At 52.7% G+C, this 57,671-nt stretch carries 49 protein-coding genes (1 of these 49 only partly in view); 26 read left to right on the top strand and 23 right to left on the bottom strand.

Annotated elements, in window-relative coordinates; all coding sequences use genetic code 11:
* The first annotated feature begins 54 nt into the window (after window positions 1-54).
* The 8 genes from citC (at window position 55) to rna (ending at window position 7,709) form a co-directional block, all read left to right on the top strand.
* Window positions 55-1,131, top strand: a complete 1,077-nt coding sequence (gene citC / locus OGY68_RS07595; protein ID WP_003831277.1) for a [citrate (pro-3S)-lyase] ligase — start codon at window positions 55-57, stop codon at window positions 1,129-1,131.
* A complete protein-coding gene (citD, locus tag OGY68_RS07590) occupies window positions 1,128-1,424 on the top strand; it encodes a citrate lyase acyl carrier protein (RefSeq protein WP_003831276.1) in 297 nt (98 codons plus the stop codon). The genes citC and citD overlap by 4 nt, the downstream gene beginning before the upstream one ends.
* A complete protein-coding gene (locus tag OGY68_RS07585; RefSeq protein ID WP_003831275.1) occupies window positions 1,421-2,329 on the top strand; it encodes an aldolase/citrate lyase family protein in 909 nt (302 codons plus the stop codon). Before citD ends, OGY68_RS07585 begins: the two co-directional genes overlap by 4 nt.
* 9 nt (window positions 2,330-2,338) lie before the next feature.
* Window positions 2,339-3,871 (top strand): citrate lyase subunit alpha, encoded by a 1,533-nt coding sequence (citF, locus tag OGY68_RS07580; RefSeq protein ID WP_057067702.1) that lies wholly within the window; start codon window positions 2,339-2,341, stop codon window positions 3,869-3,871.
* 3 nt (window positions 3,872-3,874) lie between these two features.
* The gene (citX, locus tag OGY68_RS07575; RefSeq protein WP_003831273.1) at window positions 3,875-4,429 is read left to right on the top strand and encodes a citrate lyase holo-[acyl-carrier protein] synthase; all 555 of its coding nucleotides are present in this window, start codon (window positions 3,875-3,877) and stop codon (window positions 4,427-4,429) included.
* Window positions 4,398-5,303 (top strand): triphosphoribosyl-dephospho-CoA synthase CitG, encoded by a 906-nt coding sequence (citG, locus tag OGY68_RS07570; RefSeq protein WP_057067701.1) that lies wholly within the window; start codon window positions 4,398-4,400, stop codon window positions 5,301-5,303. Before citX ends, citG begins: the two co-directional genes overlap by 32 nt.
* Before the next feature lie 25 nt (window positions 5,304-5,328).
* Window positions 5,329-6,792 carry a citrate/succinate antiporter CitT gene (citT, locus tag OGY68_RS07565; protein WP_003831271.1) on the top strand — a complete coding sequence of 488 codons (1,464 nt, stop codon included), beginning with the start codon at window positions 5,329-5,331 and terminating at the stop codon, window positions 6,790-6,792.
* A 110-nt stretch (window positions 6,793-6,902) separates the two neighbouring features.
* Window positions 6,903-7,709, top strand: coding sequence for a ribonuclease I (gene rna, locus OGY68_RS07560; RefSeq protein WP_048236469.1), 807 nt, complete (start codon window positions 6,903-6,905; stop codon window positions 7,707-7,709).
* Between the two features lie 41 nt (window positions 7,710-7,750).
* On the opposite strand, the gene OGY68_RS07555 is transcribed toward rna, so the two are convergent.
* Together OGY68_RS07555 and OGY68_RS07550 are read right to left on the bottom strand one after the other, a co-directional pair.
* Complete coding sequence (locus OGY68_RS07555) at window positions 7,751-8,374, bottom strand: flavin reductase family protein (RefSeq protein WP_057067700.1); 624 nt, start codon at window positions 8,372-8,374, stop codon at window positions 7,751-7,753.
* A 96-nt stretch (window positions 8,375-8,470) separates the two neighbouring features.
* Window positions 8,471-9,301: an alpha/beta fold hydrolase gene (locus tag OGY68_RS07550; protein ID WP_048235896.1), complete on the bottom strand. Its 831-nt coding sequence runs from the start codon at window positions 9,299-9,301 to the stop codon at window positions 8,471-8,473.
* A gap of 275 nt (window positions 9,302-9,576) precedes the next feature.
* Here OGY68_RS07550 and rnk point away from each other — a divergent pair, with 275 nt between their 5' ends.
* Both rnk and uspG read left to right on the top strand, forming a co-directional pair.
* Window positions 9,577-9,987, top strand: a complete 411-nt coding sequence (gene rnk / locus OGY68_RS07545; protein ID WP_003831264.1) for a nucleoside diphosphate kinase regulator — start codon at window positions 9,577-9,579, stop codon at window positions 9,985-9,987.
* A 183-nt stretch (window positions 9,988-10,170) separates the two neighbouring features.
* Window positions 10,171-10,599, top strand: coding sequence for a universal stress protein UspG (gene uspG, locus OGY68_RS07540; protein ID WP_003022101.1), 429 nt, complete (start codon window positions 10,171-10,173; stop codon window positions 10,597-10,599).
* 69 nt (window positions 10,600-10,668) lie between these two features.
* Here the strand turns inward: uspG and OGY68_RS07535 are convergent, their stop codons facing one another.
* The 6 genes from OGY68_RS07535 to ahpC form a co-directional block, all read right to left on the bottom strand.
* Entirely contained in the window at window positions 10,669-11,436 is a 768-nt protein-coding gene (locus OGY68_RS07535) for a dimethyl sulfoxide reductase anchor subunit family protein (protein ID WP_057067699.1), read from the bottom strand.
* Window positions 11,436-11,993 (bottom strand): 4Fe-4S dicluster domain-containing protein, encoded by a 558-nt coding sequence (locus OGY68_RS07530; RefSeq protein WP_008784074.1) that lies wholly within the window; start codon window positions 11,991-11,993, stop codon window positions 11,436-11,438. Before OGY68_RS07530 ends, OGY68_RS07535 begins: the two co-directional genes overlap by 1 nt.
* Window positions 11,990-14,260, bottom strand: coding sequence for a molybdopterin-dependent oxidoreductase (locus OGY68_RS07525; protein ID WP_286616927.1), 2,271 nt, complete (start codon window positions 14,258-14,260; stop codon window positions 11,990-11,992). Before OGY68_RS07525 ends, OGY68_RS07530 begins: the two co-directional genes overlap by 4 nt.
* Entirely contained in the window at window positions 14,257-14,811 is a 555-nt protein-coding gene (locus OGY68_RS07520) for a TorD/DmsD family molecular chaperone (RefSeq protein WP_057067697.1), read from the bottom strand. Before OGY68_RS07520 ends, OGY68_RS07525 begins: the two co-directional genes overlap by 4 nt.
* Window positions 14,812-15,034: 223 nt before the next feature.
* Entirely contained in the window at window positions 15,035-16,600 is a 1,566-nt protein-coding gene (gene ahpF, locus OGY68_RS07515) for an alkyl hydroperoxide reductase subunit F (RefSeq protein WP_057067696.1), read from the bottom strand.
* Window positions 16,601-16,754: 154 nt separating this feature from the next.
* Window positions 16,755-17,318 (bottom strand): alkyl hydroperoxide reductase subunit C, encoded by a 564-nt coding sequence (gene ahpC / locus OGY68_RS07510; RefSeq protein ID WP_002894394.1) that lies wholly within the window; start codon window positions 17,316-17,318, stop codon window positions 16,755-16,757.
* A gap of 374 nt (window positions 17,319-17,692) precedes the next feature.
* Between ahpC and dsbG the strand changes: the two genes are divergently transcribed.
* The 4 genes from dsbG to OGY68_RS07490 all read left to right on the top strand — a co-directional run bounded on the left by dsbG (window position 17,693) and on the right by OGY68_RS07490 (window position 21,536).
* Window positions 17,693-18,439, top strand: a complete 747-nt coding sequence (gene dsbG / locus OGY68_RS07505) for a thiol:disulfide interchange protein DsbG (protein WP_048235899.1) — start codon at window positions 17,693-17,695, stop codon at window positions 18,437-18,439.
* Window positions 18,440-18,642: 203 nt separating this feature from the next.
* Window positions 18,643-19,545, top strand: coding sequence for a DNA-binding transcriptional repressor CitR (citR, locus tag OGY68_RS07500; RefSeq protein WP_057095085.1), 903 nt, complete (start codon window positions 18,643-18,645; stop codon window positions 19,543-19,545).
* A 165-nt stretch (window positions 19,546-19,710) separates the two neighbouring features.
* Complete coding sequence (locus OGY68_RS07495) at window positions 19,711-20,934, top strand: phosphoadenosine phosphosulfate reductase (protein ID WP_286616923.1); 1,224 nt, start codon at window positions 19,711-19,713, stop codon at window positions 20,932-20,934.
* A complete protein-coding gene (locus tag OGY68_RS07490) occupies window positions 20,919-21,536 on the top strand; it encodes an IbrB-like domain-containing protein (RefSeq protein WP_032942666.1) in 618 nt (205 codons plus the stop codon). The genes OGY68_RS07495 and OGY68_RS07490 overlap by 16 nt, the downstream gene beginning before the upstream one ends.
* Here the strand turns inward: OGY68_RS07490 and OGY68_RS07485 are convergent, their stop codons facing one another.
* Window positions 21,537-22,697 carry a pyridoxal phosphate-dependent aminotransferase gene (locus OGY68_RS07485; RefSeq protein WP_032942665.1) on the bottom strand — a complete coding sequence of 387 codons (1,161 nt, stop codon included), beginning with the start codon at window positions 22,695-22,697 and terminating at the stop codon, window positions 21,537-21,539. It abuts the gene before it with no gap.
* 132 nt (window positions 22,698-22,829) lie between these two features.
* On the opposite strand from OGY68_RS07485, the gene OGY68_RS07480 reads away from it, so the two are divergent.
* Window positions 22,830-23,918 (top strand): oxidoreductase, encoded by a 1,089-nt coding sequence (locus tag OGY68_RS07480; RefSeq protein WP_286580856.1) that lies wholly within the window; start codon window positions 22,830-22,832, stop codon window positions 23,916-23,918.
* 98 nt (window positions 23,919-24,016) lie between these two features.
* Here the strand turns inward: OGY68_RS07480 and OGY68_RS07475 are convergent, their stop codons facing one another.
* Entirely contained in the window at window positions 24,017-24,214 is a 198-nt protein-coding gene (locus OGY68_RS07475) for a YbdD/YjiX family protein (protein WP_003022064.1), read from the bottom strand.
* Window positions 24,215-24,277: 63 nt separating this feature from the next.
* Window positions 24,278-26,383 (bottom strand): pyruvate/proton symporter CstA, encoded by a 2,106-nt coding sequence (gene cstA, locus OGY68_RS07470; protein WP_008784063.1) that lies wholly within the window; start codon window positions 26,381-26,383, stop codon window positions 24,278-24,280.
* Window positions 26,384-26,881: 498 nt separating this feature from the next.
* On the opposite strand from cstA, the gene OGY68_RS07465 reads away from it, so the two are divergent.
* Window positions 26,882-31,255: an autotransporter outer membrane beta-barrel domain-containing protein gene (locus OGY68_RS07465; RefSeq protein ID WP_286616921.1), complete on the top strand. Its 4,374-nt coding sequence runs from the start codon at window positions 26,882-26,884 to the stop codon at window positions 31,253-31,255.
* Window positions 31,256-31,293: 38 nt separating this feature from the next.
* Here OGY68_RS07465 and entH read toward each other — a convergent pair whose 3' ends face one another.
* Genes entH through entC form a run of 5 tightly spaced genes read right to left on the bottom strand, consistent with a single transcriptional unit; the run spans window position 31,294 to window position 36,155 of the window.
* Window positions 31,294-31,707, bottom strand: a complete 414-nt coding sequence (gene entH / locus OGY68_RS07460) for a proofreading thioesterase EntH (protein WP_003022055.1) — start codon at window positions 31,705-31,707, stop codon at window positions 31,294-31,296.
* Between the two features lie 2 nt (window positions 31,708-31,709).
* Window positions 31,710-32,465 carry a 2,3-dihydro-2,3-dihydroxybenzoate dehydrogenase EntA gene (gene entA, locus OGY68_RS07455; RefSeq protein ID WP_032942661.1) on the bottom strand — a complete coding sequence of 252 codons (756 nt, stop codon included), beginning with the start codon at window positions 32,463-32,465 and terminating at the stop codon, window positions 31,710-31,712.
* The gene (locus OGY68_RS07450) at window positions 32,465-33,322 is read right to left on the bottom strand and encodes an isochorismatase (protein ID WP_275382839.1); all 858 of its coding nucleotides are present in this window, start codon (window positions 33,320-33,322) and stop codon (window positions 32,465-32,467) included. Before OGY68_RS07450 ends, entA begins: the two co-directional genes overlap by 1 nt.
* Before the next feature lie 13 nt (window positions 33,323-33,335).
* The gene (gene entE, locus OGY68_RS07445; protein WP_153686932.1) at window positions 33,336-34,946 is read right to left on the bottom strand and encodes a (2,3-dihydroxybenzoyl)adenylate synthase EntE; all 1,611 of its coding nucleotides are present in this window, start codon (window positions 34,944-34,946) and stop codon (window positions 33,336-33,338) included.
* A 33-nt stretch (window positions 34,947-34,979) separates the two neighbouring features.
* Complete coding sequence (entC, locus tag OGY68_RS07440; protein ID WP_057066466.1) at window positions 34,980-36,155, bottom strand: isochorismate synthase EntC; 1,176 nt, start codon at window positions 36,153-36,155, stop codon at window positions 34,980-34,982.
* A gap of 187 nt (window positions 36,156-36,342) precedes the next feature.
* Between entC and fepB the strand changes: the two genes are divergently transcribed.
* Window positions 36,343-37,299 carry a Fe2+-enterobactin ABC transporter substrate-binding protein gene (gene fepB, locus OGY68_RS07435; RefSeq protein ID WP_057066467.1) on the top strand — a complete coding sequence of 319 codons (957 nt, stop codon included), beginning with the start codon at window positions 36,343-36,345 and terminating at the stop codon, window positions 37,297-37,299.
* Between the two features lie 60 nt (window positions 37,300-37,359).
* Here the strand turns inward: fepB and entS are convergent, their stop codons facing one another.
* Complete coding sequence (gene entS, locus OGY68_RS07430; protein WP_032942657.1) at window positions 37,360-38,595, bottom strand: enterobactin transporter EntS; 1,236 nt, start codon at window positions 38,593-38,595, stop codon at window positions 37,360-37,362.
* Window positions 38,596-38,704: 109 nt separating this feature from the next.
* On the opposite strand from entS, the gene fepD reads away from it, so the two are divergent.
* Genes fepD through fepC form a run of 3 tightly spaced genes read left to right on the top strand, consistent with a single transcriptional unit; the run spans window position 38,705 to window position 41,495 of the window.
* Window positions 38,705-39,712, top strand: a complete 1,008-nt coding sequence (fepD, locus tag OGY68_RS07425; protein WP_057066468.1) for a Fe(3+)-siderophore ABC transporter permease — start codon at window positions 38,705-38,707, stop codon at window positions 39,710-39,712.
* Window positions 39,709-40,701, top strand: coding sequence for an iron-enterobactin ABC transporter permease (gene fepG, locus OGY68_RS07420; protein ID WP_008784056.1), 993 nt, complete (start codon window positions 39,709-39,711; stop codon window positions 40,699-40,701). Before fepD ends, fepG begins: the two co-directional genes overlap by 4 nt.
* Window positions 40,698-41,495, top strand: a complete 798-nt coding sequence (fepC, locus tag OGY68_RS07415) for an iron-enterobactin ABC transporter ATP-binding protein (RefSeq protein ID WP_057066469.1) — start codon at window positions 40,698-40,700, stop codon at window positions 41,493-41,495. Before fepG ends, fepC begins: the two co-directional genes overlap by 4 nt.
* A 46-nt stretch (window positions 41,496-41,541) precedes the next feature.
* On the opposite strand, the gene wzz(fepE) is transcribed toward fepC, so the two are convergent.
* The 4 genes from wzz(fepE) to fes form a co-directional block, all read right to left on the bottom strand.
* Window positions 41,542-42,675 carry an LPS O-antigen length regulator Wzz(fepE) gene (gene wzz(fepE) / locus OGY68_RS07410; RefSeq protein ID WP_057066470.1) on the bottom strand — a complete coding sequence of 378 codons (1,134 nt, stop codon included), beginning with the start codon at window positions 42,673-42,675 and terminating at the stop codon, window positions 41,542-41,544.
* 229 nt (window positions 42,676-42,904) lie between these two features.
* Window positions 42,905-46,795: an enterobactin non-ribosomal peptide synthetase EntF gene (gene entF, locus OGY68_RS07405; RefSeq protein WP_286616917.1), complete on the bottom strand. Its 3,891-nt coding sequence runs from the start codon at window positions 46,793-46,795 to the stop codon at window positions 42,905-42,907.
* Window positions 46,792-47,010, bottom strand: coding sequence for an MbtH family protein (locus OGY68_RS07400; RefSeq protein WP_032941816.1), 219 nt, complete (start codon window positions 47,008-47,010; stop codon window positions 46,792-46,794). Before OGY68_RS07400 ends, entF begins: the two co-directional genes overlap by 4 nt.
* Before the next feature lie 30 nt (window positions 47,011-47,040).
* Window positions 47,041-48,258: an enterochelin esterase gene (gene fes / locus OGY68_RS07395; protein WP_057066472.1), complete on the bottom strand. Its 1,218-nt coding sequence runs from the start codon at window positions 48,256-48,258 to the stop codon at window positions 47,041-47,043.
* Window positions 48,259-48,511: 253 nt separating this feature from the next.
* Between fes and OGY68_RS07390 the strand changes: the two genes are divergently transcribed.
* Together OGY68_RS07390 and entD are read left to right on the top strand one after the other, a co-directional pair.
* Window positions 48,512-50,806 (top strand): TonB-dependent siderophore receptor, encoded by a 2,295-nt coding sequence (locus tag OGY68_RS07390; RefSeq protein WP_057066473.1) that lies wholly within the window; start codon window positions 48,512-48,514, stop codon window positions 50,804-50,806.
* A 50-nt stretch (window positions 50,807-50,856) separates the two neighbouring features.
* Window positions 50,857-51,480 carry an enterobactin synthase subunit EntD gene (gene entD / locus OGY68_RS07385; RefSeq protein WP_057066474.1) on the top strand — a complete coding sequence of 208 codons (624 nt, stop codon included), beginning with the start codon at window positions 50,857-50,859 and terminating at the stop codon, window positions 51,478-51,480.
* 3 nt (window positions 51,481-51,483) lie between these two features.
* On the opposite strand, the gene OGY68_RS07380 is transcribed toward entD, so the two are convergent.
* Together OGY68_RS07380 and OGY68_RS07375 are read right to left on the bottom strand one after the other, a co-directional pair.
* Window positions 51,484-52,419 (bottom strand): transketolase family protein, encoded by a 936-nt coding sequence (locus tag OGY68_RS07380; protein ID WP_003831178.1) that lies wholly within the window; start codon window positions 52,417-52,419, stop codon window positions 51,484-51,486.
* On the bottom strand, window positions 52,412-53,242 hold the full coding sequence (locus tag OGY68_RS07375; protein ID WP_003831177.1) for a transketolase: 831 nt from the start codon (window positions 53,240-53,242) through the stop codon (window positions 52,412-52,414). The genes OGY68_RS07380 and OGY68_RS07375 overlap by 8 nt, the downstream gene beginning before the upstream one ends.
* Window positions 53,243-53,603: 361 nt before the next feature.
* On the opposite strand from OGY68_RS07375, the gene OGY68_RS07370 reads away from it, so the two are divergent.
* From OGY68_RS07370 to OGY68_RS07355, 4 genes are all read left to right on the top strand, one after another.
* Window positions 53,604-54,554 (top strand): sugar-binding transcriptional regulator, encoded by a 951-nt coding sequence (locus tag OGY68_RS07370; protein WP_003831176.1) that lies wholly within the window; start codon window positions 53,604-53,606, stop codon window positions 54,552-54,554.
* A gap of 338 nt (window positions 54,555-54,892) precedes the next feature.
* Window positions 54,893-56,413 (top strand): FGGY family carbohydrate kinase, encoded by a 1,521-nt coding sequence (locus tag OGY68_RS07365; RefSeq protein WP_003831175.1) that lies wholly within the window; start codon window positions 54,893-54,895, stop codon window positions 56,411-56,413.
* Window positions 56,414-56,538: 125 nt separating this feature from the next.
* Window positions 56,539-57,474, top strand: coding sequence for a D-ribose ABC transporter substrate-binding protein (locus OGY68_RS07360; protein WP_003831174.1), 936 nt, complete (start codon window positions 56,539-56,541; stop codon window positions 57,472-57,474).
* A gap of 43 nt (window positions 57,475-57,517) precedes the next feature.
* On the top strand, window positions 57,518-57,671 hold the 5' end (the start) of the coding sequence (locus tag OGY68_RS07355; RefSeq protein WP_020996556.1) for a DUF2291 family protein. It continues 467 nt past the right edge of the window; only the first 154 of its 621 coding nucleotides appear in the window; its start codon is at window positions 57,518-57,520; its stop codon lies beyond the right edge, outside the window.

The following is a 57,671-nucleotide window of genomic DNA, read 5'->3' as shown; positions in this document are numbered from 1 at the left end:
GAGCAACAAAAACAGAAACCCAGTAACAAATATAGCATCGGGGCTCTATTCACTATGTTCGGTAATAATATATTCACGCAAGTTAAACGCTCAGAAAATAAAAAGATGGCGGCTATCGCGCAATTTCTGAAAGAGAATGATTTGAGCGTAGATACGACCGTCGAAGTATTTATCACCGTCACCCGTGACGACCGTCTGATTGCCTGCGGTGGTATCGCTGGGAATATTATTAAGTGTGTCGCAATCTGTGAATCTGTCCGCGGCGAGGGTTTAGCGCTGACGCTGGCGACTGAGTTAATCAACCTTGCCTATGAACGCCATTGTACGCACCTCTTCATCTATACCAAAACCGAGTACGAATCGCTGTTTAAACAGTGCGGTTTTTCTACGCTCACCAGCGTTCCCGGCATTATGGTATTGATGGAAAACAGCACCACACGTCTGAAACGCTACGCCGAATCACTGGCAAAACAGCGTCATGATGGGAAAAAAATTGGCTGTATCGTCATGAACGCCAACCCCTTCACCAACGGACACCGTTTTCTGATCCAACAGGCGGCCGCGCAATGTGACTGGCTGCATCTGTTTTTGGTGAAAGAAGATACCTCACGTTTTCCGTATGAAGACCGCCTGGATCTGGTGCTTAAAGGAACAAAAGACATTCCACGTTTAACCGTGCATCGCGGTTCGGAGTACATCATTTCCCGCGCCACGTTCCCGTGTTACTTCATCAAAGAACAGAGCGTTATTAACCACTGCTACACCGAAATAGACCTGAAAATCTTCCGCCAGTATCTGGCTCCGGCTCTCGGCGTCACGCACCGCTTCGTCGGTACTGAGCCGTATTGCACCGTCACCTCCCAGTATAACAACGACATGCGTTACTGGCTGGAGACCCCAACGCTTCCCGCCCCGCCGATTGAACTGGTGGAAATTGAGCGGCTGTGCTTCCAGGAGATGCCGATTTCCGCCTCCTGGGTGCGCAAGCTGCTGGTTAAAAAAGATCTCACGGCTATCGCATCCCTGGTCCCTGACGCCACGCTGCAGTATCTGCAAAGCATGGTTGAGCGAGCCTCATCGGGTGCGGCAGTCCGCCAAAATACCCCCGCATTAGCAACAGGTGAAAAATGAAAATAAACCAGGCAGCCGTCGCAGGCACACTCGAGTCCGGTGATGTGATGATTCGCATCGCCCCACTCGATTCGCAGGATATTGACCTGCAGGTTAACAGTAGCGTCGAAAAGCAGTTCGGTGATGCCATCCGGGCCACCATTCTGGACGTTCTGTCCCGCTACAACGTACGCGGCGTGCAATTGAATGTTGATGATAAAGGCGCACTGGACTGCATTTTACGTGCGCGACTGGAAGCACTACTGGCCCGCGCTGGCGGTATTCCGGCACTGCCATGGGAGGATTGCCAGTGATTTCCGAATCTTTGCAACAACGTAAAACTCGTACTCGCCGCAGCATGTTGTTCGTACCGGGCGCCAATGCCGCCATGGTCAGCAACTCGTTCATCTACCCGGCAGATGCACTGATGTTCGACCTGGAAGACTCCGTCGCGTTGCGTGAAAAAGATACCGCTCGCCGCATGGTGTACCACGCGCTGCAGCATCCGCTGTATCACGACGTTGAAACCATCGTGCGTGTAAACGCCCTCGACTCCGAATGGGGTATCAACGACCTTGAAGCCGTGGTACGTGGCGGTGCTGACATTGTACGTTTACCGAAGACCGATACCGCGCAGGATGTCATCGACATCGAAAGCGAAATTCTGCGTATCGAAAACGCCTGTGGCCGTGAGCCAGGCAGCACCGGTCTGTTAGCCGCCATCGAATCGCCGTTAGGCATTACCCGCGCGGTAGAAATTGCCCATGCTTCCGAACGTCTGATCGGTATTGCCCTGGGTGCGGAAGACTATGTACGTAACCTGCGCACTGAGCGCTCACCGGAAGGTACTGAACTGCTGTTTGCCCGCTGCTCTATTTTGCAGGCTGCACGTTCTGCCGGTATTCAGGCGTTCGACACCGTGTATTCCGATGCCAACAACGAAGCGGGTTTCCTGCACGAAGCCGCACATATCAAGCAACTGGGTTTTGACGGCAAATCGCTCATCAACCCGCGCCAGATCGAACTCCTGCACAACCTGTACGCCCCAACGCGCAAAGAACTGGCTCACGCCCGTCTGGTTGTGGAAGCCGCTGAAGCCGCTGCTCGCGAAGGTCGTGGCGTAGTTTCCCTGAACGGCAAAATGGTCGACAGCCCGGTTATCGAGCGCGCCCTTCTGGTTATCTCCCGTGCAGAACTTTCCGGCATTCGCGAAGAATAAGGCAAAAAAATGACGCAGAAAATCGAACAGTCTCAACGCCAGGATCGCGTGGCGACCTGGAGCCGTCATGCAGAAAGTGAGCTTTCCGCTTATCAGAGCACCGCAAAAGTAGAATTGCAGGCGCAAAAACCGCGCGACAAAAAGCTGTGCGCTAACCTGGAAGACGCCATTCGTCGTTCTGGTTTACAGGATGGTATGACCATCTCTTTCCATCACGCTTTTCGCGGTGGCGATCTGACGATTAACCTGGTGATGGACGCCATCGCCAATATGGGCTTTAAAAATCTGACGCTGGCCTCCAGCTCTCTGAGCGACTGCCATGCTCCACTGGTTGAGCACATCCGTCAGGGCGTGGTTAGCCGCATTTATACCTCCGGTCTGCGTGGCCCGCTGGCGGAAGAAATCTCACGTGGCCTGCTAGCCGAACCGGTACAAATTCACTCCCACGGTGGCCGTGTGCACCTGGTGCAAAGTGGCGAGCTCAGCATTGATGTGGCGTTCCTCGGCGTGCCGTCCTGCGACCAGTTTGGCAACGCCAACGGTTATACCGGTAAAGCATGCTGCGGCTCACTGGGCTATGCCCGCGTAGACGCCGAAAACGCGAAACAGGTTGTCCTGCTGACTGAACAACTGCTGACCTATCCGCATAACCCGGCCAGCATTACGCAGGATCAGGTAGATCTGATCGTGCAGATCGATCAGGTCGGCGATGCGGACAAAATTGGTGCCGATGCGACCCGCATGACCACCAACCCGCGTGAACTGTTAATCGCCCGTAGCGCGGCTGAGGTCATTGCTAATTCCGGCTACTTCAACGAAGGCTTCTCACTGCAGACAGGAACCGGCGGCGCCTCTCTGGCCGTTACGCGTTTCCTGGAAGACAAAATGCGCAGCCGCGATATCCGTGCCGACTTCGCGCTGGGCGGCATTACCGCTACCATCGTTGACCTGCACGAAAAAGGCCTGATTCGCAAACTGCTGGACGTTCAGAGCTTTGACCGTAACGCCGCAGAATCGCTGGCCCGCAATCCAAACCACATTGAGATCAGTGCCAACCAGTATGCCAACTGGGGCTCAAAAGGCGCATCCGTCGATCGTCTGGACGTCGTGGTGCTCAGCGCGTTGGAAGTTGATACCAGCTTCAACGTTAACGTACTGACCGGTTCTGACGGCGTACTGCGCGGCGCATCCGGCGGTCACTGCGATACCGCGGTTGCCGCTGCGCTGTCTATCATCGTCGCGCCGCTGGTTCGCGGACGCATCCCGACCCTGGTTGATAACGTGCTGACCTGCGTAACCCCAGGCTCCAGCGTTGACATTCTGGTCACTGACCACGGTATCGCCGTCAACCCTGCACGTCCGGAACTGGCAGAACGTCTGAAAGAAGCCGGTATGAAAGTGGTGTCCATTGAATGGCTGCGCGAACGTGCACAGCAGCTCACCGGTCAGCCATGCGCTATCGAATTCACTGACCGCGTGATTGCCGTTGTGCGTTACCGCGATGGTTCAGTGATTGACGTTGTGCATCAGGTGAAGGAATAAACCATGCACCTGCTCCCTGAATACGCCACCCAACACGCGGTTTCCATTCCCGAGCTGCTAGCCAGCCGCGATGAGAGACAGGCAAGGCAACAGGAGTGGCTGACACGCCACTCTGCGCCGCTGGTCTCGTTTACCGTCGTCGCACCGGGACCGATTAAAGACAGCGAATTAACCCGTCGTATCTTTAATCACGGCGTAACCGCCTTGCTCGCGTTGGCGAAACAATCCACCTGGATTGTCAGGGAGCAAACAGCGCTGGTTTCTGCCAGCGGTCCAGAAGGTCTTTTGTCTATTGAGGCTCCGGCCCACGACCTCAAGCTCGCCACAATTGAACTTGAGCATTCACACCCGCTGGGACGGCTATGGGATATCGATGTCCTGACCCCTGAAGGGGAAATTCTGTCCCGGCGTCATTTCGCACTCCCTGCCCGCCGCTGTCTGCTGTGCGAGCAAAGTGCTGCCGACTGTGCGCGGGGTAAAACCCACGCACTTTCCGACTTACTCACTCAGATGGAGGCACTGCTGCATGATGCCGATTCCCGCAACATCAACCAATAACGCAGTCCTTCCTCTGGATCTGCCTGATGCTTACGCAACGCTTGCGTGGCGCGCCATGTTGACTGAAGTCAACCTGTCGCCCAAACCCGGTCTAGTAGATCGTATTAACAACGGCGCGCATAAAGATATGGCGTTGGAAGATTTTCATCGCAGCGCTGAAGCGATTCAGTCATGGCTACCACGTTTTATTGAATATGGGGCGTTTAGCGCACAGCTGTCGCCTGAGGATGTATTGAAAGGACTGCGCCCGCTGGGCATGGCCTGCGAAGCCGATATGTTCCGCGCCACCGCCGGGGTGAACACCCATAAAGGGAGCATCTTTTCACTGGGACTGCTGTGCGCCGCCATTGGCCGCCTGCACCAGCTCCAACTCACTGTTACCGCTGAAACCATTTGCTCTACGGCAGCAACATTTTGCCGTGGCCTGACCGAGCGCGAACTGCGCCAGAACAATCAACAACTCACGGCTGGCCAACGTCTTTATCAGCAATTGGGATTAACCGGCGCACGGGGCGAAGCCGAAGCGGGATATCCGCTAGTCATCCAGCATGCCCTGCCGCACTACCGCGCACTGCTGACTCAGGGCCGCGACCCTGAACTGGCGTTACTCGACACATTATTGCTGCTGATGTCTATCAACGGCGACACCAACGTGGCTTCACGTGGCGGCGCAGAAGGTCTGCGTTGGTTACAGAAGCAGGCCACCGCCCTGATGCAGCAAGGGGGGATTCGTACCCCTGCCGATCTCGAATATCTACACCAGTTCGACCAACAGTGCATTGAACGCAACCTCAGTCCCGGAGGCTGCGCCGATCTGCTGATCGTCACCTGGTTCTTAGCTCAGATTTCACAAGTTCATCATTATCACAATTAAAGATCCTTTCCGGAGAATCACACACATGTCTTTAGCAAAAGATAAAATATGGAAGTTATTGGCCCCCCTGGTCGTCATGGGTGTCATGTTTCTTATCCCCGTCCCTGATGGAATGCCTCCACAGGCCTGGCACTACTTTGCCGTGTTTGTGGCGATGATCGTCGGTATGATCCTGGAGCCAATTCCGGCAACAGCGATCAGCTTTATCGCCGTAACGATCTGCGTTATCGGCAGCAACTATCTGCTGTTTGATGCTTCAGAACTGGCCGACCCGGCGTTTAAAGCGGGTAAGCAAGCGCTGAAATGGGGTCTGGCGGGCTTCTCCAGCACCACCGTGTGGTTGGTGTTTGGTGCGTTTATCTTCGCACTGGGTTATGAAGTCACCGGTCTGGGTCGTCGTATCGCGCTGTTCCTGGTGAAATTCATGGGTAAACGTACCCTGACGCTGGGCTATGCGATTGTTATCATCGACATTCTGCTGGCACCGTTTACTCCATCTAACACTGCGCGTACCGGTGGCACCGTATTCCCGGTTATCAAAAACCTGCCGCCGCTGTTTAAATCATTCCCGAACGATCCTTCCGCGCGCCGTATCGGTGGATATTTGATGTGGATGATGGTCATCAGTACCAGCCTGAGTTCCTCGATGTTCGTGACCGGCGCTGCGCCTAACGTGCTGGGTCTGGAATTCGTCAACAAAATTGCCGGTATTCAAATCAGTTGGTTGCAGTGGTTCCTCAGCTTCCTGCCGGTCGGTATTATTTTGCTGATCGTTGCTCCGTGGCTGTCATACGTTCTGTACAAACCAGAAGTTACTCACAGTGCTGAAGTTGCCGCTTGGGCCGGTGATGAACTGAAAGGCATGGGTAAACTGACCCGTAAAGAGATAACGCTGATCGGTCTGGTACTGCTCAGCCTGGGCCTGTGGGTCTTCGGTGGTAAACTGATTGATGCAACCGCAGTGGGCCTGCTGGCTGTCTCCCTGATGCTGGCGCTGCACGTTGTACCGTGGAAAGACATTACCCGTTATAACAGCGCATGGAACACTCTGGTTAACCTCGCCACGCTGGTCGTTATGGCGAATGGTTTAACCCGTTCAGGCTTCATCGACTGGTTCGCCAACACTATGAGCACGCACCTGGAAGGCTTCTCGCCTAACGCGACCGTGATCGTTCTGGTGCTGGTGTTCTACTTTGCTCACTACCTGTTTGCCAGCCTTTCCGCTCACACCGCCACCATGCTGCCGGTTATTCTGGCCGTCGGTAAAGGTATCCCGGGCGTGCCGATGGAACACCTGTGTATCCTGCTGGTACTGTCCATCGGTATCATGGGCTGTCTGACTCCATATGCAACAGGCCCAGGCGTTATCATCTACGGCTGTGGTTATGTGAAGTCCAAAGACTACTGGCGTCTGGGTGCTATCTTCGGCGTTATCTACATCGCTATGCTTCTGCTGGTCGGCTGGCCGATTCTGGCAATGTGGAGCTAATCATTCCCGTTCACGCTTGATGAAAATGATGCCAGTCAGCTAAACCTGACTGGCATTTTTTATGATTAAATAGATGATATTCAGAATTTATATAAGTGTCCGAAATCATCATGACATCAACATGGCGTTATTCTTCGTTGCTGGCAGCACTCCTGCTACCAGTTTCTGCAGCTCAGGCCGATGAACTTCAGGCAAAACAGTACGCTGATTTTGACAGCTATGTGCTGGCTCTCTCCTGGCAAACCGGATTTTGTCAGAGCCAACACGAGCGTAATCGTCAGGAGCCTGACGAATGTCGTTTGCAAAAAGAGAGCGCAGACAAAGCTGATTTCCTGACCGTTCACGGTTTATGGCCCAGCCTGCCTAAATCCATTGCTGCCCGTGGAGTAGACAATCGCCGTTGGATGCGTTTTGGCTGCGCGACTCGCCCTATTCCCAACCTGCCTGAAGCCCGCGCCAGCCGTAAATGCGCGGCCCCCGAAACCGGGCTGTCGCTGGAAAGCGCGGCAAAACTCAGCGCCGTAATGCCCGGCGCTGGAGGAAGATCCTGTCTGGAACGTTACGAGTATGCCAAACATGGCGCGTGTTTCGGTTTTGATCCCGACGCGTACTTCGGCACGATGGTGCGGCTGAATAATGAGGTTAAGGACAGCGAGGTGGGCAAATTCCTGGCGGAAAACTACGGCAAAACCGTCAGCCGTAACGCATTTGACGCCGCCGTTGCCAAAAGCTGGGGCAAAGAGAACGTCAAAGCTGTGAAGCTAAGCTGCCACGGCAATCCAGCGTATCTCACTGAGATCCAGTTATCCCTGAAAGCCGACAACATCAACCAGACGTTATCTGCCCAGTCATTCTTACCGCAACCGCATCCGGGTAGCTGCGGTAAACAGTTTATTATCGACAAAGTGGGATACTGAAACTTGCGACCGACGCTGCGAGCTGGCGTCGGTCCGTAAACTTAGCATTTTGCACGGGCGTCCGGGCGAACTAAATCAAAACGATGTGTTTCACTGATCGAATAATACGCCGTTGGCCCACCTGCACGCAGTACCGGTTTCGCTTTCGCCGTCTGATAGATGCCGTCTTCCAGGAGCGTTTCATCTATGTGAATGCCTACCACTTCTCCCAACACCAGCCAGGTATCAACCGGTGAGCCATCAGCGGTAGTCAGTTGCAGGCTTTGCGATAAGCGACACTCAAAATTGACCGGGCTTTGCGCCACGCGCGGCACGTTGACTATCCGGCTATCTGCCTTGCTAAGCCCGGCGGCAAAAAACTCGTCCTCACCGTGCGGCAAGCTGGCTGACGTTTCGTTCATCGCAGTGGCCAGCTCAAGAGTCGTCAGGTTCCAGACAAATTCACCGGTTTCGATAATATTCTGCACGCTGTCTTTCCAGCCGCTGCTGGCGAAACCGATAATCGGCGGATGATAGTTAAAACAGTTAAAGAAACTGTATGGTGCCAGATTGTGCCGACCGTTGCTGTCACGCGACGCAATCCAGCCAATCGGGCGCGGTCCAATGATGGCATTTAGCGGATCATGCGGTAAGCCGTGTCCCTGTGACGGTTGATAGAAATACATAGCGTTCCCTGTTGAAGTTAACGTCAGCGCAGCACAAATTATGCTTCGCTCATCCCCCTGGAAAAAGAAGATCAGCGTAGAACAATCTGCCAACGATTACGACTGAATAAAGTTGAGCAGGTCACCGTTGATCTGTTGCTTATGGGTGGTGCAGATGCCATGCGAGCCGCCGACATATACCTTTAACTGCGAGTCCGGCAGCATTTCCGCCGCGACCTTTCCGCAGGTTTCAAACGGAACAATCTGATCGTCATCACCGTGGATCACCAGCGTCGGGATGGTCATCTTTTTGAGGTCTTCACGCAGATCTGTTTCCGAAAACGCATGAATGCAGTCGTACAACGCTTTGATGGACCCTTGTAAGCCCTGTTCAACAAAACTTTCCCGTACAGCTTTCGACTCTTTCGCGCCAGGACGATTGTAGCCATAGAATGCAGCGGTCAGCTCATAGAAAAAGGCGGCGCGATCGTTCACAACCCCCTCACGGATGCCATCGAATACCTCTTTCGGCACGCCATTTGGGTTAAAGTCAGTCTTGATCATGATGGGCGTCACCGCGCCAATTAACACCGCTTTTGCCACCCGCTGCGTCCCATGCCGGCCAATATAACGAGCCACTTCCCCACCGCCGGTAGAGTGCCCAACATGTACGGCATCTTTAAGATTGAGATGCGCGGTAAGTTCAGCCAGGTCGTCAGCATACTGATCCATATGATGTCCATCCCAGGGTTGGGCCGAACGCCCATGTCCGCGCCTGTCATGGGCGATCACACGAAATCCTTTCGATCCAAGGAACAGCATCTGATCTTCAAACGCGTCTGCCGTCAGCGGCCAACCGTGACTAAACACAATAGGTTGTCCACTTCCCCAGTCTTTAAAATGCAAATAGCTGCCGTCTTTCAAGGTAAGTTTGTCGTACTGGCTCATGAGATCTCCTGTCGCGGAACACTGAGTTGTTTGACGCGCCCGCAGCGAGCGCTTAAAAAGCATAATGCAAATTGGAGAACGATCACGTTTTTCGGCTAAAATCACACCATACGCGACAAAATTGATGATTTACCTGAATGTGAACTAAATCACTTCAAACATGGGGTAAGTCTCAGTATCATCATAAAAGCTAAACCCTTGCCGCCTGACGGTGAGGGTTTTCTTTTGGGATTATTTACCTGCGCACCCGCAGTTTCGACGACATGGAGTAATAAATGTCCAGACCAACTATCATCATTAACGACCTCGATGCGGAACGCATTGACCGCCTGTTGGAGCAACCTGCGTTTGCTGGTTTACCGATTGCCGACGCCCTTAACGCCGAGCTGGATCGTGCCCAAATGTGTTCTCCAGAAACCATGCCGCACGACGTCGTGACCATGAACAGCCGCGTGAAATTCCGCAATCTGAGTGATGGCGAAGTCCGTGTGCGTACCCTGGTGTATCCGGCTACTATGACTGACAGCAACACACAGCTTTCGGTAATGGCACCTGTCGGCGCTGCACTTCTGGGGCTGCGCGTTGGTGATACCATTCACTGGGAACTGCCAGGCGGGACCTCAACGCACCTCGAAGTTATCGAGCTTGAGTACCAGCCTGAAGCTGCAGGCGACTACCTGCGCTAACTCTGTCTTATCAAAGCCACTCGCTTTATCTTACAGGGGATGCATCCGCATCCTCTTTCCGGTTAGATCTCCCTGCTCCTCGCTTTCTTTCCTGTTCGCAAAACATAAATCTGTGTCGTGACTGACAGAATCATTTTTAATACTATGCTGTTATGTGTTCATGTAATGACAAGGAGAATGTTTATGTACAACACAATCATAATGCCAGTTGATGTATTCGAAATGGAACTGAGCGACAAGGCTATTCGCCATGCAGAATTTCTGGCCCAGGATAAAGGGGTTATCCATCTACTGCATGTGCTGCCAGGCTCAGCGAGCTTAAGCTTGCACCGCTTTGCAGCCGATGTCCGTCGTTTTGAAGAGCATCTGCAACACGAAGCGGAAACCCGTCTGCAAACGATGGTCGGTCACTTCAGCATCGATCCTTCCCGTATTAAGCAACACGTCCGCTTTGGCAGCGTACGTGACGTGGTCAACGAATTGGGTGAAGAGTTGAATGCGGATGTCGTTGTCATTGGGTCGCGTAACCCATCAATCAGCACCCATCTGCTCGGCTCTAACGCTTCCAGCGTTGTTCGACACGCGACTTTGCCAGTGCTGGTTGTTCGTTAACAGCCACTGATTTGCTAAAGAAAACCCCTGCCAGGTTAACGCCTGACAGGGGTTTTTATTACCTCACGATTAATACAAATGGCCGATATTCACGATGGAGCTGATCGTATCGCCAAAAAACGTCAGACGGCTCAGGAATATGCCAACAAACAACAGGACGAAAAGCGCTTTTGCGCGATGCTCGCCCTGACGGCTAAGCACAAAGGCCACCGCCAGACACACCAGACTCGCCAGATAAAGTGGCGACGTCAGCCAGGCATGCGCCGTCATCTGCATGATGGTGCCACCGCTTAGCCAGATAATGGGTGCGGCGATCATGACTGCCATACACACGACAATCCCCTGGCGCAATGCAGCAACGGCAGGTGCGAGGTTAAGCAGTGGAATCGCAGCACACCCCATCACCCACACCGTGATGAAGAACAACAGCATTGTCAGACCGTTGGCAATCGCCACCATTGCCGGGGCGGCATAGGTCATCCCCTGTACCGCCACCAGCGCGATACCGAGAACAGAGGCCAGAACAGCTGGTGCTTTGTGCCCTTTTGCCAAAAACGTCACCCCGACAGCTGCACCGTATAAAGTGGCGCCCAGAATCTCTCGGCTCAGCCAGGCATGCTGCAGGTTGATCAAGGCATCGTAGGCGCGGTCCGGATGCGCAAGGTGTAATATCGCCGCCACGGACGCCGCCGCCAGAACCAGTCCACTTACCAGCCAGTACAGGCGCTTGCTCTCCAGTTTTCCTTGCAGCACACGCAGCGTCAGAATGAGCGTGATCCCAACCGACATTTGGCTTAATACGGTAAAAATGACCAGAGGAAGTTCATACTTTTCCATTACTTGGCCTCCGGCTGCTTTGGTTGACGCGCAAGGATAAAACGCGTGCCAGGATTAAGCTGCGGCATACGCGGGAATCCCGGCGGATACTGCACCGCATTATCAGGTATAGGATCGGCATCCAGATCGATAAGCGTCAGCGCACCTACCGGACAGGCATTCACGCACGCCGGCTGCATGCCAACATCAAGACGCTCATAGCACATGCTGCATTTTTCCGCTTTTTTCGTCTCTTCATTAAAGCGCGGCGCACCGTATGGACAGTTGCGAATACAGTTTTTGCATCCGATACAACGTTCCGGGTTATGCACTACAACGCCATCCTCACGTTTGGTGTACGCCTCTACCGGACAAGCCGCCAGGCAGGCCGGATTTTCGCAGTGGTTACAGGCCAGCGAGTAGAACGCTCGCTCTTCATGCGGATAAATTTCTTTATCCAGCGGGTAGACGTAGCGCCAGAAACGTTCTGGCTCCAGCTGGTTAAAACTCTTACACGCCATCGCACAGCCACGGCAGCCGATACACTTATCGCTATTAACTAAAAACGCGCGCCTCATGCCGCTGCTCCTTTATCGATCAAAATGATGTCCGCAAACTGACTATGGATGGCCGCACCTGGCGCACCAGTTTTCATCAAGCCCATATCGGCTGGAGTATCCGCCACTACGTTTTGAACGTTGTATTTCCGTTTCGGGAACCAAGCCTCGTACATCACCAGGAAATCCTCCGGAACGTTAGCGGTTACCTTCGCACGTAACTCCACCTCACCTGCGGTGTTAAACACTTTCACCAGGTCATTTTCAGCGATGCCTCTTTTCCCGGCGGAAACCGGGTGCATATAAACAAACGGTTCAGGATAGAAGACCTGCATCCAGTCAAGGTTGATGAATTGGGAATGGATACCGAACTGGACATGCGGCGTAAACAGGTGGAATGGCAACGTGCTTTTTGCCTCCGGTTTGTATTCCGGCAGCGCCGTATGACCATTTTTCTCACACAGCTCAGATTTGAACTCAAACTTTCCAGAGGGCGTTTTAAACTTACGGTCATACCAGGCCGCAGAACTTGGCAGAATGGCTTTTTTCGGCCCTTCCAGTAAATCATCCCAGGAGGAGATACCAAACATTTTGGCCATTCCGTCATTGAACTCCTGGTCCAGCCAGCGCTTATGATCGAACTCCTGCGGGAATGTGCAAGAACCCGGCTCCAGCTTGTTGATTGTGCGGGAAAGTAAAACGGCGATTTCCAGATCGCATTTTGCCTCATACATTGGCTTAATTGCAGGCTGGTTGATTGAGAGCCAGTAGTGCCAATATGAGGCGTCTACGTTCCACTCTTCAAAGGCTGTGGTGACAGGCAAAACGATATCGGCATGCTGGACGGTCTCGTTAAAGAATTGGTCGGCGCACACCACCATTTCCAGTTTTTCGAATGCTTTTTCCATCTTGCTGCGATCAAAATCCTGAGCAAACGGGTTCTTACAGGCAACCCAAAGCATTCGGACAGGCGGCTCATTGGCTTCCAGAATTCCCTTTGCGGTCTGGTTGATATTCAACGAGCGATCGGAATACTGTGCGACTTCCTCCCCAGAACCAAACTCGCTGGTTGTGCCCGCCGCCCCCGGCATCCCAATGGAGCCTAGCGGTGGCTTCTGCAACATGGCATTGTAGTTAAAGCCCCAGGTATGCAAATGACCGTAGCGAGCGCCACCACCCTCAATGCCAATATTGCCGGTCATTGCCACAAAGGCATCGATCGCCCGTACGTTAGCGCCGCCGTTGACATGGCGCTGCATGCCGTAGCCAATCCACACGGTAGCAGGGTTAACCGCGGTAAATTCTTCCGCCAACTGGCGAATAACATCCGCCGACAGCCCGCAAATCTCAGATGCCCACTCTACGGTAACGTTATTACGCAAATACTCTTCAAATTCAGCATAACCATGGGAATAGTTGTTAACGAAATCCTGATCAACCAATCCTTTGTCCACCAGGTGGCGTGCCATGCCCAGCGCCAGAGCGCCATCTGATCCTGGCCGAACACGTAAATAGAGATCGGCTTTCGCAGCGGTTTGGGTTAACAGTGGATCGATAACGACCACTTTTGCGCCTTTTTCCCGCGCCTGATAGATGTACTTCATGGTGTGCATAGAGCACCAGGCCGGGTTAGCGCCCCAGATAATAATGTATTTGGCTTTCACCATATCTTCCGGGTCGTTACACCACATGTCGCCCATGTCGTAGTTTTGCGCGTCGATACCGGCTGGCCAGCAAGGTGTTCCGGCAAAACGGGTGGTGTAACCCAGTGAAGACATCATCCCTTCAACGGCATAGTTCAATACACCAAATTTGCCTGAGTACTTGGTCAGCGCCAGACCCAACATTGAACCATCTTTCTTTTTAATCTCCAGCATCTTGGTCGCAATGCGCTGCATTGCTTCATCCCAGGAGATACGACGCCAGTTACCGCTGCCGCGAACATCCTGAACCATCGGATATTTAATGCGGTCCGGGCTGTATACCCTACGTGGATAGCTCAATCCCTTCACACACGGAGTTCCATGCGTAAACGTTGATTCAGGCGCGCCTTCCACAAAGGTGATGACGTCATCCTTCACCCAGGTTTTCAGGCTACAAGTGTCATAGCAGTTACGTGGACAGGCGTTACGATAGATTTTGTAGGTTTTGGGATTAAACGGAATTGGCGGTTGCGCCAATGCACAGCGTGAAGTCAGCAATCCCCCTGGCAGGGCAGCCACCGTTCCAAGGGCAATCAACCCTTTCAAAAATGAACGTCTGTTCAGAACTCCCGGTTCATTACTCATATTGATACTCTCGTGTTTAATTCATCAAGCCAAAAAGACAACCTTTCCGCAACGTTTTTCAACGTAACGGTTTGTGCATTTATATGTATTTTTTCTATATACGCGGGCATCCACATCGCTATATACTCAATTACATATTGAGTCATAACGATCTGGTATTCTGCTGATAGCCTGGCATTTGCCGATAATAAAACGGCTAATTCCAATACGCAGGAAATATGATCATCCGGGATATTATTTACATGGTTTATAGATAGACCTATATTTGCCATGAATTCCCGAATGCTTAAGGTTGATTTACCCATTACGAGGGCATCTTCTTCAAGGTATACCGAAGCGAACGGCGGGGCTTTTAGCGTCTGCGGCCCAACAAATAGTGCATTGAAGTCGTACTCCGCCTCCAGCCACTCCTGCTCTGTTAGCGTTGAGGCATTTGTATCTAAAGCTGAATAAGCCGCTTTCAGCGTGTAACTATCGTGAGAGATAAAAAAATCACGTAACAATAACCCTGTCGATTCAAAGATCGTCAGGGTTTCATATATTTCACCCATGAATTAACCAACCATTTATTCACACAACAAATAAAAAAATAATGCAGGTTAATATAATAAAGATAACGCCCTCTCTTTCTTTGATGAAAATAATGATCAGGCTAATTAAGTGAATGTTTTAAACGGTTTATTGTTTCAAGAATTGACAATTTAAGTGTATGGAAATAAAAAACCGCCAGCGGATGACTGGCGGTTTTGGCATTGCAGGTGAGTCTTACTTTTTTTATGCTACTGTCGTGCGAATCAGATAATCAAACGAACTTAACGAGGCCTTCGCGCCTTCACCGGTCGCGATGATAATCTGCTTATACGGTACGGTGGTGCAGTCACCGGCAGCGAAAACGCCTTTCACGCTGGTTTCGCACTTGGCATCGATGATGATTTCACCCATACGGTTACGTTCAACGGCGCCTTCCAGCCAGTTGGTGTTCGGCAGCAGACCAATCTGAACAAAGATACCTGCCAGTTCCACATTGTGAACATCGCCGCTCACACGGTCACGATACTCCAGGCCAGTAACTTTGCTGCCATCGCCTTTCACTTCTGTCGTTTGCGCATTCAGAATGATGTCGACGTTTTTCAGACTGCGAAGCTTATTTTGCAGCACCTGGTCGGCCTTCATTTCAGGAGCAAACTCCAGCAGCGTCACATGTTCAACAATACCTGCCAGGTCGATAGCCGCTTCAACGCCGGAGTTACCGCCGCCAATCACCGCAACACGCTTGCCTTTAAACAGCGGGCCATCACAGTGCGGGCAGTAGGTTACGCCTTTGGTGCGATACTGATCTTCACCCGGAACGTTCATGTTGCGCCATTTCGCGCCGGTGGCGATGATAATGCTACGTGCTTTCAGCACCGCGCCGGAGGCCGTTTCAATCTGATGCAAACCGCCTTCCTGCGCTGCTGGAATGAGTTTGCTCGCGCTCTGGCTGTCAATCACATCGACATTATAATCATCAACGTGTGCTTTCAGCGCGCCTGCCAGTTTCTGACCTTCAGTTTTCGGTACTGAGATATAGTTTTCAATATCAACAGTATCAAGGACCTGACCGCCAAAACGTTCGCCCATCAGACCGGTGCGAATGCCTTTACGTGCAGAGTACACCGCTGCCGCCGCACCTGCAGGACCAGAACCGACAATCAATACGTCATAAGCATCGCGCTTATTCAGCTCTTCAGCCGCACGTTTTTCTGCGCCGGTATCCACTTTCGCCACGATCTCAGTCAGCGTCATACGCCCCTGACCGAACTCTTTGCCGTTCATAAATACCGCCGGAACGCCCATCACGTTACGATCGGTGATTTCGTTCTGGAATGTACCGCCGTCAATCGCCGTATGCTTGATACGTGGGTTCAACACCGCCATCAGGTTCAGCGCCTGCACCACGTCCGGGCAGTTATGGCAGGAAAGTGAATAATAGGTTTCAAATTCAAAATCACCGTCGAGATCGCGGATCTGCTCCAGCAACGTCTGCGCCTCTTTTGACGGATGACCACCGGTCCACAACAGCGCCAGCACCAGAGAGGTAAACTCATGACCCAGCGGAGAACCGGCAAAACGCGGTCCCTGGTGAGAACCGGGATTGGTAATCAGGAACGATGGCTTACGCACCGCCAGAGTATTGTCTTCTTTGAAGGTGACTTTTTCTGACAGTTCAGCAATTTCAGTCAGCAGTTCCTTGATTTCTGCCGATTTAGCGCTGTCATCCAGCGTCGCAATCAGCTCAACAGGTTTGGTCAGTTTCTCAAGGTAAGCCCTGAGCTGGGTTTTCATATTTGTGTCGAGCATTCTTCTTCCCTCTCTGAAAACATCATCATGCAAGCCGATTTTGCGGGACTGCATTAATGCAACTTGCGTCATGGTGCTGGAATGAAACAGGCGCAAATTTGCGCCTGTGGAATGCCGGATGCACTACGTTTATCCGGCCTACAAACTATGCGACTTAGATTTTACCAACCAGGTCCAGAGATGGCGCTAAGGTTGCTTCACCTTCTTTCCATTTTGCCGGGCAAACTTCACCTGGGTGGGAAGCGACGTACTGTGCTGCTTTGATTTTACGCAGCAGGTCAGACGCATCACGGCCGATACCTTCAGCAGTAACTTCGATTGCCTGGATGATACCCTGCGGGTCAACAACGAAGGTTGCGCGGTCAGCCAGACCTTCATCTTCACGCATGTTGTCGAAGTTACGGGTCAGGGCGCCAGTCGGGTCGCCGATCATCGCGTATTTGATTTTCGCGATAGTTTCAGAGCTGCTGTGCCATGCTTTGTGGGTGAAGTGGGTGTCGGTAGAAACGGAATACACATCTACGCCCAGTTTCTGCAGTTCTTCGTAATGGTCTGCAACGTCACCCAGCTCGGTCGGGCATACGAAAGTAAAGTCAGCCGGGTAGAAGAAGAAGACGCTCCAGCGACCTTCGGTATCTTTCTCGGTTACTTCGATGAACTCACCGTTTTTGAACGCCTGGTTTTTGAAAGGTTTAATTTTGGTATTAATCAAAGACATCTGTACTTCCTCCGTGTTTTCGTTGAGAGATAAGTTAACGAAAATCTCTTCGCAGGGCTAATGCGTTTCCTTTATCAAATCAATAAGCGTTAACTAACAACCCACTCAAACTCATGTTGTGAACCTAAAGATAAAAGTAAAAAAGGCCCCCTTTGCAGGGAGCCTCATTACCCGAGCTACCCGCAGGTAACGTCAGTGCCAGCAGGGCTGGCTATGTGTTGCGCTCTACATTACCTTAACAAAGGTCGTAACAGCGATAGGGATTACATCACCCAACTAAAGAAAGGGCAATCGACAGACCGTCGATCTTACCTATGGCTGTGATAGGTTTTGCAATTAAGCCCACTTTCCTGCTGATTTTATAAGGAAAATCAATGTTTAAACGCACCTTACTCTTAACTCTTCTCCCCGCTATCGTGCACGCAGAGGAGCTCCCTGCCCCTGTTAAAGCCATTGAGAAACAGGGAATTACCATCCTGAAGCCCTTCGACGCACCGGGTGGAATGAAAGGCTATCTGGGAAAATACCAGGACATGGGGGTCACTATCTATGTCACGCCTGACGGTAAACATGCCATCTCCGGCTACATGTATAATGAAAAAGGCGAAAACCTCAGTAATGCGCTCATAGAAAAAGAGATCTATGCCCCTGCCGGACGTGAGATGTGGCAGCGAATGGAAAAAGCGTCGTGGATTCTGGACGGGAAAAAAGAAGCCCCGGTCATCGTTTACGTGTTTGCCGATCCCTTCTGTCCTTATTGTAAACAGTTCTGGCAGCAGGCGCGCCCATGGGTAGATTCCGGTAAAGTTCAGCTGCGTACGCTGCTGGTTGGCGTGATCAAGCCCGAAAGCCCGGCAACCGCTGCTGCAATCCTGGCATCCAAAGATCCGGCCAAAACCTGGCATGACTATGAAGCATCCGGCGGGAAAATGAAGCTGGAAATCCCGGCTTCAGTCCATCCAGAACAGATGAAAGTACTGAATATCAACCAAAAACTCATGGATGATTTAGGTGCTAATGTGACGCCCGCGATCTACTACATGAGCAAAGACGATACGTTACAACAGGAAGTGGGATTACCCGATAAAGATAAATTAAATATTATTATGGGAAATAAATAAAGGTAACAGAATGAGTGATTGTTATGGTTCTCATTTCAATCACTCTTTAAAATGTATTTTTATCGTAACCATCAAGCAATCTGTGTTATTTTAGTTTAAGTTAATTATTCATTAAGCCATAAACATAAATTCTAAGAATGATTAGAATTTAAATTATTCAACAATTGAATTATCCTATACATTACCATCACAGGAAGGTATGCATGGCTAACCTCTATGACCTCAAAAAATTCGATCTTAACCTGTTGGTAATTTTTGAATGTATTTATCAACATTTGAGCATCAGTAAAGCTGCGGCAACACTGTATATCACCCCTTCAGCCGTCAGCCAGTCATTACAGCGACTGCGTACACAGTTTAACGACCCCCTGTTTATTCGCTCAGGCAAAGGCATTACGCCTACGGTCACAGGGGTAAACCTTCATCTTCACCTTGAAAAAAATCTCAATAATCTGGAACAAACCATCAATATAATGCACGGTTCCAGCCTGAAAAATAAATTCGTCATCTACAGTCCACAAATTACAACCAACCTGAATGTGACATCTTTAATTAATAGCCTCAGAGGAAATTCAGATATTGAAATTGAGCATCATGATATATTAATGTCAGCAGAAACGGCCGAAAACATCCTTGCCTATCGTAAAGCCGATCTGGTGATTACAACAACGCCAGTTCACAATCGTTCTATTGTATGTACTCATTTCAAGACTATTGACTGTGTTTTAGTGTGCAGTGGCAACCATCCCAGAATAAATGAAACGAGCACACTCGAACAAATCCAACAAGAGCAATTTACATATTTTTCCTCTGAAGATCAGGGTATTAAAGATTATCGTTCCCGTGCAAGCGAATCGATGGCATTCCATAAAGTAGGTTTTAGTAGCGACTCCTTACTCTCGATTGCTAACGTTATCGCCAGTACGGATATTATTGGTGCACTCCCCAGACAAATTTATGAAATTTATCAGCCAGCATTGAAATTTAAAGAAATTAAAACCGATTTTGAATTACCAAAAGTAAAATTATTCATAATGTATAACCGGGCATCATTGAATAACAAAGCCTTCGCAGAATACATAAGCAAACTATCCTTGGATAGTTAAGGATAACATGATTAAAAGCACATTATAATTCATATAAAATATACAATAACAAAATAGCATGCAGATAATGAATATATTTAAATATTGCATGCTGCAAGAAAAAGCTTATCCTATTACGGACATTTATTATGGCTGCAAATAATAAAAATTCGATATGGATTTGATATGTCTGTTTATAAAATACCGTTGGATAAAAATGTTCTGCAAGCAGCACAGGAACGCATTACCTGGACGCTTGAGACTCTACCACGTGTCTGCGTTTCTTTCTCTGGAGGTAAAGATTCGGGGTTGATGTTACATCTGACCGCCGCCATTGCCCGCCAGTTACAGAAAAAAATAAACGTCTTATTTATCGACTGGGAGGCTCAGTTTTCCTGCACGATCGACTATGTCCAGGCGCTACGCGAGAATTATTCCGATGTCATCGAAGAATTTTATTGGGTTGCATTGCCGCTGACGACACAAAATTCACTGTCACAATTTCAGCCTGAATGGCAATGCTGGGAGCCGGGTACTCAATGGGTTCGCCAACCGCCTGCAGATGCCATTACCGATCCCGAGTTTTTCTCTTTCTACCAACCCGGTATGACTTTCGAGCAATTTGTTCGTGAGTTCGCTGAATGGTTTTCGCAGAAACGACCGGCCGCCATGATGGTCGGGATACGCGCCGATGAGTCATATAATCGTTTTGTCGCCATTGCGAACTCGAAAAAACAGCGTTTTGCCGATGACAACCCCTGGACCACCAGCGCCCCCGGCGGGCATACCTGGTATATTTATCCGATTTATGACTGGAAAACTGCTGACATCTGGACGTGGTTTGCGAAGTCAATGCTCCCGTGTAATCCCCTGTACAACCTGATGTATCAGGCGGGGGTTCCCACGCGATACATGCGTATCTGCGAACCCTTTGGACCAGAACAACGCCAGGGGCTGTGGCTTTACCATGTTATTGAGCCTGAACGCTGGGCAATGATGTGCTCCCGCGTCAGCGGGGTAAAAAGTGGCGGGATATATGCTGGTCAGGACAACCATTTTTACGGTCACCGCAAAATATTAAAACCCGAACATTTAAGCTGGCAGGAATACGCCATGCTGTTATTGAAGAGTATGCCGGAAACGACCGCCGAACATTACCGCAATAAAATCGCCGTCTATTTACAGTGGTATAAGAAAAAAGGCATGGAGAATATCCCACAAACCCAGGAAAGAGATATTGGTTCAGTGGATATTCCGTCATGGCGGCGTATCTGTAAGGTCCTGCTGAATAACGACTATTGGTGCCGGGCTCTCTCATTTAGTCCAACGAAACCCAAAAACTATCAACGCTACAATGAGCGCATGAAAACAAAACGCCAGGAATGGGGACTCTTATGCAACAGCGATTAACTCAGGAACTCCTCGGCTTTCTTTCTGGTTTATCAGAACCAGAGAGAATTGAAGCCATAAATGAATTCAGAAAGGCAATACACAGCGTCAGTCCCTTTCGCGAGGAGCCCGTAGATTGCGTTCTTTGGGTTAAAAATGATCATATTTCACCCAATGACTACAACCCCAATAACGTTGCGCCACCGGAGAAAAAGCTGCTGCTGAAGTCCCTCGAAGCTGACGGGTTTACGCAGCCCATTGTAGTGGTTCACTCAACGGCTGAAGAGTACGAAATTGTCGACGGTTTCCACCGCCACGAGTTAGGTAAAGCCAAAGCCTCACTGAGGCCCAGGCTGAAAGGATATCTGCCGGTTGCCTGTTTAGAACGCGAACGCCATGAGCGTATGGCGGCAACCATTCGCCACAACCGCGCCCGCGGGCGTCATCAAATCCACGCCATGTCCGAGATTGTCCGCGAGCTATCGCAACTGGGATGGAGTGAAGAAAGAATTGGCAAGGATCTTGGTATGGACAGCGACGAGGTGTTACGCCTGAAGCAAATCAACGGCCTGCAAGCGTTGTTTGCTGACCGTCGATTCTCCAAAGCCTGGACTGTGAAATAGCTACAACGAAACCAGACGCTCGGCTGCCGCTAACAGCGTCGATTCTTGCTTGGCAAAACAGAGGCGAATCAGTTTATGCGGGAAAGGATCGGCGCAGAACACCGACAGCGGAATTGCCGCAACGCCCACTTCAGTGGTCAGCCACTGGCAAAACTCCACGTCGTTAAGCGAGGAAACGGCGCTGTAATCGACCAGTAAAAAGTATGTGCCTTCACACGGCAGAATTTCCAGTCGGCTGTCACGCAGCGCGTTCACTAACACGTCGCGTTTTTTCTGATAAAACGCGGGCAGTTCGCGATAGTGTGCCGGATCTTCTCGTAGCATATCCGCCAGTGCGAGCTGAGCCGGCGTGTTGACGGAAAACGTCAGATACTGGTGAACTTTTCGTAGCTCAGCGCTAATGGCGGCTGGCGCAACGCAGTATCCGACCTTCCAGCCAGTCATATGGTAGGTCTTACCAAACGATGAAACAGCAACAGCGCGTTCCCGCAGCTCTGAATGTGCCAGCACGCTGGCATGCCCCTGTTTGGCGAAACAGATATGCTCATAAACTTCGTCGCTGATGACAAAGATCTCGCGTTCTTTAATCGCCTGCCACAGCGCGTCAAAATCGGCGTGATGCCACACAGTGGCTGAAGGGTTATGTGGCGTGTTCAGGATAACCAAGCGGGTACGGTCGCTGAGTAAGGCACCAAACGCCTGCCAGTCGACGCGAAAAGCCGGTGGTTGCAGGGCGATACGTTTAACCACACCGCCGGATAATTCAACCGCAGGCGCATAGCTGTCGTAGCTCGGGTCGAAACAAATCACCTCATCACCAGGGCGCACCAGCGCAGTGATCGCGGCATATAATGCTTCTGTGGCCCCCGCCGTGATGGTCACTTCACTATTCGCGTCAGGTTTATAGCCGTACAGGTCTGCCGTTTTATCCGCGATGGCTTCGCGCAGCGGCTGCACGCCGGTCATCGGCGCATACTGGTTTGCGCCATGCGCGACGTGATACCCCAGACGCTCTTGCAAAAAGAGTGGACCGTCAAAATCAGGAAACCCCTGCGAGAGGTTAATGGCCTGATGCTGCTGAGCCAGCGCACTCATTTGCGTGAAGATAGTGGTGCCCAGATTAGGCAGTTTGCTTTGCGGAATCAGCGGGTTATTACTCATTATTGTTATCCCAGCGTGTGATGTTGTGGTTGAAGCCACTATAGCACGATGCTAGTATTTGGCAATCAAGACGTTCAGACGTCTATATAAAAATAACCTGCCTGGACAGGACAGCCAAAAGGACAACACAACATGAGTAATACCGAAATTCGCGTCGTCACCGGCCCAGCCAACTATTTTTCCCATCCTGGCAGCCTGTCGAGACTTAACGATTTTTTCACTGCCGACCAACTTTCACGCGCCGTGTGGGTTTATGGTGAACGCGCCATCGAAGCGGCCCGCCCTTACCTGCCAGAGGCTTTTCATCTTGCCGAGGCTAAACGCCTGCTGTTTACGGTACATTGCAGCGAAACCGATGTTGCCCAACTGGCAAAAGAGTCGGGAGAGGATCGCAGTGTGGTGATTGGCGTGGGTGGCGGTACATTGCTCGACACCGCTAAAGCGTTGGCCCGTCGTCTGGATCTGCCGTTTGTCGGTATTCCTACTATCGCGGCGACCTGCGCTGCCTGGACGCCGCTCTCCGTCTGGTATAACGATGCGGGCCAGGCACTACATTTCGAAATTTTCGCTGACGCGAACTTCCTCGTGCTGGTCGAACCCGAGATCGTTCTCAATGCGCCAGAAGAATACCTACTGGCGGGGATCGGCGACACGCTGGCAAAGTGGTATGAAGCCGTCGTGCTCGCACCTCAGCCGGAAACACTGCCATTGACAGTACGTCTGGGTATTCAAGCCGCGCAGACAATCCGCGACGTCCTGCTGGAAAGCAGCGAGCAGGCGCTGGCAGACAAACAACAAGGCACGCTAAGCCGCACTTTTTGCGATGTGGTGGATGCGATTATTGCCGGAGGCGGCATGGTTGGTGGTCTGGGTGAGCGCTACACCCGCGTGGCGGCGGCGCATTCTGTTCACAATGGCCTGACCGTCCTCCCACAAACCGAGAAGTTTTTACATGGCACCAAAGTGGCGTACGGCATCCTGGTGCAGAGCGCGCTGCTGGGACAAGATGACGTGCTGGCGCAGTTAATTACCGCTTATCAGCGATTCAACCTGCCAACCCGATTAGCTCAACTGGAAGTGAACATCAATAACCGCGCCGAAATCGACAAAGTGATTGCGCACACTCTGCGCCCGGTGGAGTCCATTCACGCCCTGCCGGTAACGTTAACGCCGGAGACACTGCGCGCAGCATTCGAAAAGGTAGAGTCGTTTACGGTGTGATTATGGTGCGGGTTGCCTGATGGCGGCTTCGCCTTATCAGGCCTACGGTCAGAGCATTGTGGTAGGCCGGATAAGCATCAACGCCATCCGGCAAAAAATCAACAGCACTTCGCGCCACCTTTCCCGCCATATCGTGCATCCTGGCGCTCACGGAAAAATTCTTCGTAGGTCATTGGCGTCTGGTCCGGATGCGTGACGCGCATATGTTCAACATAGTTGTCGTAATCCGGCACACCTATCATTAATCGGGCGGTTTGACCTAAATACTTCCCGGCTTTGGCGAGTGTTTCAAACATAGTGTTTCCCTGTCGTACAAACGCCCTCCCCGTTCAGGAGAGGGCTCGTTGGTTAAGAGAATATTAGTGCGCGCCTTTCGCCTGCGCCACGATCTCTTCGACATTCTCAGGCATCGGCTCGTACGGTGTCTCTTTCGAAGTTGGTTTGTCCTCTTTCAATGCTGCCAGCGCAGTTTTGATGGAGAACAGACCCAGCACCACAACGACGACCATGAAGAAGATGGTAAGACCCGCATCCAGGCGGTTGTTAAACACCAGTTGCGTCAGCTGCGACTGGGTGTACTGCGCCGGAATGTTACCGCTGTCGATCATCGCCTGGAACTTGTTGGCGATAGCCAGGAAGCCGATTTTCGCATCCGGGCTAAACGCTTTCTGCCAGCCAGCGGTCAGGGTACAAATCAGCAGCCAGGCGGTTGGGACCAGTGCCACCCACGCGTAGCGCTGGCGTTTCATCTTGAACAGCACCACAGCACAGAGCATCAACGCCATACCGGCCAGCATCTGGTTAGCGATACCAAACAGCGGCCACAGGGTATTGATACCACCCAGAGGATCCACCACGCCCTGGTGTAAGAAGTAACCCCAGGCCAGCACGCACAGCGCTGTAGCCAGCAGGTTTGCAGGCAGCGAATCGGTACGTTTCAGGCTCGGTGATACCACGCCCAGCAAGTCCTGCAGCATAAAGCGCGCGGCGCGTGTACCGGCATCTACCGCCGTCAGAATAAACAACGCTTCAAACAGAATGGCGAAGTGATACCAGAACGCCACATCCATCATGCCGCCCAGTGCGCCATGCAGAATGTACGCCATCCCGACGGCCAGCGTCGGCGCACCACCTGCGCGGGAGATGATGGATTGCTCACCCACTTCATTGGCGATTTGATGCAGGGTATCTGGCGTAATGGCAAAGCCCCAACTGCTGACTACCTGTGCCGCAGAAGCCACTACGTCAACCGTGCCCGCAGGAGCCAGCACCGCCATCGGGCTGTTCATTGCAAAGTACACGCCCGGATCAATGATGCACGCGGAAACCAGCGCCATAATGGCGACAAAGGATTCCATCAGCATTCCGCCGTAGCCGATAAAGCAGGCCTGCCCTTCATTCGCCAGCATCTTCGGCGTGGTGCCGGAGGAGATCAGCGCATGGAAGCCAGATACCGCACCACAGGCAATGGTAATAAACAGGAACGGGAACAAGTTACCGGTCCAGACCGGGCCAGTACCGTCAACAAACTTGGTCAGCGCTGGCATGGTCAGCGTTGGACGCATGATCAGAATCCCTACCGCCAGGCCAACGATGGTGCCGATTTTCAGGAAGGTAGAGAGGTAATCACGCGGGGCCAGCAGCAGCCACACCGGCAGGACGGCGGCAACAAAACCGTAGCCCACAAGCATCCACGTCAGCTGTACGCCGGTAAAGTCAAAGTACGGTGCCCAGGTCGGGCTTTCAGCCACCCAGCCGCCGGAAATAATGGCAAACACCAGGAACACCAGACCGATGACCGACACTTCACCAATGCGGCCCGGGCGCAGATAGCGCAGATAAATCCCCATGAAGATCGCCAGCGGGATGGTGAACGCTACGGTGTAGGTTCCCCACGGACTGTGGGTCAGCGCTTTCACGACGATCATCGCCAGTACTGCGAGAATAATCACCATGATCATAAAACAGGCCACCAGCGCAATAACGCCCGCCGTTGGGCCCATCTCTTCTTTCACCAGTTCGCCAAGGGAACGACCATCGCGACGGGTAGAAACAAACAGCACCATGAAGTCCTGCACCGCACCCGCCAGTACCACCCCGGCGAGCAGCCAGATCATCCCCGGCAGATAGCCCATTTGCGCCGCCAGCACCGGTCCAACTAACGGACCCGCTCCGGCAATTGCCGCAAAATGGTGACCAAACAGCACTTTTTTATCGGTGGGAACATAATCCAGACCGTCGTTATGGCGCACGGCTGGCGTCATACGCGTCGGGTCAAGCGCCAGTACATTTTTCGCGATGTACAGGCCGTAGAAACGGTAAGCGATAAGGTAGACACAGACCGACGCCACGACTATCCACAACGCGTTGATCTGTTCACCACGATTTAATGCGATATAGCCGAGGGCAAATGCTCCCATAACGGAGAGCACTGTCCAGACGAGGTACTTCCCTGATTTGTTCATAGTTGTTATCCGTTGTCCGATCCAGAGAGATGTTACATTTTGTTTCTATAACATCTTTTCTGAATTTAACAACCTGACAACTATGCAAAGCAGATATATCACTGATTTTTTACATTGTATTGTTAACTTGATCACTATCAACGCAGAGACAACTGAAAAAATTGCGCAGTATGTGCCAACACCTCTATGTTTTGTCCAATTCTCCTCTCAGCATGATGCTGAGCGTGCCACTTAATATTTTTATTATTAATAAGGATATTAATTAACAATATTAACCTGACTTTCTCAGCTTATACGGTTATTGCACTTAGAGATTCAGACCATCCTGATTTTGTATGCAGTAAGTGCTTTATTTCACTTTAATCACCAATTTCAAAACAAAGAATATATCTGCAGCACCAGTTTTAATGACAAAATAACCCACATAAAAAATAAAATTAATTCAGCAGAATTTTTCAGCGCCAGGTTGTTCAGGATGGCCGTATAAGGATATAAATTATGAATAAATGCTATCGCATCGTCTGGAATATCGCGAGAAATATGTTTGTGGTGACGTCAGAACTCTCGCAGGGCGATCAACGGGTTCGCGCAACCGTCGCAGGCCTGGTGTTATCGGCAGTTGGATTAACGGCAAATTGCGTTCATGCCAGCGACTACGGCCCGCTTAGCGGTGAAACCATCAACTTAAATGATGGCGATACCGTGACATCTGTCGATGGAACCACGGGTATCGAAAGTCTGTCCTCAGGGGGGCAAGGCGTACAGATTAATGGTAAAACCACCATTAACGTTACCGGTGATAGTGGTTCTATTGGGGTAAAGCTTGATAACAGCGCCAATAATAATTTAGGTACCGGTACACAGATTAACGTTACAGACACAGGAACGGCGAAAGCAGCATCAACCACAGGTCTTTATATTAACAACACCAGTCCAGGCACAAATATAGACGCCGAGAATATATCAATTAACACCATCAGTAAAAAAGATGCTTACGGAATTAACGTTCATACAGAAAACACCACGCTGAACTTCGGCAACAAGAGTAAAATCATTACCGAATCCCAAAATGGTAATGCGACGGGTGTCTATTTCTATGACGACAATAATACGTTAACCATGAACGCTGGATTAATCCAGGTTAACACCGATGCAACCGGTAAGGCTGTAGGTATCGACACATACTGGGCAAATGGTACCACGCTCAATTTTGGGGATGACAGCCGCATAGAATTAACCAGCGGCACAGCCGGCGGCAGCGCGCTCTATCTTGGAAAAAACACCCAGGTTAACGCGAACGGGCTGAACATTGATTTCACCGTATCAGAGGCAGGAACAGGCACCACGATTTATGGTATCCAGGAGGGGCAATACAGCCAAATTGATCTGGGCAAGAACAGCGCAATTACGCTCTCAACGCCTGGAGGTACGGCATATGGACTCGTTTCTGGTTCACAAAGTTATTTTACGGCAGATAGCCTTGATATCACCCTTTCCACAACCTCTACAGAGTCCGCAACCGGTACGGGTGCGAACATCAGCGGCAACGTGGATTTTGGCAATGATTCCACCATCACCGTGCACGGTTTCTCCGAAGGATACGGGATGATTGTTGAGGATTATTCGGCAACCAGTAAAGATGATGCCATCGGAACAGTAAAGGCCAACCATCTCACCATTGACGTCACCGGCCAGAAGACGGAAGGGCTTCGAATAGAAGGCGGCGTGGTTGATTTAGGGTCAGACAGTTCCATTAGCGCAAACGGGACTGCATCAACAATTTACCTGACCGGACGAGGATACAGTGAATTCAATGCCAATAATCTGACCGTCACGACCGCGCAGTCCACCGCTCTTACACTAATGAGCAGCATGCATGCCGCCGTCGCCAACATTGGTGAAGGCAGCAGCATTGATGGAAGAAATTCCACAGGCCACACGACCAACGGTATTGTGGCCAACACCCCTTACAGCGCACCGACAACCATAAATTTCAACGGTTCCGCAGAGCAGCGAAACACTATCTACGCGGTTAACGGCTATGGCGCATCAGCCCAATACAGTGGCGCGACGATCAATATATCCAATACGGATATCATCATGAGCGGTAAAAATCCTTACGGTCTTTGGGCCATCGGCGATGGGGATTTTACCCATGCAGGCATCATCAATGGTGAGAATCTGACCATTGATATGACCGGCGCTAACGGCAGTGGTTACGGCGTGGTGGTGCAAGAAGGCGGTATCGTGAATCTGACGGGCGATACCACCATCATCGCCGACGGCGGCGTTGCCATCTGGAACCCGAAAGTTTCCTCGGGCGGGAATGTTCTACCTGGCGGGACGGTAAGTGGCTCAGGAAAAATGACCATAACCGGCGACATCGTTAACAGCGGCTGGGGATATATCAACCTCAATATGGACGCGGGTTCTTATTTCGCCGGAGCAACCTCAGTTAATGAAAGCTTCAACGCTCAGGGGATTGATTCAATCCTCAATCTTAACCTTGCCGAGCAGAGCCAGTGGCGGGTTACCGATGATTCCACGCTCACGACGCTGACCAACGCAGGAACCCTTGAGCTGGCGGCAGACCACACAGCCGGAACTTACAGCACTGTGCATGCTGATGAGGTCACGCTGAAAGAAAGCAGTATTCTCAGCGTCGATTTAAGCGCCGCGGCGCTGGCCAGTCAGTCCGCTAACCCGCTAATTACCGGCGGACAGGTTAATCCTGGCGGCGATCTACACATCAGCAATTCGGGTAATGCGCTGGATCTCAACGCACTGACCTCAGACAATCAACTGGCAGACATCGACACGGTTACGCTAATTGATGCCAACTCCGCAATCGTGAGCGATTTCACTTCGATCTCAACCGATCCGGATACCCTGCCCGACTATATCGCGATTTCTGGTCAGGTTAATGCCCTTGATAATACCCAATATGAATTGGGCGTGGGGCTCAGTTGGTACGCCGGAGACTCCGCCGCGGTCTCTACGCCTGCACACGGTACGTTCACCCTGAACGCGGGCCAGACATTTACCGTCAATGGGTTGCTTGCAGATACCTCACCCAACGCCACCACGGGATGGGACGGTAAAAGTCTGACCAAAAAAGGAGACGGCACGCTCACCCTTACCGCAAAGAATACCTGGAGCGGAATCACAGACATTCAGCAGGGAACGCTGTGGTTGACTAGTTCTGGCGCTATTGGCTCTGAAGGGAGCAAGCAGAGCATCGATGTTGAAGCTGGAGCCACTCTCGGCGGTAACGGGGTAATCAACGGTGCTGTGAACAACGTCGGCCTGCTAAGCTTTGGTGATCGTACAACGCCAGATAGCCAGTTTATCGTTAATGGTAACGTAACCAATCAAGGTGTAATCCGCAGCAGTAGCACGACTCCCGGGAATGCGTTAATCATCAACGGCGACTACACGGGCAACGGCGGTCAGCTCTCACTTAACGCCAGTTTAGGCGATGATAATTCACCAACCGACCAGCTCATTGTCTCGGGTAATGTTAACGGCAGCACCACGCTCTACATCAATAATGTGGATGGCGTGGGTGCATATACCGATCAAGGTATCGAGATTGTCGACGTCGGAGGGATATCATCGGATGACGCATTTTCTCTTGGCAATCAGATTCAAATCGGCCTGTATGAGTATCGTCTGTATGAAGATAACGAAAGCTGGTATCTGCGATCTAAAGCAGAAACGCCTGATGACCCGGATGATGACATCACCCCGATCGATCCTGACGACAGCGACGTGACACCAGTTGATCCTGATGACGACGACAGCGACGTCACGCCAGTTGATCCTGACGATGGCGGCAGCGACGTGACACCGGTTGATCCTGATGACGGCGGCAGCGACGTGACACCTGTCGACCCTGACGACAGCGGCAGCGACGTAATCCCATCGAATCCACAATATCGCGCCGATATAGGCGCTTATCTGGGCAACCAGTGGCTGGCGCGTAGCCTGCAGATGCAAACGCTGTTCAATCGTGAAGGGAGCCTGTACCGCTCGGCCGAAGGAAGCGTCTGGGCGCGAATGAAAGGCGGAAAAACGGACACATCGGCTGTAAATGGCAATATCGACATGGACAGCGATTACACCCAGTTTCAGCTTGGCTGCGACCTTGCAACCTGGCGCGATGATCAACAAAGCATCACGTTTGGCCTGATGGCCAGTTACCTTGACGGCAGTACCGACAGCACCGGAAATCGCGGCGCGGATGGCAGTCAGTTTACAGCCACAGGCGATATCGACGGTTACAATCTTGGCGCGTATGCCACCTGGTTCTCTGATGCCCGGCAACATCGCGGCTGGTATGTTGATACGTGGTATCAGTATGGCTTCTACAATAACAGCGTCGAGAATGGCAATACCGGTTCAACGCATTACGACTCCCTGGCTCACGCGATTTCGCTGGAAAGCGGTTACCGCTACAACATTAACTTGAGCAGCGCTAACACAGTAAGCCTGACGCCACAGGCGCAGGTTATCTGGCAACGCTACGAGGCAGATAGCGTTGAGACAAATGGTACACGCATAGACGGGCAAAATGGCGATAGCTGGACTACACGTCTTGGTCTGCGAATTGATAGCCAGCTTTCATTCGTCGATGCTACCGTCCGGCCATTCGCAGAGATTAACTGGCTACACTCCACCGACGATCTGGCCGTATCATTTGATAACGCAACGGTAAAACAGGATCTTCCTGCCGATCGCAGCGAGCTAAAAGTGGGAATTCAGGCGAATCTCAATAGCCAGTGGAACGTCAGCGTCCAGGCGGCGGGTCAGAAAGGTAATAACGACTACCGCGATCTCAACGGGAGTTTTAATCTGCGCTATAGCTGGTAACTGGTGTCACGAAGCGCGTCTAAACGACGCGCTTATCTTCACCCCATCACCGCAGTGCCTAAACGGCAGGTGCAGCAGCGTCGTCCCTGCTCATCAAAGATGACGATTTCCCAGCTTTGATTTTGACGCCCAAGGTGCAGCGGCTGGCAAACGCCGCGCACTTTCCCCTGCGATACCGCCCGATGATGCGTGGCGTTGAGTTCCGTCCCCACCACGCACTGCCCGTCGCGGGTCATCAGATAACCCGCCATTGAACCCAGCGTTTCCGCCAGGGCCGCGGATGCGCCGCCGTGCAGAAGGCCAAATGGCTGATGCGTGCGGCTATCCACCGGCATTTCGGCTTCCAGCACATCATCACCCAGCCGGGTATAGACCATGCCTAAATGCGCCACCATCGTGTTCTGACTGGTGGCATTGAGTTCATCCAGCGTTAAATGACGCTTCCAGATCATCGTCATGCCCCCAGTGTGGAACCGCCGTCCACCACGATATCCTGTAACGTAATGTGGCTGGCCAGATCGGAAGCGAGGAATAAAATAGTGTTGGTGATCTCTTGCGGCCGGGCGATTTTCCCCAGCGGAATCCCGAGTTTAAACTGCTCGCCAAATCCACGAATGCGCTGTTGCTCCGCGTCATCGCTAACCCACAGCGTGCGCTGCATATCGGTGTCGGTCGAGCCTGGCGACACCACATTACAGCGCACACCGCTGCCCGCCAGTTCAAGTCCGACGGTCAGCGCCAGGCTTTTCAACGCGGCCTTTGACGCGCCGTAAGCACTCATGCCGATACGCGGCGTGTGCGCCGCATCCGACGCGACGGTCACGATCGCCCCGCCCTGCTGGCGACGAAACTGCGCCATCGTCTGCTGAAACAGATTGAACGCCCCACCGACGTTAACCGCAAACGTCTGCTGCCACTCCTCAGCGCTCAGCGCATCGGTGGCCCCCATACGCAAAATACCTGCGGCATTGACCAACACATCTAAACGCTCGCGCGCTTTGAGGACGCGCTGGCACACTTCAGCTACCTGTCCGGCATTCGCCACATCCAGCACTTCGGTCGCAAACGGGTAGTTATCCTGAGGAAATTCGCGATCGAATCCTGTCACCTCAGCACCAGCCTCCGCAAATGCCAACGCCGTGGTGTAGCCAATCCCTTTACCCGCGCCGGTTACCCAGACGGTTTTCCCGGCAAAATCAAATCCAGCCATTACTTCACCTCGCGGGAGAGCAGCGCCCACCATGCGTCAATGGTCGGTTTTTTCGCCAGCATCACGAAATCAATGTCACCATGAACCTTACGCCAGCGCGCCGCCAGCGCCATCATGCGCACGGAATCCAGCCCGTAGTCGATCAGGTTTTCGTCATCCATCGGCTCTTCAGACTCATCCAGCAACGGCAGAATAACGCTGCGCAACGCATCTTTACTGGTCGGGACCGGTGTCGGCAATAATTCCTGGGTCATTACCACACGCCCGGAACGTCCCGCCACGTATTTCAGCGACATCAGGTGTTCGTCACGGCTAAAGTCCGCCAGCGCATCGGCAACCATAAACGGCTTGATGTCACGCATGAAGGCGTCCGTTGCGGTGGTCATACAGCCGATATGCGCATACACCCCGGTAATGATCAGTTGATTACGCCCGGTTTCCTTGAGCATCTGTTCCAGCGGGGAACGATGAAATGCGCTATAACGCCATTTCACCAGAATGGTATCCGCTTCATCCGGCGCCAGCGCCTCAACGATCTTTTGTTGTTCCGGGGAACGCGTCAGGCCCGGTCCCCACATATCATTGAGCAGAGCGCGGTCTTCATCACTCTGTTCTTTCGGCTGAGCGGTGTAATACACCGGAATGTTTTGCTCTTTGCAGTACTGGCGCAGCGCGGCGATGTTCGCGACGACCTGCTCCATCATCGGGCAGTTATCGCCCCAAAAGCCGATAAAATAATCCTGCATGTCGTGGATCAGCAGCGCGGCGCGTTCAGGGTCAAATGCCCAGTCGACTTTGTTCACCGGAACATCGAGCGCCGTTGGTAGCGCATAAGCCTGCAGTTTAGGAATTGCCATTTCTATTTCTCCTTCAGGCCAGTGAACGTGATGCCAGCCACTGACGTAATTGTTTTTTATCTACCTTCCCCACTGGAGTCAGCGGTAATGACTCAACGCACTCAACACGATCGGGTAATTTGAATTCCGCTATGCCCTGTTCGCGTAGAAAACGGCGCACCTGCACCGCGCGCAGCGGCTCTTTCACCACCAGCCAGGCACAGCTTTTCTCACCCATCAGTTCGTCATCCATACTGACCAGCGCGGCATGGATCACCATTGGATGGCGCAGTAGCAGGTTTTCAATCTCTTCAGCGGCGATCTTCTCCCCACCGCGATTGATCTGATCCTTTTCACGCCCCTGAACGGTGATGTAACCATCCGGATCGATAGCGATCAGATCGCCGGAACAGTAAAAGCCGTTGGCGTCAAAGGCACTGGCATTATGCTCAGGACTTTTGAAATAACCGCGGAAGGTGTACGGACCACGCGTCATCAGGCGTCCGGTCTCTCCCTGGGCTAAAGGGTTGCCGTCAGCGTCTGCTACCCAGACTTCATCATCGGGACACATCGGGCGCCCCTGGGTATTGATGATGCGCTCAGGACTGTCGTCCAGACGGGTATAGTTAACCAGCCCTTCCGCCATGCCGAAGACCTGCTGCAACTGGCAGCCAATCTCAGCCGGAATACGTGCCGCAAGCGTGGCGGAAAGCCTTGCGCCACCGACCTGTAGCAGTTTCAGCGAAGCCAGTTGCGCATTACTGCCCCACTCCGCAATCGCCTGCAACCACAGGCTCACCGCAGGCGGCACCAGCGCCGTGACGTTAACCTGATGCCGTTCAATCAACGGGAAACACAGAGTGGCACTCGGGTCAGCCGCCAGTACCACGGTGCCACCGGCCAGGAATACGCCCAGCGCGCCTGGCGAACTCATGGCGTAGTTATGCGCCGCCGGGATTGCGCATAAATAACGCGTTTCCCCGGTGAAGCGGCAAATCTCATTGCTGCGACGCACGCTGTAGTAGTAATCGTTATGAGTGCGAGGAATCAGTTTTGGCGTCCCGGTCGTCCCGCCAGAAAGCTGGAAGTACGCCACCTCATCAGCAGGCGATGGCGTGGCGGAAAAATCTGTCGCAGGCTGGTTTATCGCCGTTTGCAGATTGTGTTCACCTTCATCATTACGCAGTAACACCACGCGCACTGAATTGTGTTCGGCCACAAAAGCGTTAAGAAAATCGTCGCCGCTAAACAGCGTATGCTGGCGATCGGCAATCAGCAGTGCCGGCTCAATCTGTTTGGCGTAGGCGTTGAGTTCGTTACGCTGATGGCTGAACAGCGCCAGCACTGGAGCTACGCCCAGCTTGAGCAGCGCAAAGAAGGTGATATACAGCTCAGCCACATTGCCCAGTTGCACCAGCGCGGTTTCGCCGGGTTTGATCCCCTGGCAACGCAAACTGCAGGCGAGATTGTCAGCGGCCTGATTTAGCTGGCGATAGCTCAGATGGCGTTCACCATCAATTACCGCCGTATGATCGCTTTCTGCGTGACGGGTCAGAATGTCGGTCAGCGGCAAATCCTGCCAGTAACCTTTTTCACGATAGCGGCGGGCAAACTCCTCCGGCCAGCGGGTGAAAGGAATACTCATTATCGCTCCTCAGAAGCCTGGTCAATAAGGCTCTTAATGCAGTCCAAAAACATTCAACATCGTGGAGAGCTTGGCCCCCGTTTCACGCCATTCCGCAACCGGGGAAGAGGCTGGAACAATTCCTGCTCCGGCAAAAAAACGCACCTGATTGCGCAGCAGCTTCGCACAGCGGATCGTCACCACCCACTCACCGTTACCTTCGGCATCACACCAGCCGACAATACCGCCGAACAATTCACGATCGAACGGCTCCAGCTCGGCGATAAGCTTGCGCGCAACCTGATGTGGGAAGCCGCTTAGCGCAGGCGTCGGATGCAGCAGGCACGCCAGCGTCAGGGCGTTTTCCTGCGGGTTGGCTTTACCTTCAAACGGCGTGCCGAGGTGCCAGAGCGTCGGCGTGGTAACCAGCTGCGGAGAAGAAGGCAGTTGCAATTCACGGCTGCGATCGCGCAATACCGTTTTCATCGCCTGCGTCACCAGTTCGTGCTCATGGCGGTCCTTCTCAGACGCCAGCAGGCGGATCCCTGCTTCGCGATCCAGCACATCATCTGGCTGACGACGTGCCGAGCCTGCCAGCGGCAGTGAGCTAAAACGATCGCCTTCTTTGCGCAGTAGCAGTTCCGGGCTGGCACCAATCAATACGCCGCCGTCTTCAATCGGTACATGGAAGTTGTAGCTCGCTGGATTTTGCGCCACCAGACGCTCCAGCAGCGCACCGCTGTCAATGTTGGCATCGGCGGTGATATCGATCAGGCGTGACAACACCACTTTGTCGACTTCCGGGGTTGCCGTCAGCGCTGCCGCCCGGGCGACCATATCTTCAAAAAAGTCCTGTTCCGGGATCGATTTACGTTCAACGACGTTCAGCGACTGATGCGCGGTAAAGTAACGTGATGATTGCTGCTTCGCCGTACGAGAGAAGCTCTGCCATGATTGGGGAATAAACAGCGATGATGGCTGGCGGGTATCAAAGGGAATCGCCCCGACCATGACAGGGTTCACGATGCCCTGCGATTTGGCATCAGCAAACAGTGCGTTCATTTTCTGTTGGAAAGGGCTGTCTGGCGAATCGCCATCAATTGCCGGTTCCGCATAGCGGGCGAAGCATCCTGACGTCGTAAAACTACGGTACGGCGACATAAAGAAAAAACTGTCGGGAGCGAGCGTCGGCATAGTCTGCGTTTTTTCCTCGGCCAGTGACGTATCCATATCATCCTCCAAAAATGATAAAGGCTCTAATAATGATTATCATTTATATTTTTGGTCGCTAACCTAAAAGTAAAGCGGCGGTATGTCAACTCTTGTGGTAGCACAATGTGCGACTTTGGCTTGCATCCTTGCTCGCTAACAATGAAAATGAGAAGCATTACTTATACTGATAACAGGAAGCCGATTCGTGAGTCTCCCCTCTTTTTGCCGCACCGTGCTCTTACTGGCAGGTTTATCTCTTTCAGGAATTTCTTCAGGTCACGCCGCCGACTGGCCGCGTCAGGTTACTGACAGTCGCGGCACGCATACGCTGGAGCATAAGCCACAGCGAATTGTCTCCACCAGCGTCACCCTCACCGGCTCGCTGCTGGCGATTGATGCCCCGGTCATTGCCAGCGGTGCCACTACGCCGAACAATCGCATCGGCGATGCGCAGGGCTTTTTACGTCAGTGGAGCGAAGTAGCAAAAGAACGCAAACTGAGCCGCCTGTATATCGGCGAACCGAGCGCCGAGGCCGTCGCAGCTCAAATGCCGGATCTGATTCTGATAAGCGCTACTGGGGGCGATTCAGCCCTCGCGCTTTACGATCAGCTGTCCACCATTGCGCCAACGCTCATCATTAATTACGACGATAAAAGCTGGCAGTCGCTGCTGACCCAGTTAGGTGAAATTACCGGTCAGGAGCAACAGGCAGCTGCGCGAATTGCCGAATTTGATAAGCAACTTCAGGCGGTTAAGCAACATATTACCCTGCCACCACAACCGGTCAGCGCGCTGGTATATACCGCCGCGGCGCACAGCGCCAACCTGTGGACGCCTGAGTCAGCGCAAGGCAAGCTGATGGAGCAGTTAGGGTTCACGCTGGCAACGCTGCCTGCCAACTTGCACACCAGCCAGAGTCAGGGCAAACGCCACGATATCATCCAGCTTGGCGGTGAGAACCTGGCGGCAGGCCTGAACGGCGAAGCGCTGTTCCTGTTTGCAGGCGACAGCAAAGATGTCGACGCTATTTACGCCAATCCGCTTCTGGCGCATCTGCCAGCCGTGCAGAATAAACGCGTTTACGCCCTGGGTACGGAAACCTTCCGTCTCGACTACTACAGCGCCACGCTGCTGCTGCAACGTCTGTCGGCTCTCTTTTAATGTTCAGCGCCGGATGCGGCTAACGCCTTATCCGGTCTACAACCATAGAGCACAATGCGATCAGACATTCACGGGGACCTGCCGGAATCGGCGCACTTCTCGCAACAACAGCAGCAGTAACAGACCGACAATCACCAACCCAAATCCACTCACGCTTGCCGAAGCAACCGGCGTCATCATCGCGCCCAGACCACCTAACAACGCCGCGCCAATCGCATCGCCGGTGACGTTTTGCGCCGTCCACAAACCGTTAATTCGCCCGAGCATCGCTTCCGGCGTCTGCGTCTGTAACAGGGTGTACTGCAACAAAGAGCTGACCGCGCTCAACCAGCCAAACAGCGCCAGACAAACCACACCAAGCTGCCAGACGGGCATCAAGCCAAACAGGCCGATAGCCAGAAATGAAGCCACGGTCGATGCCAGCATAATCAGTCCCGGGCGAACGCTGTGCGCCAGTTGTCCGCTGGTCAATGCGCCCACGGCTGCCCCCAGCGGAATAGCCGCATACAGCAGGCCAATTTGCGCACTCGACATGTGCCAGTTAATCGCCAATGCCGGATACAGCACACGCACGGCGCTCGCCATGGTTAACAGACCACCGAGCAGCGCAATGCCGCCAATCAGCGGGCTGGCAAGCAGAAAGCGAAATGCTGCCAGCAGCGATTTCAGCGGATGCTCGCGCGGCTGCGGCGGAGGCGGCAACGCAGGAAGGCTCAGCAACGGTAGTAAGGTAATGAAGGTTCCCGCCGCCGCCAGTCCGTAGTTCCAGGCCACGCCGCCAGTCGCGAGCAGCACCCCGCCAAGCATCGGTGAAATTACCGATCCCAGACGCACCGTCAGCATGGTAATCGCCCCGGCCTGCATCAAATTCTCGCGCCCAACCAGCGCTGGCGTCGCAGCCAGCAATGCGGTCACGCCCAGAGAGGCAAAGAAACCATCCCATAAGCCAAGCAGATAAATCGCCAGCAACGACGGTTCGGGCAGCAGCGCATTCAGACACAGGCCAATAAAGCCAATACCACAGGTTCCACGCGCCAGCAGGATCACTTTTTTACGCTCATAGCGGTCGGCCAGCACTCCGCCCACCATCAGGCCAATAAACATTGCGCTGCCGGTCAACGTCACCGACAACCCCACCTGCCAGGTCGACTGGGTCATCATCTGGATCTGTACCGGAACCGCCACGCCGAGTAGCCCCAGAGAGACAATGGAAATAAAACGGGCGAGGAAGACAGCGCGAAATGCTGGGTGGGTCTTTAACAGGCTGAGATTGAGCAGCCAGGATTGTCGATTCATTACAGAGCCTTACCAGGTACTTTTTCAATATCCATTCGATGGCTGCACATGCTAACATATCCAAATAAGATCGATAACGATAATTACTATCATTATCAGGGAAGTTGATATGTCATGCTCTGTTTCCGCGACACGCGCCTTCGCCGTGCCCGGACTATTGTTATTACTTGTTCTCACCACGGTATTAAGTCTGGTTATTGGCGCCAAGTCGCTACCTGCCTCCGTGGTGCTGGATGCGCTCACCGGCAGTTGTCAAAGTGCTGATTGCACCATCGTGCTGGACGCGCGCCTGCCGCGCACGCTGGCGGGGCTGCTCGCCGGTGGTGCGCTGGGCATGGCTGGCGCACTAATGCAAACGCTCACGCGTAACCCTCTCGCCGATCCCGGCATTCTGGGTGTCAACTCCGGCGCCAGCTTCGCTATTGTGCTGGGGGCCGCGCTGTTCGGCTTTTCCTCTGCGCAAGAACAGCTGCTGATGGCCTTTTGCGGTGCGCTGGCTGCATCGCTGATCGTAGCTTTTACCGGTAGTCAGGGCGGCGGGCAGTTAAGCCCGGTACGTCTGACCCTGGCGGGCGTCGCGCTGGGCGCGGTGCTGGAAGGATTATCCACCGGCATCGCCCTGCTCAACCCGGACGTTTACGATCAGCTGCGTTTCTGGCAAGCCGGCTCACTGGATATCCGCAGCCTGCAAACGCTGAAAGTTGTGCTGGTACCGGTACTGATTGCCGCGGCTGTCGCACTGTTTCTCAGTCGCGCTCTGAATAGCCTGAGTCTCGGCAGCGACACCGCTACCGCGCTTGGCAGTAAAGTCGCTCGCACGCAATTTATTGGCCTGCTGGTTATTACCGTACTGTGCGGCAGTGCGACCGCGATTGTTGGTCCTATCGCCTTTATCGGCCTGATGATGCCGCACATGGCGCGCTGGCTGGTGGGGGCGGATCACCGCTGGTCACTGCCCGTAACCCTACTGGCAACGCCTTCTCTGTTACTGATTGCCGATATAATCGGTCGCCTGATTGTCCCCGGCGAGCTGCGCGTGTCGGTAGTCAGTGCGTTTATCGGTGCACCGGTGCTTATCTTTCTGGTACGCCGTAAATCGCGCGGAGGTGGCGCATGATGCACCTCTCCCGCCGCCTGATAATCAGCAGCCTGCTGCTGGTTGCAGGTTGTCTCGTCATTGGTTTGTGGAGCCTGCGTAGCGGCGTTGTTACGCTGGAAACCCAGCAAATTATTGCCGCCTTGCTCGGCGATGCGCCGCGCAGTATTACGCTGGTGGTAACCGAATGGCGTTTGCCACGCGTGCTCATGGCGCTATTGATTGGCGCGGCTCTCGGTGTGAGCGGCGCAATATTTCAGTCACTGATGCGTAACCCGCTGGGCAGCCCGGATGTGATGGGTTTCAATACCGGAGCCTGGAGCGGTGTGCTGGTGGCAATGGTGCTGTTCGGACAGCATCTCACCGCTATCGCGCTGGCAGCCATGCTGGGTGGGATCCTGACTTCTCTGGTGGTCTGGGCGCTCGCCTGGCGCAATGGGATCGACACCTTCCGGCTGATTATTATTGGTATCGGCATTCGCGCCATGCTGGTGGCGTTCAACACCTGGCTGCTGCTGAAAGCATCATTAGAAACCGCGCTGACGGCTGGGCTGTGGAACGCCGGATCGCTCAATGGCCTGACCTGGGCCAAAACCTGGCCTTCTGCCCCGCTGATTATCATCATGCTGGTGTGCGCCGCGCTGCTGGTACGCCGGATGCGTTTACTGGAAATGGGTGATGACAGCGCCTGTGCGCTTGGCGTCAGCGTTGAGCGTTCACGTCTAATGATGATGCTGGTTGCGGTAGTACTGACCGCTGCCGCCACCGCGCTGGCCGGTCCTATCTCGTTTATTGCTCTTGTTGCGCCGCATATCGCGCGACGTATAAGCGGTACATCTCGCTGGGGATTAACCCTGTCGGCGCTGTGCGGCGCGTTGCTGTTGCTGATGGCGGATTTATGCGCCCAACAGCTGTTTATGCCTTATCAGCTTCCGGTGGGCGTTGTCACCGTAAGCCTCGGCGGTATTTATCTTATCGTCTTGTTAATTCAGGAGTCCCGCAAAAAATGATCGAATCAGTAGCCCGTTTGCGTGGCGACCAGTTAACGCTGGGTTATGGCAAGTTTACCGTGGCGGAAAACCTCAATGTGTCGATTCCTGACGGCCATTTCACCGCGATTATCGGGCCAAACGGCTGCGGGAAATCAACCCTACTGCGCACGCTGAGTCGTCTGATGACGCCCGTGCACGGCAAGGTCTGGCTCGACGGCGAGCATATTCAGCACTATGCCAGCAAAGAAGTCGCCCGCAGAATAGGTTTGCTGGCGCAAAACGCCACCACGCCGGGAGATATTACGGTACAGGAGCTGGTTGCCCGCGGACGCTACCCACACCAGCCGCTGTTTACCCGCTGGCGGCAAGAGGATGAAATTGCGGTCTCAAACGCCATACAGGCGACGGGTATCACCCACCTGGCATCACAAAGTGTGGATACCCTTTCCGGCGGACAACGTCAGCGTGCATGGATTGCGATGGTGCTGGCGCAGGAAACGTCGATTATGCTGCTCGATGAACCCACCACCTGGCTGGATATCAGTCATCAGATCGATCTGCTGGAACTGCTGAGTGAGCTAAACCGGGAAAAAGGTTACACGCTGGCCGCCGTTTTGCACGACCTGAATCAGGCCTGTCGCTATGCAACGCATCTGATTGCGCTGCGTGACGGAAAAATTATTGCCGAGGGTGCACCGAAGGAGATCGTCACCGCGCAGCTTATTGAAAAAATCTATGGACTGCGCTGTATGATTATCGACGATCCGGTTGCCGGAACGCCGTTAGTGGTGCCGCTTGGACGCAACAAATAACACGCGTTACAGTATGGCGGCCAGCTTGCCGCCATACGACAATTCATCACACCAGTTGCTGATCAATAAACGTCATTTTTTGCTTACGCGACATCATGGCATGGTTCAACAGAACACCACCACACGCCACCATTCCCCCCAGTAATGCGGCCAGAATAACGATCATCGATTTAGCCGGACCATCTTTTTTCACCGGCAGCGAAGGTGAAAGTTGATATTTAAACGGCGTAAATGTTACGTCACCCACATTCATCGCTAACAGCTGCTCAACGTGATATTGGCGATTACGTAATTCACCGTTAATTTCAGCAACATCCGTTACTGATTTTTCTATTTCTAATTTACGTTCGATGCCGTCAGCACCCAGTGAAATAGAGAAATCGGGGTCATCCTTCACGGCCTGGCCATTACTGTAGACCGGCTTTTTAATCCCGGCGGCATTAGCGATCTCCAGCGAGTAGTTCAGTCGCTGGATATTTGCTTCCAGCTGGTTTTTGAGCCTGACGCGATCCATCTCCAGTCTCTCTTTTTCATAACTGGTTTTGATGGACAATTTATTGCGAATATCTTCCAGCGTTTCTTTCACCACAAGGGCAGAAATATACTGGATATATCCCTTCAGCACTGACTGGGCTTCTTCGGCCTGAGGTGCGGTAAAACTCAGTGTCCATGAGGTATACAGCGAAGTTTCGTTCTTCTTACCCAGGTTAGTATCAACCGCTTTCATTTTCTCACTGAGCCTGACAATTGCCTGATGCAACTCCATTTCGTCGATATCAGCACCTTCCAATTGATCCATTACGTAAGGCGAAGAGCGCAGATATTCTTCTAACAATGAAGGCGACTGGAATTTTTTGATAAACAGGTTAAACACATCACCACGGCTAACGCTAATATCCATATCCAGCACGCGCAATTTGGTCAGCGTATTCTCTAATCCCTGCCATTGAACCGCTTCCGCCGGCGTCACGATCGCCTGACTGGTCCATTTTTGTGGCAGCAGAAAAGAGACCAGAATACCCACACAAGCAAAGGCGAAAACGGTCGCTATAATTTTCGTTCTTGCACGCCATAAGATTTCGATTAGATTCACTAAATCGATTTCATTTGCGTTTGCCGTTGGCTGAGGATACCCAGTAAATTCCGAAACGTTATCTTGCTTTATATTTAATGATGACATGTTGCGTGACCTGAAAACTTTCCTAAAAGAAAAACATTCCTGTGGGAGAAGTCTATCAGCTAGTCAGAATTATCCGAAACACTCTTTGTGCTTGTCGCCCTACCAAAAATTATATTCGGAATTTATTCACCCCTTTCATCACCTTGTATCGCATAAAAAAGAACAATTCCATAACATGTTATTTACATTATGGAATTGTTTGATCACCGCGATAGCAATATTCGTCTTGTTACACAGATTTATTAATCAGTGCATTTATTACAGGCCCTATCGCCTCAAATGAGGCAGGGGAAATAATATCAACATGCGCGCAATCCTGGCGGTAAACATCCAGACTGGATATCCACGGAGACCAGCTGCGTTCAGGACTGACACCCGGTACTAACGTGCGCTCAGCAACGAACAGCGTAGCGTGACCTGCAAACGGCACCCTGTGTGCCGTGGTGAGCAGGCGAACCGCATCGGCATAGTTGCCTTCGATTGCGTTAAATAAAGCCTCTGACGCATTCCCCTGCTGCGCCGCCAGAAACGCTTCGCGTTCACGCTCGATCTCCGCCAGTACCGCTGGATCCAACCCATTGGCCTCTTTTTCTTGCCAGTTTTGCGTTTCCGGCGGCCAGGTATCCAACAGTCCGAGGAATGCAACGGTCTCTCCTCTGGCATGTAAGCGCGCGGCGATCCCCTGTGCCAGCGTCCCACCCAGCGAATAACCTAATAAATAGTAAGGTCCGTGAGGCTGTTGACTGAGCAACGTTGCCAGATGATGTTCGCATACCGCGTCGAGGTTTTCTGCCGTCTGCATAGGCCCATCCGGTCGTGGCGACTGAAGACCTATAATCGACCACTGCGGGCTGAGATATCGCGACAGCACGCTAAACTGCCAGGCAAAACCCGACGCCGGATGGAAACAGAACAGCGTTGGGCCGTGACTTTCACGCAGCGGCAGCAGTGCCTCAAATCCCATATGTTGCGACTGCTCATCATCAGTGCTCTCCAGTAGAGCACTCAGTTGTTCAACGGTAGAGGCCACCATAATCTGCCCCGGCGTCACCTGACGCTCAAAAACCCGGCTCAACTGTGCCGCCAGCTTCATCGCCAGCAACGAATGTCCGCCAAGCGCAAAGAAGTCTGCCGCCACGTCATTAACCTCGCAACCCAGCAAAGCCGCAAAAGACTGCGCGATGGTGGTTTCAGTCCCTGCTCGCGGTGCGCGCCCGGAAGTACGCGACGTCAACTGCGGCATCGGCAGCGCTTTACGATCCAGTTTACCGTTCGCGCTAAGCGGCAGCTCCGCCAGCTGCAACAAAACCGTCGGCACCATATGCGCAGGCAGTTTTTCACGCAGCTTTTCCCGCAACGCGGACGTATCCAGCGGTAAACCCGATTGTGACACCAGATACCCCACCAGTTGACGCGCATCGCCGCCTGTCGCCGCCGCCTGGTTGAATACGCAGGCGTGGGCAACGGCATGCTCGACATCAGGCAACTGCTGCATCACCCGGTCAATCTCGCCGAGCTCAATGCGTTGTCCGCGAATTTTAAGCTGGTCATCGCTGCGCCCGAGGTATTCCACCGCGCCATTTTCCAGCCAGCGCGCCACATCTCCGGTACGATACATGCGTTCGCCAGCGTTAAACGGATCGGCGATAAAGCGGCTTGCGGTCAGATCCGGACGGCCCAGATAACCTTGCGCCAGTTGGATCCCCGTCAGATATAAGTCACCAGCCACGCCGAAAGGCACCGGGCGCATCATGGCATCCAGAATACGTAAACCGGTATTCCATACCGGATAGCCAATCGGCACGCTGTTGCCGGTTACAGCAGCAAGGTCTTCCCCCCAGGCCGGATACCAGCTCACATCAACCGCCGCTTCCGTTGGTCCGTACAAATTGTGCAGTGGCGCATGAGTTAACCGTTCCCACTCACGGCATAAATCTGCAGGCAAGGCTTCGCCGCTGCAAAATACCCGTTTCAGCGAGGCACAACTCTCCCGCGCGGTTTCCGGCGTCAGTGAAGCGACAAAAGCGGCCAACATAGAGGGAACAAAGTGCGTGGTCGTCACCCCATAACGGGCAAAGAACTGCTGCATCGCCAGCGGGTCGCGGTGCGCCTCAGGTTCTGCCATTACCAGCTTTGCCCCGGCAATAAACGGCCAGAAAAACTCCCATACCGAGACGTCAAAACTGCACGGTGTTTTTTGCGCCACCACATCATCTGCGGTCAGCGGATAGTGATTTTGCATCCACAGCAGACGGTTAACGATGGCGGTTTGCCCAACCATCACCCCTTTTGGTCTACCGGTAGAACCGGAAGTAAAAATGATATAGGCAGTATGATTGGGCTGAGATAGTGCCAGCGAATCAGCATCTTCTGCTGGCAGGGGCGAGTCATAGCACAGACTTTCCAGCCCAGGAATATCGCTAAAGCGCGCCAGTTGCTCATTGGTCGCGATCAACAATTTTGGCTTCGCGTCTTCGAGCATCATCCGCAGGCGATCGTCCGGGTATCCGGTATCCAACGGCAGCCAGGCTGCACCGGCTTCAACGATACCGTGCAGCGCCAGCGTCAGGAACACGGAACGCGGTAATGCCACGGCGACGCTGTCGCCAGGCTTGACGCCGCGTGCACGCAAAAGGCTCGCCAGTGCCACGACCTGCTGGCGCATTTCGCGATAGCTAAACTGATAGCGGGCATCGGCCAACGCCGAGGCATCCGGCGTTTTATCGGCCTGCTGTGCCACCAGCGCGCTCAGCGTAGTGGACGGGATCTCGACGGTGGTGTCATTAATCTTCGCCAGCCGCTCATGTTCTGTTGGCAACAGCATCCCGGCGTCGCCGCAGCATAGCGCCGGATTGTCGGCAAACTGCTCGATAAGCCCGATTAAACGCGAGGCATGCTGCGCCAGCGTTTCTGCATCGTAGCGCTGTTTATTGGCCAGAATTTCAATACTCAGCCCACCGTTTTCATCCGGGAATAACGCCAGCTCAAGATCGTTCACCGGTCCTGTCGCCAGCGTGTGGGTTTGCGCCTGAACGCAGGGAATATTCAGCTGATAGTCGAATATTTTCACGTTCAGCACCGGGCCAAACAGCGGCTCGGCACCGGCTGCACGCCCGCTGTCGCGAACGATTTGTTCGGCATCATAACGTTGATGCCGACGCATTTTCTTCAACTGTCCGGCCAGTCGTTGTGCAAGTGCAGGCAAGCTTTCTGCCGCATCCAGCCTCACACCAAATGGCAGTACGTTTAAAACCGGTCCAGTGGAGGTCAACGCCGCCGACCCCATGCGCCGCATAAAGATAAACCCGGCGGCATAATCCATTCGGCTGCATAAACGTCCCAGCCACAATGCCACCAGCGCGAGGGCCAGATCCGCACGCTGAACGTCAGGCATACGTGCCGCAAGCCGACGAAACGCCCCTTCAGGCGCGGTTAACTTCATACGAATAATATCCGCGCTGGCCGATCGTCCCGGCAACGGATTGTTCGACAGCGAGGCAGGAGGCGGGAGTTGCTTTCGCTGCTCGCTCCAGAAAGCGCCGTCGCGTTGCCAGGCATCGCTTTGACGGTACTGTTGATACTCTTCCACCACCTCGTCGAACGGCGTAAAAGGCGAGTCTGGCGTAGGCTCGCCGTGTAGCCATGCGCGATAAATTGCGGCTATCTGGCGGGTAATGGCCGGAAAACTGAAGCCATCGACCAGCAAATGATGGTAACGCTGATACCAATACCAACGCTTTTCTCCCACCTGTATAAGCAGGTGAAAAACCAGCGGTTTATTGCCATCAGCACGTATGTCCTGCTGCAGGTCTGCCTGCATCAACGCACGCGCCGCCTCATGTGGATTTGATTTTGCGCGCAGGTCGATAATTTCAGGTTGCGCAAAGGCGAGCGCAGAATCCACCCATTGCCAGATCTCACCGTTATCTTCGCTAAACCGCATCCGCAGGGTATCGGCCTGCTCCAGGCCCGCCACAACGGCTTTCGCCAGCAACGACGCGTCCAGTTCGCCAGTTAACTCTACGTAGTGCGCCACGCTCCACGCCGAGGGCAATGTGGAGAGTTTTTCCGCCATCCAGATCCCCGGCTGAGCCGCCACTAACGGTAAACGCTGAGTCATGGAGCCTCCTGCACATCGACGTAGTTCGCGGTCGTAAGCGTGGTCCAGTTTGCTTCCAGCCATTGTTGGCAGGCTTCCTGGGATTGGGGTTCGCAAGCAATTTGCCAGCCAGCAGGAAGCGAGCACTGCTGCGGCCAAAGGCTAAACTGACGCTGGGGATTTTGCAGAATGTAAAACTGGCCCTGCGGATTATCGAAGGGGTTACTGAATTCCATACTCAACTCCTGTCGTGGAACATCGTCCGGTTAAATCGTGTCGGTAAGCGGTTGCCAGAGCGTCATTAGCCCTTGCATCAGACCGCCGCGCCAGCAAAGCGCATCGTGTCCGCCATCAACCTGACGCCAGAAAATAGACTGTGGTGCAGAAGGTAACTGGGCATATAGCGCCTGATTAGCGCGATAAATAATGGGCTCGCGGATCCCCGCTTCCAGGACAATACGCAGCCCCTGAGCGCTGACGGTCCCGGTCTTCAGTTGCTCGACGATCGCCCCGTCCTGATGACCACCACGATGCGGCCACCAGTAAGAGCCCGACTGGCTAAGCACACAGCCAAAGCGCGCGGGCCAGTTCAGCCCGGCATACAGCGATGACAACCCGCCAAAACTTTGCCCAGCCACCACGGTGCGCTGCGGATCGTCACTAAACGCGGTCGTTGTCTTCACCAGTGGTAATAGCTCCTCCTGCACCGCCAACCAAAAATCCGCATTACACGGTAGCTCATGGCTGCGGTGAGCCGTATCAATGGCATCAATCAGGAGATAAACGGCAGAAGGAAGGTGTCCGCGATGCGTGAGTGAAGTCAACGCAGGCCAGACCGGCATACTCTGTGCCCAAAACTGTCCGTCCAGCAGGATAGCCAACGGACGCGTTTCGGGTTGAGCATCACCGGCGGTAAACACCCATACGCGACGCGTATTGCCGAGCCTGGCGCTATGCCATTGCAGGCACACTGCGGGGGATTTTGGGGGTTCAGGTCGATCCCATCCTGGCTGTACGGGTGCCTCCGGCATTTCCAGCGCAGACACCGCGTGGCCACGACCGCCCCGCCAGCTCTGCGGATTAAGGGGATCAGCAATGGCCTGTGGCAGCAATTGCCGCCAGCCTTCACGCAGTATGCTTCGGTCAGGCGCAGCATCCGCCGCCAGCGAGGAGAAGATATCGTTGCGCTCTGTTGGGATAAAACAGTAACTGCCACGCCAGTTAGCGCTGAGGGAAACACTCCAGCACCAAACATTTGTTCCATCAATGCGTCGCATCGACTGAGGGGTGGCATTTTGATGGTGGTCGGTGACGCCGGTGATATAAACCCAAACGCGATGAATGGCTGACTCATTTTCCGTTCCCTGCGGGTCACGCCACCAGAAGGTTACCCGATAATTTCCGTTATCTTCACGCTCCCACTCCGGGCCTTTTTTCGACTGCCACCACGCCTCGCTTCCCATCTTTAACGTCGTCACAGCCATAACCCCATGTTTATTGTGAAATTTTATGATCTAGCGTGAAATATATTGATAATATTATTGATAACTATTTGCATTTGCAATAGCGTATTGTCGCGCTGTGGGAAGCGCGTACAGTTTTTCACCACTTATAAACCGACCTGGCGCTGCGTACTTTTTCTGGAATGGATAGTTTACGCAGATGCGGGCGACATCAGGCCAAATGCCGCACCACGGCACATTGGTACTCGTGGCTAAAAGAACAGCAGGACATACAATGAACAACAAGATTCATTCACTGGCCTTATTGGTCAATTTAGGGATTTACGGGGTAGCCCTGCCAGCAATGGCAGAAGATCAAACCGATAGCGTCGCTGTCTCTCATGAAGACACCATCGTCGTTACCGCCGCCCAGCAGAACCTGCAGGCGCCGGGCGTTTCAACCATTACCGCTGATGAAATTCGTAAGAACCCTCCCGCTCGCGATGTGTCGGAAATCATCCGTACCATGCCTGGCGTTAACCTGACCGGTAACTCAACCAGCGGTCAGCGCGGCAACAACCGCCAGATCGATATTCGCGGCATGGGGCCAGAAAACACTCTGATTTTGATCGACGGTAAACCGGTTACCAGCCGTAACTCCGTGCGTCAGGGCTGGCGCGGCGAGCGTGATACTCGTGGCGATACCGCCTGGGTTGCTCCGGAAATGATTGAACGTATTGAAGTGCTGCGCGGTCCTGCCGCAGCACGCTATGGCAATGGCGCAGCTGGCGGTGTGGTGAACATCATCACCAAGAAAGGCGGCGATGAGTGGCATGGTTCCTGGAATACCTATTTCAACGCCCCGGAACACAAAGAAGAAGGTTCAACCAAGCGTACCAACTTTAGTCTGAATGGACCGCTGGGCGGAGATTTCAGCTTCCGCCTGAACGGTAACCTCGACAAAACCCAGGCCGATGCCTGGGACATTAACGACGGTCACCAGTCAACACGTACGGGCGATTACGCAGATACGATGCCTGCGGGTCGTGAAGGGGTTAAAAACAAAGATATCAACGGCCTGCTGCGTTGGGATTTTGCCCCAATGCAATCGCTGGAGTTTGAAGCCGGCTACAGCCGTCAGGGCAACCTGTATGCGGGTGACACTCAAAACACCAACAACGATAACAAAACCAACGGACTGGTGAAAAAATACTACGGTAAAGAAACCAACCGTATGTACCGCCAGAACTATGCGCTGACGTGGAACGGCGGCTGGGACAACGGCATTACCACCAGCAACTGGGCGCAATACGAACACACCCGTAACTCCCGTTTGGGTGAAGGTCTTGCAGGTGGCCTTGAAGGGTTATTTAACAGTAATCAATTTACCGACACTGACCTGGCGGATGTCACCCTGCACAGCGAAATTAGCATTCCATTCGACCTGTTAGTTAACCAGAACCTGACGCTCGGTACCGAATGGAACCAGCAGCGTATGAAAGACATGAGTTCCAATACCCAGACCTTTATGGGCGGGAACATACCTGGTGCCAGCAGCACCGATCGTAGCCCATATTCACAGGCTGAAATTTTCTCCCTGTTTGCTGAAAACAACATGGAGCTGACCGACAGCACCATGTTGACGCCGGGTCTGCGCTTCGACCACCACAGCGTCGTTGGCGACAACTGGAGCCCGTCCCTGAACCTGTCCCAAGGTCTGGGCGACGACTTTACGCTGAAAATGGGTATCGCACGGGCCTATAAAGCACCTAGCCTGTACCAGACTAACCCGAACTATATTCTGTACAGCAAAGGCCAGGGTTGCTATGCCACCGGTTCTGCGACGGGCATTGGTTGCTACATGATGGGCAACGATGACCTGAAGGCCGAAACCAGTATCAACAAAGAGATTGGTCTGGAGTTCAAACGTGACGGTTGGCTGGCCGGCGTAACCTGGTTCCGCAACGATTACCGTAACAAGATCGAAGCGGGGACTGTACCGCTAAGCAGAACGTCAATTACCCAGAAAAACCCGACTACGGGTAAAGAAACAACAACCTACACCGATATCTATCAGTGGGAAAACGTACCTAAAGCTGTGGTAGAAGGCCTGGAAGGGACGTTGAACGTACCGGTTAGCGAAACCGTTACCTGGACCAACAACATCACTTACATGCTGCAAAGTAAGAATAAAGAGACCGGCGAACGCTTGTCGATTATTCCTGAATACACGCTGAACTCAACGCTGAGCTGGCAGGCGCGTGAAGATTTGTCACTGCAATCCACCTTTACCTGGTACGGCAAACAGCAGCCGAAGAAATATGATTACCAGGGTAAACCAGTAACCGGCAGTTCAGCCCAGGAAGTGAGTCCGTACAGCATCGTCGGCCTGAGCGCGACCTGGGATGTGACGAAAAACGTCAGCCTGACCGGCGGCGTGGATAACGTCTTCGACAAACGTCTGTGGCGTGAAGGTAATGCCCAGACCACCAGCGACAACAAGACTGGCTATTATATGGCGGGCGCTGGCGCGTACACCTATAACGAACCGGGTCGTACGTGGTATATGAGCGTTAACACCCACTTCTGATAGCGTTGTTCCCTCTCCTCGCGACGGGGAGAGGGAAACGATACACAACCATGCGTACAACACACACATCGCTTCCCTTCGCCGACCACGCGCTGCATTTTGTCGAGTTTGATCCCGCCAGCTGCCATGACCACGATCTGCTCTGGCTCCCCCACCACGCCCAGCTTCTGTCCAGCGGACGCAAGCGTAAAGCTGAACACTTAGCAGGGCGGATCGCCGCAGTACACGCTTTGCGCGAATTTGGCCTTAAAACGGTACCCGGCATCGGTACACAACGCCAACCGGTATGGCCGCAGGGGCTGTTTGGCAGTATCAGCCATAGCGCATCAACTGCGCTGGCGGTGGTATCAAGACAGCCGGTGGGTATTGACATAGAAGCCATTTTTACGCCACAAACGGCAACCGAACTGGCAAGTAGCATTGTCACTCATGCTGAGAAAGAATTGTTGGCAAACAGCGGCTTGTCTATTGAACAGGCGCTCACCCTGGCGTTTTCCGCCAAAGAGAGCGCTTTTAAAGCAACCCGGACATCAAGACAAGCAGACGTCGGGTTTACGCAATATCAAATCGTGGTGTTACAGCATAACCAGATGATCCTCCGCGCGCACCACCAAACGTATCGTGTGCAATGGCGTTTTTCGGACAACGCTGTAATCACACTGGCAACAATATAGAATTCAAAGCAGTTCGCGGGCCAGAGCCGCGATGGCTGCGGCGTCAAAGCCATGGTGCTGGCGTAACCAGCCTCGATCCGCCGCCGCCGCGTACTCCCCATCCGGGATGCCTAAACGCTTCAAAATTGCCCCCATTCCGGCCTCTGCCAGCACTTCGGCCACCAGGCTTCCCAACCCGCCATTAATATTATGCTCTTCCACGGTAATCACCGCTTTACAGCCTTGTAACGCAGATAACAGGGCTTTGGTATCGCAGGGGCGAATTGAAGGCACACTGACCACCTTCGCCTGAATTCCCGCGTCAGCCAACAGCGCGGCGGCATCAACAATTTCATGAACTGTCGAGCCCGTTGCCACCAGCGCCACATGCTCCCCCTCACGCAGCGTCAACACCGCCCCCGGAACAAAACGGTAACTCTCGTCATGAAGTTCCGGCAGAGCTTTTCCATCAAGACGAATATATACCGGTCCCTGATAGCCAATCGCATAATCGATAATCTGTCGGCACTCTCGTGGCGAAGATGGGGCGAAAATCTGGATATTGCCGAAGCCTCGCATAATGGCAATATCATCGATCGAATGGTGAGTGCTCGCCAGCGGGCCATAGCTGGCACCGGCATTAAGACCGAATAGCTTCACATTGGTATTGTTGTAGCAAACATCAACTTTAATTTGCTCATTGGCACGGGAGATAAGAAATGGCGCAGCGTTACAGGTGACGGCGACCTTACCGCCAAGTGCAAGTCCTGCCGCCGTTCCAACCATGCTTTGTTCGGCAATACCTACGTTGACCAGGCGACCGGGAAACTGCTTTATAAAAGGAGCAATTTTCGCGGTTGATGTCGAGTCCGCTACGACCGGCACCAGGTCAACACCTTGTTCCACTGCATCAATGAACGCCTGAACCATGACGTTCGCGAGGTGTTCTGCATTACTCATCTTTTAATTCCTCCAGAGCCAGTTCGATCTCTTCACCTTTTGGCACCCGATGGTGCCATTCAGGGCGCCCCTGGATAAAAGATATACCCGCGCCTTTCGTGGTATTGGCAATGATGACGTTAGGTTTGCCATCCTGCTTAAGTCCTTCCAGCGTGGCGACAACCGACGCCATATCATTCCCCTGACACTCAGTCACCGTCATACCAAATGCCTGCCATTTTGCGGCAAGCGGATCGGTATTCATGATTTCGCGAGTCGGTCCGGCTAATTGAAGATTGTTCTTGTCATTAATAATGATCAGGTTATCGAGGCCATAATGAGCAGCAGCCAGCGCCGCTTCCCAGTTACTTCCTTCGGCCAGTTCGCCATCGCCTGTGATTAAAAAGATGCGGCGTGAACTGTTACTTTTCTTCGCAGCCAGAGCCAGTCCCACCGCAACAGGTAAACCGTGGCCCAGAGCACCGGTATTCAGCTCAATACCCGGCGTTTTCTGGCGCACCGGGTGTCCGGGAAGATGGGAATTGGCATGTTGATAGGTTTCCAGCCAGTCAACGGGAAAAAAACCCGCCTCCGCCAGAACGCAGTAGTAACAGCCTACCGCGTGACCTTTAGACTGGATGTAGATATCCCGAGCCTCATCAGCGATACGCTCCGGAGCGACATTGAGTATACGAAAATAGAGTGCCGTCAACAGCTCAACTTGAGACAAGTCCGCACCAGTATGCCCACCCGCAGGGCTGTTAGCATTTAATCTAACAATGTGACGGCGAACCGCCCGCGCTTTGCGCTCAAGAGTCTGGATATCATAGTTCCAGGGATTCATTTAGCACCTCTGAATTTATTTTCAATATGGAATATTTATTCCGCATGGGACTAAAAAAACCAGAATTTCCCATACGTCACATCTTCAGGCTTACGCCGTTGTATCATACTCAGGAACATTCTGCCTCCTTACCGCGACCACACTGACGCTGGTAATAATAAGTTGACCTGTAACCACCATGAATATATATTCACAAATGATTCTTTATTCAATTATGCAACCTAATTTTCGTATTTGTCCATAGCTGTTTTGGAGGATTGGTTAAAGTTAGAGCTTTATCACACTTACCTGTCTTCAATTTTCGCGTATGATAAAACGCATTAAGATAATGGCGGTACGTAAATGATTTTCGAGGAAATATATGGCTAAGCAGGACGAACAACGGCTATTGGTTAAAATCGCTACCCTTTACTATCTTGAAGGACGCAAACAGTCCGATATTGCTCAACTTCTCTCGCTTTCTCAGTCGTTTATCTCCCGCGCCATCACCCGCTGTCAGAAAGAAGGGGTGGTGAAAATCAGCGTTGTCCAGCCCTCAAATATCTTCCTGAATCTTGAAAAAGGGATCGAGGAACGTTACGGCATTAAGCAGGCCATTGTGGTTGATACCGAAGAGGATGCCAGCGACCACACCATCAAACGCGCCATTGGTTCTGCCGCAGCCCACTATCTGGAAACCAGGCTGCGCCCCAAAGATCTGGTGGGCGTTTCCTCATGGAGTTCGACTATCCGAGCTATGGTGGATGAAGTCCATACGCAGAACCTGAAGGCCGGCGGCGTAATTCAATTGTTGGGCGGCGTGGGTCCCAACGGCAACGTACAGGCCACAATTCTGACGCAGACGCTGGCACAACATCTGAATTGTGAAGCCTGGCTGCTTCCTTCGCAGAGTATCGAAGGCTCGGTTGAAGAGAAAAACCGTCTCGTTGCCAGCAAAGATGTCGCCGATGTGATTTCACGCTTTGATAATGTAGACATCGCCATTGTTGGCGTTGGGATCCTCGAACCGTCCCAATTGCTGAAAACATCAGGCAACTACTACCACGAAGATATGTTGCAGGTACTGGCAGATCGCGGCGCGGTCGGAGACATTTGCCTGCATTACTACGACAACAAGGGCCAGCCGGTATTGCAAGATGACGAAGATCCAGTGATTGGCATGGCCCTGGACAAGGTAAAAAAATGCCCGAATGTCGTGGCGCTTGCTGGCGGTACAGACAAAGTCGCGGCAATTAAAGGGGCGTTGAACGGAGGTTATATCGACGTGCTCATTACCGACTATCCTACGGCCCGCATGCTGGTCACCTCCTGATCCTCAATTCGCTGATAGCCTTTGCACGAAAGATAAAAAGCAAAGGCTGTGACTAAAATCCATATATTTCAATAGACTGAAAGGTTTCACCTCGCCTTAATTTACTCTTCTTTCTGTTATTGTCCCGTCTGTGTAAGTGTGATTCTCAGCACAATTGATGATTTTTTCTGTAGCCCAACGGAAAGATTGTGGCTAAGGTATTAAATAAATAATCACTATCGAATATATATTCAATAATTGAAAAACGATGTCACAGCCAGGCCTGATGTAGTAATGACGCGACAATGAGGGGGCTTTATCCTCCAAACCGGGACGCAATGTGACTCAGGAGATAATCTATGTGTGCAGCGAAGAAAGAGTTCATCATTGCGCTGGATGAAGGCACAACTAACGCCAAAGCGGTTGCGCTTGATGCACAGGGCAATGTGGTGGCAAAGTTTTCTCAGCCACTGGCGATTCAGACCCCTCGGGATGGCTGGGTTGAACAATCTGGCGAGGTGTTGATTGATGCTTCTATTGGTGTCATTGCCAAAGCTGTGAATCATGTTGGTGCTGAAAACGTCGCAGCACTGGCTATCAGTAATCAGCGTGAAACCGCCATAGGCTGGTATCGCCAGACTGGCAGACCGCTAAATTCCGCAATCACCTGGCAATGTACGCGCAGTGCGGCTTACTGCGAGGAACTGCGGCATGAAAATAAAGAACAACTAATAAAATCAACCACTGGACTGCCAATCGCACCACTTTTCTCCGCATCAAAAATGCGCTGGCTACTGGAATCCGTGACCGATGGCCCACAGCTGGCTGCGCAGGGACAAATTTGCCTGGGAACGATCGACAGTTGGTTGCTATGGAATTTAACCGCTGGTGAAGCCTTCTGCTGTGACTATTCCAATGCCGCCCGCACACAGTTGCTAAACCTGCACTCTGGAGAGTGGGATGAAGCCATGCTGGCACTCTTCCACATTCCGCGCGCCGCCTTACCGGAAATAAAACCCTCCAGTGGATTATTTGGTCATACTCGTGGACTCAATGGCATCCCAGACGGCATTCCTGTGATGTCGATGGTGGGTGACTCACATGCCGCTCTGTTTGGCCATGCTCTTGGCGAAATGGGATGCGTTAAAGCAACTTACGGTACCGGGTCATCGGTGATGGCGCCGGTCAAATCAGCCCAATGTGATATTGACGCACTGGCTACCACCATCGCCTGGCACGATGGAAACAGCATCATATACGGACTGGAAGGCAATATCCCGCACACGGGTGATGCGGTGGCATGGATGGCAGACAGTACGGGTCTGAGCGAACTTTCGGATGCCGAACTGACCTACGAACTCAACACCCTTCCCGCCTCCGTTGATTCAACCCTCGGCGTTTATTTTGTGCCAGCACTGACCGGGCTTGGCGCACCGTGGTGGGATGATAGTGCCCGTGGAGTCATCTGCGGACTCAGTCGGGGAGTTAAACGAGCACATCTCATTCGTGCCGCACTTGAGTCGATTACCTATCAAATCGCCGATGTTGTAGTTGCCATGCAGCAGCACGATGATTTCAAGTTAACTGCATTAATGGTTGACGGTGGCCCCACCAAAAACGACTGGCTAATGCAATACCAGGCAGACTTGCTTGGTTATCCGGTTATGCGTAGCGATGTGCCAGAACTTTCCGCCATTGGCGCGGCATTACTGGCGCGTAAAGCGCTTTACCCTGGCTCACTGACTGATTTAAAAGCTTTTTTAACCGTACATAGCACATTTCAACCCGATATGGATCGCCATCATCGGTTGCAAAAAAGATGGCAGGAATGGCGCCATGCGGTAAACAGAACATTATGGAAACCGGCCCCGTCCGCCTGATGCCTCACCTGGGAAAACGCGCGACGTTATTTACCACACATACAGGAGGACACCGGACCATAAGAAATTCAAGCTTTACGTTGTTTCACCGTACCCGACAATAACAACACAGAGAGAACATTGTCATGAAATTACGTTTAACGCTGTTAACTGCTGCAACCCTGACTGCTTTGTCTTTTACTGCTCATGCAGCGGAAAAAGGGACAATCATGATTATGGTGAATTCACTGGATAACCCGTATTACGCCTCAGAAGCAAAAGGTGCCAGTGAAAAAGCCAAGGAACTGGGCTACAAAACCACAATTTTGTCGCACAGTGAAGATGTGAAAAAACAGAATGAATTGATTGATACGGCAATCGGCAAAAAAGTCCAGGGTATCGTTCTGGATAATGCAGATTCAACGGCCAGCGTCGCGGCAATTGAAAAAGCGAAAAAAGCTGGAATTCCCGTCATATTAATCAACCGTGAAATTCCCGTTGATGATGTTGCACTGGTGCAAATTACCCACAATAACTTCCAGGCGGGTTCCGAAGTTGCAAATATTTTCGTCGAGAAGATGGGCGAAAAAGGTAAATATGCTGAACTGACGTGTAACCTTGCGGATAATAATTGTGTTACGCGCTCCAAATCCTTCCACCAGGTTATTGATCAGTTCCCGGATATGGTTAGTGTCGCCAGACAGGATGCCAAAGGTACGCTTATCGACGGTAAACGTATTATGGACAGCATCCTACAGGCCCACCCGGACGTGAAAGGTATCATCTGCGGTAACGGTCCTGTTGCACTGGGCGCTATTGCTGCATTAAAAGCGGCGAACCGCAGCGACGTGGTAGTGGTCGGTATCGACGGCAGCAACGACGAACGTGATGCGGTGAAAGCAGGCACTCTACAGGCAACCGTCATGCTCCAGGCTCAGGCTATCGCAGCACAAGGGGTTACCGATCTGGATAACTACCTGCAAAAAGGCATAAAACCCGAAAAGCAACGCGTCATGTTCCGCGGAATTCTTATCACTAAAGAAAACGCAGATAAAGTGCAGGATTTCAATATCAAGTCCTGATCCCGGGTTGTTGCGCCTCTCAGGAGGCGCAGAGGAGAACATTATGTCTAAAAAAGCCTGGTTTGCGCTGGCCTTGTTGACCGTGGGCGGATGCCGCATCGTCTCGCAGCAGGAACTTGCGGACCTCAAGTCGCCACCGAATCCACACATGGCCAATATTGATCAAACGTGGCAAAACAAAATTGTTCCGCAAATTG

Source organism: Citrobacter sp. Cpo065 (genome assembly GCF_030332805.1).
GTDB classification, from domain to species: Bacteria; Pseudomonadota; Gammaproteobacteria; order Enterobacterales; family Enterobacteriaceae; genus Citrobacter; species Citrobacter portucalensis.
This window is presented reverse-complemented; position numbering and strand designations above follow the sequence as displayed.

Bases quoted from the DNA above. Each gene is read 5' to 3' on its own strand.
- citC (WP_003831277.1), top strand. From the start codon at position 55: ATGTTCGGTAATAATATATTCACGCAAGTTAAACGCTCAGAAAATAAA.
- citD (WP_003831276.1), top strand. From the start codon at position 1,128: ATGAAAATAAACCAGGCAGCCGTCGCAGGCACACTCGAGTCCGGTGAT.
- citF (WP_057067702.1), top strand. From the start codon at position 2,339: ATGACGCAGAAAATCGAACAGTCTCAACGCCAGGATCGCGTGGCGACC.
- citX (WP_003831273.1), top strand. From the start codon at position 3,875: ATGCACCTGCTCCCTGAATACGCCACCCAACACGCGGTTTCCATTCCC.
- citG (WP_057067701.1), top strand. From the start codon at position 4,398: ATGATGCCGATTCCCGCAACATCAACCAATAACGCAGTCCTTCCTCTG.
- citT (WP_003831271.1), top strand. From the start codon at position 5,329: ATGTCTTTAGCAAAAGATAAAATATGGAAGTTATTGGCCCCCCTGGTC.
- rna (WP_048236469.1), top strand. From the start codon at position 6,903: ATGACATCAACATGGCGTTATTCTTCGTTGCTGGCAGCACTCCTGCTA.
- OGY68_RS07555 (WP_057067700.1), bottom strand. From the start codon at position 8,374: ATGTATTTCTATCAACCGTCACAGGGACACGGCTTACCGCATGATCCG.
- OGY68_RS07550 (WP_048235896.1), bottom strand. From the start codon at position 9,301: ATGAGCCAGTACGACAAACTTACCTTGAAAGACGGCAGCTATTTGCAT.
- rnk (WP_003831264.1), top strand. From the start codon at position 9,577: ATGTCCAGACCAACTATCATCATTAACGACCTCGATGCGGAACGCATT.
- uspG (WP_003022101.1), top strand. From the start codon at position 10,171: ATGTACAACACAATCATAATGCCAGTTGATGTATTCGAAATGGAACTG.
- OGY68_RS07535 (WP_057067699.1), bottom strand. From the start codon at position 11,436: ATGGAAAAGTATGAACTTCCTCTGGTCATTTTTACCGTATTAAGCCAA.
- OGY68_RS07530 (WP_008784074.1), bottom strand. From the start codon at position 11,993: ATGAGGCGCGCGTTTTTAGTTAATAGCGATAAGTGTATCGGCTGCCGT.
- OGY68_RS07525 (WP_286616927.1), bottom strand. From the start codon at position 14,260: ATGAGTAATGAACCGGGAGTTCTGAACAGACGTTCATTTTTGAAAGGG.
- OGY68_RS07520 (WP_057067697.1), bottom strand. From the start codon at position 14,811: ATGGGTGAAATATATGAAACCCTGACGATCTTTGAATCGACAGGGTTA.
- ahpF (WP_057067696.1), bottom strand. From the start codon at position 16,600: ATGCTCGACACAAATATGAAAACCCAGCTCAGGGCTTACCTTGAGAAA.
- ahpC (WP_002894394.1), bottom strand. From the start codon at position 17,318: ATGTCTTTGATTAATACCAAAATTAAACCTTTCAAAAACCAGGCGTTC.
- dsbG (WP_048235899.1), top strand. From the start codon at position 17,693: ATGTTTAAACGCACCTTACTCTTAACTCTTCTCCCCGCTATCGTGCAC.
- citR (WP_057095085.1), top strand. From the start codon at position 18,643: ATGGCTAACCTCTATGACCTCAAAAAATTCGATCTTAACCTGTTGGTA.
- OGY68_RS07495 (WP_286616923.1), top strand. From the start codon at position 19,711: ATGTCTGTTTATAAAATACCGTTGGATAAAAATGTTCTGCAAGCAGCA.
- OGY68_RS07490 (WP_032942666.1), top strand. From the start codon at position 20,919: ATGCAACAGCGATTAACTCAGGAACTCCTCGGCTTTCTTTCTGGTTTA.
- OGY68_RS07485 (WP_032942665.1), bottom strand. From the start codon at position 22,697: ATGAGTAATAACCCGCTGATTCCGCAAAGCAAACTGCCTAATCTGGGC.
- OGY68_RS07480 (WP_286580856.1), top strand. From the start codon at position 22,830: ATGAGTAATACCGAAATTCGCGTCGTCACCGGCCCAGCCAACTATTTT.
- OGY68_RS07475 (WP_003022064.1), bottom strand. From the start codon at position 24,214: ATGTTTGAAACACTCGCCAAAGCCGGGAAGTATTTAGGTCAAACCGCC.
- cstA (WP_008784063.1), bottom strand. From the start codon at position 26,383: ATGAACAAATCAGGGAAGTACCTCGTCTGGACAGTGCTCTCCGTTATG.
- OGY68_RS07465 (WP_286616921.1), top strand. From the start codon at position 26,882: ATGAATAAATGCTATCGCATCGTCTGGAATATCGCGAGAAATATGTTT.
- entH (WP_003022055.1), bottom strand. From the start codon at position 31,707: ATGATCTGGAAGCGTCATTTAACGCTGGATGAACTCAATGCCACCAGT.
- entA (WP_032942661.1), bottom strand. From the start codon at position 32,465: ATGGCTGGATTTGATTTTGCCGGGAAAACCGTCTGGGTAACCGGCGCG.
- OGY68_RS07450 (WP_275382839.1), bottom strand. From the start codon at position 33,322: ATGGCAATTCCTAAACTGCAGGCTTATGCGCTACCAACGGCGCTCGAT.
- entE (WP_153686932.1), bottom strand. From the start codon at position 34,946: ATGAGTATTCCTTTCACCCGCTGGCCGGAGGAGTTTGCCCGCCGCTAT.
- entC (WP_057066466.1), bottom strand. From the start codon at position 36,155: ATGGATACGTCACTGGCCGAGGAAAAAACGCAGACTATGCCGACGCTC.
- entS (WP_032942657.1), bottom strand. From the start codon at position 38,595: ATGAATCGACAATCCTGGCTGCTCAATCTCAGCCTGTTAAAGACCCAC.
- fepD (WP_057066468.1), top strand. From the start codon at position 38,705: ATGTCATGCTCTGTTTCCGCGACACGCGCCTTCGCCGTGCCCGGACTA.
- fepG (WP_008784056.1), top strand. From the start codon at position 39,709: ATGATGCACCTCTCCCGCCGCCTGATAATCAGCAGCCTGCTGCTGGTT.
- fepC (WP_057066469.1), top strand. From the start codon at position 40,698: ATGATCGAATCAGTAGCCCGTTTGCGTGGCGACCAGTTAACGCTGGGT.
- entF (WP_286616917.1), bottom strand. From the start codon at position 46,795: ATGACTCAGCGTTTACCGTTAGTGGCGGCTCAGCCGGGGATCTGGATG.
- OGY68_RS07400 (WP_032941816.1), bottom strand. From the start codon at position 47,010: ATGGAATTCAGTAACCCCTTCGATAATCCGCAGGGCCAGTTTTACATT.
- fes (WP_057066472.1), bottom strand. From the start codon at position 48,258: ATGGCTGTGACGACGTTAAAGATGGGAAGCGAGGCGTGGTGGCAGTCG.
- OGY68_RS07390 (WP_057066473.1), top strand. From the start codon at position 48,512: ATGAACAACAAGATTCATTCACTGGCCTTATTGGTCAATTTAGGGATT.
- entD (WP_057066474.1), top strand. From the start codon at position 50,857: ATGCGTACAACACACACATCGCTTCCCTTCGCCGACCACGCGCTGCAT.
- OGY68_RS07380 (WP_003831178.1), bottom strand. From the start codon at position 52,419: ATGAGTAATGCAGAACACCTCGCGAACGTCATGGTTCAGGCGTTCATT.
- OGY68_RS07375 (WP_003831177.1), bottom strand. From the start codon at position 53,242: ATGAATCCCTGGAACTATGATATCCAGACTCTTGAGCGCAAAGCGCGG.
- OGY68_RS07370 (WP_003831176.1), top strand. From the start codon at position 53,604: ATGGCTAAGCAGGACGAACAACGGCTATTGGTTAAAATCGCTACCCTT.
- OGY68_RS07365 (WP_003831175.1), top strand. From the start codon at position 54,893: ATGTGTGCAGCGAAGAAAGAGTTCATCATTGCGCTGGATGAAGGCACA.
- OGY68_RS07360 (WP_003831174.1), top strand. From the start codon at position 56,539: ATGAAATTACGTTTAACGCTGTTAACTGCTGCAACCCTGACTGCTTTG.